At 44.3% G+C, this 57,671-nt stretch carries 54 protein-coding genes (1 of these 54 running past the window's edge); 34 read left to right on the forward strand and 20 right to left on the reverse strand.

The genetic code is table 11. The annotated features are described in order from the left end of the window. Positions 1–99 precede the first annotated feature (99 nt). Together OH456_RS21510 and OH456_RS21515 are read right to left on the reverse strand one after the other, a co-directional pair. Positions 100–618 (reverse strand): regulatory protein ToxS, encoded by a 519-nt coding sequence (locus tag OH456_RS21510; RefSeq protein ID WP_006071076.1) that lies wholly within the window; start codon positions 616–618, stop codon positions 100–102. A gap of 11 nt (positions 619–629) precedes the next feature. Next, positions 630–1,460 carry a winged helix-turn-helix domain-containing protein gene (locus tag OH456_RS21515; protein WP_006071078.1) on the reverse strand — a complete coding sequence of 277 codons (831 nt, stop codon included), beginning with the start codon at positions 1,458–1,460 and terminating at the stop codon, positions 630–632. Positions 1,461–1,721: 261 nt separating this feature from the next. Between OH456_RS21515 and htpG the strand changes: the two genes are divergently transcribed. The 3 genes from htpG (at position 1,722) to hemH (ending at position 5,668) form a co-directional block, all read left to right on the forward strand. After that, a complete protein-coding gene (gene htpG, locus OH456_RS21520) occupies positions 1,722–3,626 on the forward strand; it encodes a molecular chaperone HtpG (protein ID WP_006071080.1) in 1,905 nt (634 codons plus the stop codon). Between the two features lie 319 nt (positions 3,627–3,945). Continuing rightward, entirely contained in the window at positions 3,946–4,590 is a 645-nt protein-coding gene (gene adk / locus OH456_RS21525) for an adenylate kinase (RefSeq protein ID WP_270034234.1), read from the forward strand. A gap of 118 nt (positions 4,591–4,708) precedes the next feature. Next, positions 4,709–5,668: a ferrochelatase gene (gene hemH, locus OH456_RS21530; RefSeq protein ID WP_006071084.1), complete on the forward strand. Its 960-nt coding sequence runs from the start codon at positions 4,709–4,711 to the stop codon at positions 5,666–5,668. Positions 5,669–5,741: 73 nt separating this feature from the next. On the opposite strand, the gene OH456_RS21535 is transcribed toward hemH, so the two are convergent. Beyond that, a complete protein-coding gene (locus OH456_RS21535; protein ID WP_006071085.1) occupies positions 5,742–7,127 on the reverse strand; it encodes a peptide MFS transporter in 1,386 nt (461 codons plus the stop codon). A 303-nt stretch (positions 7,128–7,430) separates the two neighbouring features. On the opposite strand from OH456_RS21535, the gene rfaH reads away from it, so the two are divergent. Further along, entirely contained in the window at positions 7,431–7,922 is a 492-nt protein-coding gene (rfaH, locus tag OH456_RS21540; RefSeq protein WP_006071087.1) for a transcription/translation regulatory transformer protein RfaH, read from the forward strand. A 56-nt stretch (positions 7,923–7,978) separates the two neighbouring features. Here the strand turns inward: rfaH and dapD are convergent, their stop codons facing one another. From dapD to OH456_RS21555, 3 genes are all read right to left on the reverse strand, one after another. Continuing rightward, positions 7,979–9,010 (reverse strand): 2,3,4,5-tetrahydropyridine-2,6-dicarboxylate N-succinyltransferase, encoded by a 1,032-nt coding sequence (dapD, locus tag OH456_RS21545; RefSeq protein ID WP_124940157.1) that lies wholly within the window; start codon positions 9,008–9,010, stop codon positions 7,979–7,981. A 265-nt stretch (positions 9,011–9,275) separates the two neighbouring features. After that, a complete protein-coding gene (locus tag OH456_RS21550; protein WP_006071091.1) occupies positions 9,276–9,572 on the reverse strand; it encodes a YebG family protein in 297 nt (98 codons plus the stop codon). Between the two features lie 126 nt (positions 9,573–9,698). Further along, entirely contained in the window at positions 9,699–10,592 is an 894-nt protein-coding gene (locus tag OH456_RS21555; protein ID WP_006071093.1) for a LysR family transcriptional regulator, read from the reverse strand. A gap of 97 nt (positions 10,593–10,689) precedes the next feature. On the opposite strand from OH456_RS21555, the gene OH456_RS21560 reads away from it, so the two are divergent. The 4 genes from OH456_RS21560 to recD all read left to right on the forward strand — a co-directional run bounded on the left by OH456_RS21560 (position 10,690) and on the right by recD (position 21,250). Beyond that, complete coding sequence (locus OH456_RS21560) at positions 10,690–11,664, forward strand: TDT family transporter (RefSeq protein ID WP_006071095.1); 975 nt, start codon at positions 10,690–10,692, stop codon at positions 11,662–11,664. A gap of 77 nt (positions 11,665–11,741) precedes the next feature. Then, positions 11,742–15,218 carry an exodeoxyribonuclease V subunit gamma gene (gene recC, locus OH456_RS21565; RefSeq protein ID WP_270034236.1) on the forward strand — a complete coding sequence of 1,159 codons (3,477 nt, stop codon included), beginning with the start codon at positions 11,742–11,744 and terminating at the stop codon, positions 15,216–15,218. 246 nt (positions 15,219–15,464) lie between these two features. Then, entirely contained in the window at positions 15,465–19,082 is a 3,618-nt protein-coding gene (gene recB / locus OH456_RS21570; RefSeq protein WP_270034273.1) for an exodeoxyribonuclease V subunit beta, read from the forward strand. Further along, positions 19,082–21,250: an exodeoxyribonuclease V subunit alpha gene (recD, locus tag OH456_RS21575; RefSeq protein ID WP_270034237.1), complete on the forward strand. Its 2,169-nt coding sequence runs from the start codon at positions 19,082–19,084 to the stop codon at positions 21,248–21,250. Before recB ends, recD begins: the two co-directional genes overlap by 1 nt. Before the next feature lie 71 nt (positions 21,251–21,321). On the opposite strand, the gene OH456_RS21580 is transcribed toward recD, so the two are convergent. Together OH456_RS21580 and argA are read right to left on the reverse strand one after the other, a co-directional pair. Next, positions 21,322–21,501 (reverse strand): hypothetical protein, encoded by a 180-nt coding sequence (locus OH456_RS21580; RefSeq protein ID WP_006071100.1) that lies wholly within the window; start codon positions 21,499–21,501, stop codon positions 21,322–21,324. A 198-nt stretch (positions 21,502–21,699) separates the two neighbouring features. Continuing rightward, positions 21,700–23,037 carry an amino-acid N-acetyltransferase gene (gene argA, locus OH456_RS21585; protein WP_038222242.1) on the reverse strand — a complete coding sequence of 446 codons (1,338 nt, stop codon included), beginning with the start codon at positions 23,035–23,037 and terminating at the stop codon, positions 21,700–21,702. Positions 23,038–23,183: 146 nt separating this feature from the next. Between argA and OH456_RS21590 the strand changes: the two genes are divergently transcribed. From OH456_RS21590 to csdE, 4 genes are all read left to right on the forward strand, one after another. Next, positions 23,184–23,630, forward strand: coding sequence for a DUF2850 domain-containing protein (locus OH456_RS21590; RefSeq protein ID WP_006071103.1), 447 nt, complete (start codon positions 23,184–23,186; stop codon positions 23,628–23,630). Positions 23,631–23,700: 70 nt separating this feature from the next. After that, complete coding sequence (gene mltA / locus OH456_RS21595) at positions 23,701–24,798, forward strand: murein transglycosylase A (RefSeq protein WP_038222258.1); 1,098 nt, start codon at positions 23,701–23,703, stop codon at positions 24,796–24,798. Positions 24,799–24,904: 106 nt separating this feature from the next. Next, positions 24,905–25,717 carry a tRNA cyclic N6-threonylcarbamoyladenosine(37) synthase TcdA gene (gene tcdA, locus OH456_RS21600; protein WP_006071107.1) on the forward strand — a complete coding sequence of 271 codons (813 nt, stop codon included), beginning with the start codon at positions 24,905–24,907 and terminating at the stop codon, positions 25,715–25,717. Positions 25,718–25,726: 9 nt separating this feature from the next. Continuing rightward, positions 25,727–26,158, forward strand: a complete 432-nt coding sequence (gene csdE / locus OH456_RS21605) for a cysteine desulfurase sulfur acceptor subunit CsdE (protein ID WP_124940153.1) — start codon at positions 25,727–25,729, stop codon at positions 26,156–26,158. 81 nt (positions 26,159–26,239) lie between these two features. Here the strand turns inward: csdE and csdA are convergent, their stop codons facing one another. From csdA to OH456_RS21625, 4 genes are all read right to left on the reverse strand, one after another. Then, positions 26,240–27,439: a cysteine desulfurase CsdA gene (csdA, locus tag OH456_RS21610; RefSeq protein WP_270034238.1), complete on the reverse strand. Its 1,200-nt coding sequence runs from the start codon at positions 27,437–27,439 to the stop codon at positions 26,240–26,242. Then, a complete protein-coding gene (locus OH456_RS21615; protein ID WP_006071112.1) occupies positions 27,432–28,037 on the reverse strand; it encodes a DJ-1 family glyoxalase III in 606 nt (201 codons plus the stop codon). The genes csdA and OH456_RS21615 overlap by 8 nt, the downstream gene beginning before the upstream one ends. After that, positions 28,030–28,923 carry a 2-dehydropantoate 2-reductase gene (gene panE, locus OH456_RS21620; protein ID WP_270034239.1) on the reverse strand — a complete coding sequence of 298 codons (894 nt, stop codon included), beginning with the start codon at positions 28,921–28,923 and terminating at the stop codon, positions 28,030–28,032. Before panE ends, OH456_RS21615 begins: the two co-directional genes overlap by 8 nt. A 130-nt stretch (positions 28,924–29,053) precedes the next feature. Continuing rightward, the gene (locus tag OH456_RS21625; RefSeq protein ID WP_270034240.1) at positions 29,054–29,851 is read right to left on the reverse strand and encodes an outer membrane protein OmpK; all 798 of its coding nucleotides are present in this window, start codon (positions 29,849–29,851) and stop codon (positions 29,054–29,056) included. Positions 29,852–30,156: 305 nt separating this feature from the next. Between OH456_RS21625 and OH456_RS21630 the strand changes: the two genes are divergently transcribed. The 3 genes from OH456_RS21630 (at position 30,157) to OH456_RS21640 (ending at position 32,106) form a co-directional block, all read left to right on the forward strand. Further along, on the forward strand, positions 30,157–30,753 hold the full coding sequence (locus tag OH456_RS21630) for an LON peptidase substrate-binding domain-containing protein (protein ID WP_124941184.1): 597 nt from the start codon (positions 30,157–30,159) through the stop codon (positions 30,751–30,753). Positions 30,754–30,845: 92 nt separating this feature from the next. Further along, a complete protein-coding gene (locus OH456_RS21635) occupies positions 30,846–31,424 on the forward strand; it encodes an RNA polymerase sigma factor (protein ID WP_006075194.1) in 579 nt (192 codons plus the stop codon). A 1-nt stretch (position 31,425) separates the two neighbouring features. After that, positions 31,426–32,106 carry a ChrR family anti-sigma-E factor gene (locus tag OH456_RS21640; RefSeq protein WP_270034241.1) on the forward strand — a complete coding sequence of 227 codons (681 nt, stop codon included), beginning with the start codon at positions 31,426–31,428 and terminating at the stop codon, positions 32,104–32,106. A gap of 76 nt (positions 32,107–32,182) precedes the next feature. Here the strand turns inward: OH456_RS21640 and OH456_RS21645 are convergent, their stop codons facing one another. The 4 genes from OH456_RS21645 to OH456_RS21660 all read right to left on the reverse strand — a co-directional run bounded on the left by OH456_RS21645 (position 32,183) and on the right by OH456_RS21660 (position 36,007). Next, positions 32,183–33,550 (reverse strand): AmpG family muropeptide MFS transporter, encoded by a 1,368-nt coding sequence (locus OH456_RS21645; protein ID WP_270034274.1) that lies wholly within the window; start codon positions 33,548–33,550, stop codon positions 32,183–32,185. Between the two features lie 82 nt (positions 33,551–33,632). Further along, the gene (locus tag OH456_RS21650) at positions 33,633–34,181 is read right to left on the reverse strand and encodes a peptidylprolyl isomerase (protein WP_252038293.1); all 549 of its coding nucleotides are present in this window, start codon (positions 34,179–34,181) and stop codon (positions 33,633–33,635) included. Further along, complete coding sequence (locus OH456_RS21655) at positions 34,181–34,750, reverse strand: YajG family lipoprotein (RefSeq protein WP_006075190.1); 570 nt, start codon at positions 34,748–34,750, stop codon at positions 34,181–34,183. The genes OH456_RS21650 and OH456_RS21655 overlap by 1 nt, the downstream gene beginning before the upstream one ends. 126 nt (positions 34,751–34,876) lie before the next feature. Next, entirely contained in the window at positions 34,877–36,007 is a 1,131-nt protein-coding gene (locus tag OH456_RS21660; RefSeq protein WP_006075189.1) for a methyltransferase, read from the reverse strand. A gap of 151 nt (positions 36,008–36,158) precedes the next feature. On the opposite strand from OH456_RS21660, the gene bolA reads away from it, so the two are divergent. The 13 genes from bolA to OH456_RS21725 all read left to right on the forward strand — a co-directional run bounded on the left by bolA (position 36,159) and on the right by OH456_RS21725 (position 48,387). Next, positions 36,159–36,467 (forward strand): transcriptional regulator BolA, encoded by a 309-nt coding sequence (bolA, locus tag OH456_RS21665; protein ID WP_006075188.1) that lies wholly within the window; start codon positions 36,159–36,161, stop codon positions 36,465–36,467. Between the two features lie 505 nt (positions 36,468–36,972). Next, positions 36,973–38,313, forward strand: coding sequence for a Na(+)-translocating NADH-quinone reductase subunit A (locus tag OH456_RS21670; protein ID WP_006075187.1), 1,341 nt, complete (start codon positions 36,973–36,975; stop codon positions 38,311–38,313). 3 nt (positions 38,314–38,316) lie between these two features. Next, positions 38,317–39,558 (forward strand): NADH:ubiquinone reductase (Na(+)-transporting) subunit B, encoded by a 1,242-nt coding sequence (locus OH456_RS21675; RefSeq protein ID WP_240206927.1) that lies wholly within the window; start codon positions 38,317–38,319, stop codon positions 39,556–39,558. Next, on the forward strand, positions 39,548–40,330 hold the full coding sequence (locus tag OH456_RS21680) for a Na(+)-translocating NADH-quinone reductase subunit C (RefSeq protein ID WP_063604111.1): 783 nt from the start codon (positions 39,548–39,550) through the stop codon (positions 40,328–40,330). Before OH456_RS21675 ends, OH456_RS21680 begins: the two co-directional genes overlap by 11 nt. Next, positions 40,330–40,962, forward strand: a complete 633-nt coding sequence (locus OH456_RS21685) for an NADH:ubiquinone reductase (Na(+)-transporting) subunit D (RefSeq protein WP_006075183.1) — start codon at positions 40,330–40,332, stop codon at positions 40,960–40,962. Before OH456_RS21680 ends, OH456_RS21685 begins: the two co-directional genes overlap by 1 nt. 7 nt (positions 40,963–40,969) lie before the next feature. Then, a complete protein-coding gene (nqrE, locus tag OH456_RS21690) occupies positions 40,970–41,566 on the forward strand; it encodes an NADH:ubiquinone reductase (Na(+)-transporting) subunit E (RefSeq protein WP_006075182.1) in 597 nt (198 codons plus the stop codon). Positions 41,567–41,583: 17 nt separating this feature from the next. Then, a complete protein-coding gene (gene nqrF, locus OH456_RS21695; RefSeq protein ID WP_006075181.1) occupies positions 41,584–42,807 on the forward strand; it encodes an NADH:ubiquinone reductase (Na(+)-transporting) subunit F in 1,224 nt (407 codons plus the stop codon). A gap of 162 nt (positions 42,808–42,969) precedes the next feature. Next, positions 42,970–43,995 (forward strand): FAD:protein FMN transferase, encoded by a 1,026-nt coding sequence (locus OH456_RS21700; protein WP_006075180.1) that lies wholly within the window; start codon positions 42,970–42,972, stop codon positions 43,993–43,995. A 12-nt stretch (positions 43,996–44,007) separates the two neighbouring features. Then, a complete protein-coding gene (gene nqrM / locus OH456_RS21705) occupies positions 44,008–44,241 on the forward strand; it encodes a (Na+)-NQR maturation NqrM (protein WP_006075179.1) in 234 nt (77 codons plus the stop codon). Positions 44,242–44,389: 148 nt separating this feature from the next. After that, a complete protein-coding gene (gene dinB / locus OH456_RS21710) occupies positions 44,390–45,460 on the forward strand; it encodes a DNA polymerase IV (protein WP_252038289.1) in 1,071 nt (356 codons plus the stop codon). 39 nt (positions 45,461–45,499) lie between these two features. Next, a complete protein-coding gene (locus OH456_RS21715; protein ID WP_270034243.1) occupies positions 45,500–45,976 on the forward strand; it encodes a GreA/GreB family elongation factor in 477 nt (158 codons plus the stop codon). Between the two features lie 21 nt (positions 45,977–45,997). Next, positions 45,998–46,765 (forward strand): YggN family protein, encoded by a 768-nt coding sequence (locus OH456_RS21720; RefSeq protein WP_270034244.1) that lies wholly within the window; start codon positions 45,998–46,000, stop codon positions 46,763–46,765. Between the two features lie 260 nt (positions 46,766–47,025). Beyond that, positions 47,026–48,387, forward strand: a complete 1,362-nt coding sequence (locus OH456_RS21725) for a sodium-dependent transporter (protein WP_270034275.1) — start codon at positions 47,026–47,028, stop codon at positions 48,385–48,387. A gap of 76 nt (positions 48,388–48,463) precedes the next feature. Here the strand turns inward: OH456_RS21725 and OH456_RS21730 are convergent, their stop codons facing one another. From OH456_RS21730 to OH456_RS21740, 3 genes are all read right to left on the reverse strand, one after another. Beyond that, the gene (locus OH456_RS21730) at positions 48,464–48,655 is read right to left on the reverse strand and encodes a DUF4250 domain-containing protein (RefSeq protein ID WP_270034245.1); all 192 of its coding nucleotides are present in this window, start codon (positions 48,653–48,655) and stop codon (positions 48,464–48,466) included. 10 nt (positions 48,656–48,665) lie between these two features. Then, positions 48,666–48,872 (reverse strand): YaeP family protein, encoded by a 207-nt coding sequence (locus tag OH456_RS21735; RefSeq protein WP_270034246.1) that lies wholly within the window; start codon positions 48,870–48,872, stop codon positions 48,666–48,668. A gap of 139 nt (positions 48,873–49,011) precedes the next feature. Beyond that, complete coding sequence (locus tag OH456_RS21740) at positions 49,012–50,481, reverse strand: aminoacyl-histidine dipeptidase (protein WP_270034247.1); 1,470 nt, start codon at positions 50,479–50,481, stop codon at positions 49,012–49,014. Between the two features lie 893 nt (positions 50,482–51,374). Between OH456_RS21740 and OH456_RS21745 the strand changes: the two genes are divergently transcribed. The 6 genes from OH456_RS21745 to OH456_RS21770 all read left to right on the forward strand — a co-directional run bounded on the left by OH456_RS21745 (position 51,375) and on the right by OH456_RS21770 (position 57,561). Continuing rightward, complete coding sequence (locus tag OH456_RS21745) at positions 51,375–52,667, forward strand: NCS2 family permease (protein WP_031494607.1); 1,293 nt, start codon at positions 51,375–51,377, stop codon at positions 52,665–52,667. A gap of 31 nt (positions 52,668–52,698) precedes the next feature. Continuing rightward, positions 52,699–53,163, forward strand: a complete 465-nt coding sequence (gene gpt / locus OH456_RS21750; RefSeq protein ID WP_038229262.1) for a xanthine phosphoribosyltransferase — start codon at positions 52,699–52,701, stop codon at positions 53,161–53,163. Between the two features lie 91 nt (positions 53,164–53,254). Beyond that, complete coding sequence (gene frsA / locus OH456_RS21755) at positions 53,255–54,502, forward strand: esterase FrsA (RefSeq protein ID WP_031494605.1); 1,248 nt, start codon at positions 53,255–53,257, stop codon at positions 54,500–54,502. 129 nt (positions 54,503–54,631) lie between these two features. Then, a complete protein-coding gene (gene crl, locus OH456_RS21760) occupies positions 54,632–55,021 on the forward strand; it encodes a sigma factor-binding protein Crl (protein WP_006075710.1) in 390 nt (129 codons plus the stop codon). A 135-nt stretch (positions 55,022–55,156) separates the two neighbouring features. Further along, the gene (proB, locus tag OH456_RS21765; RefSeq protein ID WP_082795499.1) at positions 55,157–56,293 is read left to right on the forward strand and encodes a glutamate 5-kinase; all 1,137 of its coding nucleotides are present in this window, start codon (positions 55,157–55,159) and stop codon (positions 56,291–56,293) included. A 17-nt stretch (positions 56,294–56,310) separates the two neighbouring features. Further along, positions 56,311–57,561, forward strand: a complete 1,251-nt coding sequence (locus OH456_RS21770; RefSeq protein ID WP_198558167.1) for a glutamate-5-semialdehyde dehydrogenase — start codon at positions 56,311–56,313, stop codon at positions 57,559–57,561. 98 nt (positions 57,562–57,659) lie between these two features. Here the strand turns inward: OH456_RS21770 and OH456_RS21775 are convergent, their stop codons facing one another. After that, positions 57,660–57,671 carry the 3' end of a YaiI/YqxD family protein gene (locus tag OH456_RS21775; RefSeq protein WP_038229268.1) on the reverse strand. 441 nt of this gene lie beyond the right edge of the window, so the window shows 12 of its 453 coding nt (coding positions 442–453); its start codon lies off the right edge, out of view — the gene reads right to left on this strand; the stop codon is at positions 57,660–57,662.

The following is a 57,671-nucleotide window of genomic DNA, read 5'->3' on the forward strand; positions in this document are numbered from 1 at the left end:
AACCAGAGCTTCAGCTCTGGTTTTTTTATGGTCTCACACTTTTTAGCTACAAAAAATAAAGGAGGCAGACTGCCTCCTTTATGATATTTAAATTCTGACTTAGTTAGAGAACAAGATAGATGAACCTTGGTTTAAACTAGTCAGCAATAATGTTTTTTCGTTAACGATATCAATACGTCGACTTTGCTGGGCTTCCATTTTTAGGAACTGCTTAATCATCGCAAGTTGCTCATGAGTAAACTCGTCCGATTGTGCCGTCGCAGTGTCTTTGAACTCTCGAGGTGAAATCAGTAAGTAGTTGTCACTGATAGTCCAAGCGCCTTTCTCAGAAATCTTAATCAAGGTGTGTTTTTCTGGATCGTTACCGTACAAGCGCATTGAAGATTCGCGGATATATTCACCACCTGGCAAATATTTTACGTTGGCCGACATTTCTAATCGGCTTAACGGGCCGATATCGGTATCTGGATAGTCACGGGCAGCAATGATACCTACCATGTTGGATTGCCATTCATTGGACGTTAGAACTTGCTCGATTTTTAAATCACTTCCCCAGTAAAGCCAAGCACTTAGAGCAGTAGATAGAGCAAGTAAAATAGCAGCGTATTTCATTTTCATCAGGACACTCCTTACTTGCACACTTTGCTTAAGTCTGATTGCTCAGTAAAAATACGCATTGTGCTATTTTCACCAGAGAATTCGACACTATGAATAAAGTTCAGTGCAATTTGATCACTCTGATCGCCTGTTACAATCACTTCTAGAGGCAACATGTCGTCGGTATGTGTTTCAATATACTTAGCAACACATTGCTCAATTTTTGGTTGCCAGCTAGAGACGTCAGGGTGGTTTTCAGGCGTCACAATCTTAACGCTTTCGACCATACCAAGCTCTTTAAAGCTTGATTGCGCTGGGTTGGTTACCATAAGCACAAGAATAGGTAGCAAAATTGCCACTACGACCATTGCCCAAACGGTTGGCGGTGTCTTTTCTTTTGGAGCTGGTGGGATCACTGGCTCTGAGTGAGGAACTGTTGACGCAGAGTTTGGCTCTTGCAGTTCTTTGGCAAGATCAACAACAGGAGCTTCGTTTATGGCTTCTGATGAAGCGACAGGCACAGAGCGCTCAACACTAGATATAAGCTGATAGCCACGCTTAGGCACCGTCTTTACAAATTGAGGTGACTTTGTTGGATCTTTCAGCATCTTGCGGAGCGTAGAAATAGCTTGAGTCAAGCTTGAGTCATCGACCTCAAAGCCTTGATCTCTCCAAACAAATTCATGAAGGTCGTTACGGGTCACGACTTCATTCGGTCTTTCAGCGAGTAGAAGTAAAATGCGACTTTCATTACTACCAAGACGGACTACTTCATCGTTATTGGTTTGATCGACTAAAGAGTTGCTATTAGGGTCAAAAATGTACTTTTGACCGAGTATAAACTTAGTGCCTATGTTACTCATTGCATTCTTCTTTTTAGTGCCGCAACGCGACAGATACTGATACTTTGGCACTGAATAATTGCAGGGCCAATTATAGGATTTTAGGATTTTTTTATAGTCAGGAGCAGTAGGATAATAAAAACCAATCAAAAAAACAGCATTTTTATGTTTTTTGACCTTGAATTTACAATCTTCATCCTCATTTCTTTAGCAGATTAATCATAGCAATAACGAGTTCCAGAAAATGTCGAAACTCGATATTAAATGTGTAATGGAGATAGCATGAGCACCGCTGAAACTAACAATAAAGAAACCCGTGGCTTTCAGTCAGAGGTAAAACAACTTCTTCACTTAATGATTCACTCTCTGTATTCAAATAAAGAGATCTTTCTAAGAGAGTTAATCTCGAACGCGTCCGATGCAGCCGATAAGCTGCGCTTTCAGGCGCTATCTAACGCTGACTTATATCAAGGTGACGCAGACTTAGGCGTTAAGTTGTCGTTTGATGCAGAGAGCAACACATTAACCGTTTCCGATAATGGTATCGGTATGACGCGTGATGATGTGATCGAACACTTAGGCACTATTGCAAAATCAGGTACAAAAGAGTTCTTTGCTAAATTGTCAGATGAGCAAAGTAAAGACTCACAACTAATCGGTCAATTCGGTGTTGGCTTCTACTCAGCGTTTATTGTGGCAGACGCGGTGACCGTACGCACGCGCGCAGCGGGCACGGCCGCTGACCAAGCGGTGCAATGGCACTCTGCTGGTGAAGGCGACTACACCATCGAAGACATCACTAAAGAAACACGTGGTACGGATATCATTCTTCACATGCGTGAAGAAGGTAAAGAGTTCCTATCTGAATGGCGTCTTCGTGATGTAATCAGCAAATATTCAGACCACATCGGCATTCCAGTATCTATTTGGACGCTTGAACGTGATGAAGAAGGTAAAGAGACAGAACAAGGTAAGTGGGAACAGATCAACAAAGCGCAAGCACTTTGGACTCGCAACAAATCTGATATTACCGATGAAGAGTATCAAGAATTCTATAAGCATGTGTCTCATGACTTTGCTGACCCTCTGCTATGGAGTCACAACCGCGTAGAAGGCAAGAATGACTACACTAGCTTGCTGTATATTCCAGCTAAAGCGCCTTGGGATATGATGAATCGCGATCATAAGAGCGGACTTAAGCTGTATGTACAACGTGTGTTTATTATGGATGACGCAGAACAGTTCATGCCATCTTATTTGCGTTTTGTCCGTGGTCTAATTGATTCAAATGACCTACCACTAAACGTTTCGCGTGAAATTCTGCAAGACAACAAAGTTACTCAATCGTTGCGTGGCGCATGTACCAAACGCGTGCTAACTATGCTTGAACGCATGGCTAAGAATGATGAAGAGAAATATCAATCGTTCTGGAAGGAGTTTGGCCTAGTACTGAAAGAAGGCCCAGCGGAAGACATGGCAAATAAGGAGAAGGTCGCTGGCCTGCTTCGTTTTGCGTCGACGGAGGTGGATTCTGCTGAACAAACTGTGTCTCTTGCGTCTTATGTTGAGCGCATGAAAGAAGAACAAGACAAGATCTATTACCTAACTGCGGATAGCTACGCGGCGGCAAAAAACAGCCCACACTTGGAGCAATTCAAAGCGAAAGGCATTGAAGTTATTCTTATGTATGACCGCATCGACGAATGGCTAATGAACTATCTAACCGAGTTTGACGGTAAGCAGTTCCAGTCTATTACTAAGTCGGGTCTTGATTTAAGTAAATTTGAAGACGAAGCGGAAAAAGAGAAGCAAAAAGAGACAGAGGAAGAGTTCAAGTCTGTGGTCGAGCGCACTCAAGCTTACCTAGGTGATCGCGTTAAGGAAGTTCGCACCACGTTCAAGCTTGCGACTACTCCAGCTGTTGTGGTTACCGATGACTTCGAAATGGGCACACAGATGGCGAAGTTGCTTGAAGCAGCTGGTCAGGAAGTTCCTGAAGTTAAGTACATCTTTGAAATTAACCCTGAGCATGAGTTGGTTAAGCGCATGGCAGACGAAGCGGATGAAGATGCGTTTGGTCGCTGGGTTGAAGTATTACTAGGGCAAGCAATGCTGGCTGAGCGTGGCTCTATGACAGATCCATCTCAATTCCTAGGTGCAGTGAATAAGCTTTTGTCTAAAGTCTAATAACCTTAGATTTATTTTGTGACTTAAAGCATAAAAATGAGCCCAATAGTATTGGGCTCATTCATTTTAAAGTGTGGTTTAACACAGAGTTAGCGAACTTTAGATGCTTGTTGGCTATTCTTTAGTCGTATTTCGCGCCAAGCAAAAGATTTCTGTGTTAGAATGCGCCGCACGCATAAACATTCAGATCTTTGTTGAGCAATGTTTATACATTCAGAATTCATCTTTATACCGAAACTTATCGTAAAGCAGCCACTAAGGTGAAGCCTTTCGCTGTGAGCTTCGGTATAAAATCTTTTTAAGTATAAGAGGACAAGTCATGCGCATCATTCTTTTAGGTGCTCCAGGTGCTGGTAAAGGCACACAAGCTCAATTCATCATGGAGAAGTACGGTATCCCTCAAATCTCTACTGGTGACATGCTACGTGCAGCAATCAAAGCAGGCACTGAGCTTGGTAAGAAAGCCAAAGCGGTTATCGATGCAGGTCAGCTAGTATCAGACGATATCATTCTTGGTCTAATCAAAGAGCGTATTGCTCAAGACGACTGTGAAAAAGGTTTCTTACTAGATGGTTTCCCTCGCACTATCCCTCAAGCTGATGGCCTGAAAGAGATGGGTGTAGACGTAGACTACGTTATCGAGTTTGACGTTGCTGATGATGTGATTGTTGAGCGTATGGCGGGTCGTCGTGCTCACCTAGCATCTGGTCGTACATACCACGTTGTTTACAACCCACCTAAAGTAGAAGGTAAAGACGACGTAACAGGTGAAGACCTAGTAGTTCGTGATGACGACAAAGAAGAGACAGTACGTGCTCGTCTAGGCGTTTACCACGATCAAACTGCGCCGCTGATTGCTTACTATGGTAAAGAAGCAGAAGTGGGTAACACTAAGTACCTGAAATTTGACGGTACTAAGCAAGTTGCTGACGTAAGCGCAGATATCGAAAAAGCTCTGTCTTAATTCGCAATTGTGAATCAAGTAAAAAAACGACCTTATTAGGTCGTTTTTTTTGATCCATGGATGGTCAGCTAGAGTATATAATCCGTTTAGAAATCAAATAACAACTAAAAGGAAGTCTATGAGCGGTTCGCTAAAAACAGGAGTTTTGCTGGTTAACTTAGGTACGCCTGATGAACCTACAGCAAAAGGAGTGAAAGCGTTCTTACAAGAATTCTTGCATGATCACCGCGTTGTGGATATGAATCGTTGGCTTTGGTGCCCTATTTTGCACGGCGTCATCTTGCCTATTCGTTCGCCTAAAGTCGCTAAACTGTATCAATCAGTATGGATGGAGCAGGGCTCACCCTTGATGGTGTACTCTCGTCAACAAGCCGACAAACTGGCGCAAGCACTAAATATGCCGGTTGAACTTGGTATGAGCTACGGCAATCCTTCTCTTAAAGATGGGCTCTCAAGATTACTAGACCAAGGGGTTGATAAGGTCGTGGTACTGCCACTTTATCCTCAGTATTCAGGGACGACGACTGCGGCTGCATTTGATGGTATTGCCAAGGCTTGTAAATCTATCTCAACGCTTCCTAGCATTTCATTGGTACGCGACTATCATGACAACGCCAGATATATCAAAGCGCTAGCCAATTCGGTGCGAGCGCATTGGGAGCAGCACGGGCGCGCGGATTACTTGTTGTGCTCATATCATGGCATTCCAAAACGCTACGCTGATAACGGTGACGTCTATCCTCTGCATTGTGAAGCGACGACGAAGCTTCTGGGTGAAGAGTTAGGCCTAGATTCGTCGCAAATAGGAATGAGCTATCAGTCCATTTTTGGTCGTGAGGAATGGTTACAACCGTATACGGAACAGACGTTAAAGCAAATGCCAGATAAAGGCATTAAATCGCTGGATATTATCACACCGGCATTCTCGGTGGATTGTTTAGAAACACTGGAAGAAATCGCGGTGGAGGCGAAAGAAACCTTCATAGAAGCGGGTGGCGAAAGTTATCGTTATATTAGCTGTCTTAACGATTCGCAGGAACACATCGACATGATGGTTGAATTGGTTCAGTCTGCTTAATGGCTTGTCTTAATTAAAGAAGGGTCAGACATTCAATGTCTGACCCTTTTTAGTTATTAAGCTTATTCGTTTATTAAGCGAGTTGTGCTTGTTGCTCTTCTACTTCTTGAGCCTTGCTAATGCCGTTAGACTCGGCACCGTGCATCCATTTTACTAAGGTACTTGAGAACACGAGTAAAATAACACCACAAATGACGGCCGTTGCGGCAATGCCGCCAAAGATAGCCATTGCACCTAGTTCACCAACGTGTGAACCAATAAGGCCAGCCACATAGTTTGCAATCGCATTGAAACCGAACCATGCACCCATCATAAGTGATGCAAGGCGAAGCGGTGCCAATTTTGTCACAAGTGATAGGCCGATTGGAGATAGGCAAAGCTCACCTAATGTGTGGAAGAAGAACGCACCCACTAACCAAAGCATAGAGGTTTTAACCGCAGTGTCGCCGCCTTGCTCCATCACTGCACCAACCATACAAAGGAAGCCAAGTGCTAGGAAGAATAGTGCTAGAGCAAATTTAACTGGAGAGTTAGGTTCACGCTTACCAAGTTTCACCCAAACTGCCGCTAAAACAGGAGCAAGAGTAATAATGAAGAACGGGTTTAGCGATTGGAACCAAGCTGCTGGTACTTCAAAGTCACCAATCATACGGTCTGTATATTGCTGCGTGTAGATGTTCATCAGGCCACCAGCTTGTTCAAAACCAGCCCAGAAAACGATAACAAATAGACCCATGATAAGGATAACTTTAAGACGATCGATCTCTTCTTTAGTTAATGGCGCTTTTGTTTTTGAGTTGTTCAGTGCTTTTGCACGAGCAGCCGCAGGCACGTTACCGATTTCACCTAACCAAGATTTCGCCATAGTAAGCTGCATGATTAAGCTCAGCACCATACCAATACCAGCAACTACAAAACCTGCTGACCAACCGAATGAATCGGTTGCTGAACCCACAACGATACCCGCTAGTAGTGCACCTAAGTTGATACCCATATAGAAGATAGTGAAGGCACCATCACGACGGTTGTCGCCTTCTTCGTAAAGGTCACCAACCATGGTTGAAATGTTTGGCTTAAACATACCGTTACCAGCGATAAGAAGTGCCAAACCACCATAAAATAAGTGCGCATTAGGCTCGCCTGATGCCGCAGCAGCCAGAGTGAATTGACCCGCTGCCATCAATACACCACCAATGATGATAGATTTTCGTTGGCCTAGGAAGTTATCGGCAATGTAACCACCGATTAGCGGAGTGATGTAAACAAGTCCAGTATAGATACCATAGAGATCTAGAGCATCTTTAGTGGACCAGCCCATACCGCCATTCATAGTAGCATCAGTTAAGAACAGAACTAGGATGGCACGCATTGCGTAATAGGAAAAACGTTCCCATAGTTCGGTACCGAACAATAGAAACAGGCCTCGTGGGTGGCCTAGGATGTTGTGCTGTGCTGTCATAAGTTTTACTAATTTTAGTTATCAAAGAATATAATGTGCCAACTTGTATACATGACCAAATTAATAACTGCAATAGCATTGATTAATAGATATTGTGAATAAAATGTTTAACACAATGAAATGTAAGTAAATTTTTCAGGGATGGTACGAGAAAAATGTGCTGCAAACTAACATTTCATTTTTTGTTAACTCGCAATTATTAGGAATATTCCTCTTTACTATTCGATTCATTAATTGAACTTTAGAGAAAGACCGCAAATTTAGTGATACGATGTAGGTAATTAGAAACATTATGCAGTGAAAATGAAACGTTGGTATTTGCTTTATTGTAAGCGCGGAGAACAAGCTCGCGCGAAAATGCATCTCGAAAATCAAGGCTTAGAGTGCTACTACCCAGAGATCTCGGTAGAAAAAATATTGCGTGGCAAACGACAGAATGTGAAAGAGCCGCTCTTTCCATCCTATGTATTCGTGAAGTTTGATTATGAGGTAGGACCTTCTTTCACTACCGTTCGCTCGACACGAGGTGTGGTTGATTTCATTCGTTTTGGTGCTCAACCAAAAGAGATCAATGGTGATCTGATTTTTGAATTAAGATCGATGGTTCATTGTGATGAGCCAGATTGCGCTGACCTTCCTGACAAAGGGGAATGCGTGAGAGTGATTGGTGGTCAGTTTGCGGGCATTGAAGCCATTTTCCAAGAGGCTGACGGCGAGGCGCGTTCTATTATGTTAGTCAATTTGATTAACAAACAAGTCCCAGTAAGTATCGACAATAAAGATTTGGATATATAAAAAGAGCCTCAGCACTATGCTGAGGCTCTTCTTTAACATCGGGCTATTACTACCGACTAGTTGTTGCTGTGTAGCTCGCTGTTTAGCTCAACCGCAGTCTTATTGGTTAGACATTCGATTTGACCAGTCACAGAATTGCGACGGAATAGTAGGTCTGGCTTACCTGCAAGGTCACGTGCTTTGACGATTTCTACTTCTTGACCAGAAGCATCAAGCATACGTACTTTAGAACCCGCTGTAACATACAGACCAGACTCAACAGTACAGCGATCACCAAGCGGGAAACCTAGACCAGCATTCGCGCCCAGTAATGAGTTCTCACCGATAGATACCACAACCGTGCCGCCACCTGACAGTGTACCCATGATAGATGCACCACCACCAATATCAGAGCCGTTACCAACGACAACGCCAGCAGAAATTCGGCCTTCAACCATGCTAACGCCTGTCGTGCCTGCGTTAAAGTTGATGAAGCCTTCATGCATAACCGTTGTACCTTCACCAACATGTGCGCCAAGACGTACACGAGAAGTGTCGGCAATACGAACGCCAGTTGGAACCACATAGTCCACCATTTTCGGGAACTTATCGACGCAATCAACCGTTAGTGTTTCGCCCGCAAGGCGAGCCTCGATTTGGCGGTCAGCCAGCTCTGGAAGGTCGATAGCACCTTGGTTAGTCCACGCGATGTTATGAAGCAGACCAAAGATGCCGTCTAACACAGTGCCGTGTGGTTGAACCAAGCGGTTAGAAATCAGTTGTAGCTTCAGGAAGCCTTCTGCAACAGATTGTGGCTTCTCGTCAGTGGCAAGAATAACGATAACTAATGGTTGAGAAGAGTTTGCTGCTTTTTCAGCGAAAGCTGCGTTTTGTGCATCGTCGTTTGAGGCGAATGCTGTCGCTAATGCAGCGCTTTGCTCTGCAGTTACTTCAATCGCTTGGTTACCGTCTGTGTAACCTGCTACTTCAGCAATGGCTGAGACCAGTGCATCACTTGGATTTAGACGTGGATGTGGGAAAAACGCTTCGATGATTTTACCGTCGCGGTTTTTGGTTGCGCTGCCGAAAGCAATTGAATATGCTGCCATGACTCTCGTTCTCCATGTATAGAATTGTCCAAAAGTCGCGCCAAACTGCAGCGACTTGGTGTAATTTGTTGGCAATCATCTTATAGAGTGACAGGATGTGATGAAAGGGCAAAAATGGCAAAAGTCTGTAAAACGATACCCTTTGTCTTTTTAGCGATAGTTTTGTCTAATAAGAAATAGTCGATACTAGAGACAAAAAAACCAGCAGGACCTGATTGGCCGTTGCTGGTTTATTGATGAGAAGGGGAATACTAAGGTAAGCGATTTATGCTGCAGCCTCGCTATCATCCTCTTCCACAGGCTCAACCACTTTTGGTTTCTTTGGTGTCGGTTTGCGTTTAGCACCCAGAGCATAAAGCACTTCTTCTTTACGTTGAGCAAGGAAAAGGGATAGCTCTTCCTGTTTTGCTTCATCTTCAATGAGCTCACTTTCGCCTAGCAGTGAGAATAACTCGTCTGCCATATCCAACATTTTGTCATAAGCGTCAGCTTCAGCTTTAGAGGTAAAAGTCATCTTTTCTTCTCCGTTGCGTTCCACCACGTACTTGACGATTACAGCCATGGTCAATCCTCTAATATGTTAATTTTGAAACGTGTAATACTGTCTGTTTATACAGATGCGAGATCCGCTTGTCCAGTCGGCGGGTCAAAAGTGAGAACTGATTGCCTATTTCCTATTCATGCAAGACTAGGCTTTATCCCACACCTGACAAAAATCGATAAAGTTCTTAAGCAGCGGGCTCTGATATTTCTCTTTATGAACTAATACCCAGAACCGTCGCTTCATATCCAGCGCAACGGGAAGTTGTTTGATACGACCGTCATTAATCGCTGTTTGTGCGGCAAGTTTAGATAAACACGCGAGACCTAATCCCGCCGATACGCAGTTAATGATCGCTTCTGTGGTATTCAGCTCGAATGCTTCGTGCCATACCTCTATTCTTGGTGCAACCGTTCTTAAAAAAAACTCTCTTGTGCCGGAACCCGGTTCTCTCAATATCCAATCGCTGTTTTCAAGCAAGGACAAATCATTCATATCACTAGTTGCTAGTGGGTGATTGACCGAGGAGACGATACACATTTCATCTTCACTAAACTGAGTGCTATTAAGTTCGGGATGCAGCGTTTTACCTTCAACCAAGCCAATATCTAACTCATAATCGATGAGCTTTTGGCAGATCAACGCTGTATTGGAAATAAACAACTGTTGCGCTTTATGTTGGTGTTGCTGGCGAAAATCACTCAATAAAAACGGCGCTAATTGATTACCAACGGTATCACTGGCGCCAATGCGTAGTTGCCCGCGATAACTTTGCTCATCGCTAAATAGAGATTCTATGTCGCGACTTCGACTAAGCAGTTCATCGGCGAGAGGGAGTAACTTCTGACCCTCTTGATTGATCACTAAACGGTTATTTACCCGATCAAAAAGAGCATGGCCGATTTGCTTTTCTAGTTCACTTAACGACATACTCACCGCCGCTTTTGAGAGAAACAGTGTTTCCGACGCAGCAGTGAGAGTTTGATGCTGAGTGACGGCTACGAAGACTTTAAGTTGCTTAAGCGAGATATGTGGGGTCATGTTTAGTTTATCTGAACGTTAGTTTAATTTTAATGGATATACCTAAACATAAGGCAGAGTTAGAGTAAGCGCAACACATTAATTGAGGCAGCTAATAATGATTGCGACCGTGAAAAAAGCACACTACAGAGTTAAAGGCGCACCTACACCAATGGCAGGGTTGGCTTTAGGTATCGCGAGTCTTGGCTGGTGTTGGGAAAATGCACTGGAACTGCATCATGGCGCACAGTGGATGGGCGCGGCCATCGCGAGTGTATTACTTGTGATTTTGGCTTACAAATTTTTATTTCATAACCACCTATTAAGAGAAGACCTAGCACACCCTGTTGTGGGCAGTGTTGTTCCTACGTTTGCAATGGCCACTATGGTGGTCTCTCACTCAGTTGGTCAGTTTTTACCAAGACTCGGTGATGGTATCTGGCTAGTTGCTGTAGGCTTACATATCGTGTTCCTAGCAAGCTTTGTTTATCACCGTAGTCGTGATTTCGAATTACACCATATGGTGCCAAGCTGGTTTGTACCACCTGTTGGTATTGTGGTTGCGGATGTGGCGTTCTCTGGTAATCCAAATCTGCAATGGGTAGCAAATGGTGCTTTGTACTTTGGTCTAGGTGTGTACGCAGTGATGCTTCCTACCATGATTTATCGTTTGATTTTCACTCACGAAATTCCAGACGCAGCTAAACCAACATTAGCGATTATGGCAGCGCCAGCGAGTCTCTCACTTGCCGGTTACCTAACCGTGGCAGCAGAGCCTTCACCAGTGATACTTGCACTGCTATTCGGTATTGCAGTACTGATGACGATGATTATCTATTTAGCGTTCATTAAATTGCTTCGTTTACCATTTAGCCCAGGCTATGCAGCATTTACTTTCCCAATGGTTATAGGTGCAACAGCCCTGTACAAATTGGTAGCTTGGATGGGCGCTCACGGAATATCAGAGAGTGCGATTCAGCAAGTTCGAGTGCTAGCCAATATTGAGTTAATTGTGGCAACGATTGTTGTAAGCTACGTAGCGGTACGTTACTTAATGGCTTATCTACCTAAACCTTCACATCAAACAGCGTAGGGCTTCAAGTAAATATTAGAACTGAAGTTAATGTGTTAATCTTGAGTGAGGACAATTAGTTAAAGGCGCGCGGCAACGTGTTCACCGTTTATCACTCAAATCAAATCGATGTATTGAAATCTCTACTGGTGCAATTAATCAAGATTGACCCACTAGATAATCCATTCGAAAAAGAACAGATTCTTGTGCAAAGCCCAGGTATGTCACAATGGCTGAAAATGGCGCTGGCACAAGAATTTGGCATTGCTGCCAATATCGACTTTCCACTTCCCGCGACGTTTATTTGGGATCGATTTGTTCAAGTGTTGGATGAGGTGCCCAAGCGCAGTGCATTCAATAAAGAAGCGATGACATGGAAAATCATGCATCTGTTACCGCTTCATCTCAATGACACAGACTTTGCTCCGCTCGCTCAGTACCTTTCCGATGATGCCGATGCCTCGAAACGCTATCAATTGGCTGAAAAAATCGCCGATATCTATGACGGCTACTTGGTTTATCGACCAGAGTGGATAGCGGCATGGGAAGCGGGGGAACCTGTCGTTGAACTGGAAGATCAGCAGCCTTGGCAACCTAAACTATGGCAGGCGTTGTATGATCATACGGTAGCGTTAGGTCAGTCACCTTACCACCGTGCTAACCTCTATGAACACTTTATTGATGCCTTAACACACAATGTGGATGTGAAATCGCATGGTCTAGATAGGCTGCCCAAGCGCTTATTTGTTTTCGGCATTTCTTCTTTGCCCCCGAGATACTTGGACGCCCTTAAGGCGCTCGGGCAGCATATTGATGTGCATCTGATGTTCACCAACCCTTGTCGTTATTACTGGGGTGAAGTGCGTGACAGAAAATATCTGTCCAAGCTTGCCGCCAATAAGCGCAAGCATTTACAACAAATTGCCGATGTGGCGCATTCTGGCGATATGTCGATGGTGGAGCAGCTTAAAGGCTCCATCGAGCAAAATATCGAAGATGAACTGCATATCTCTGAAGTTGGCAACAGCTTACTGGCATCTATGGGTAAGCTAGGTAGAGATAATCTCTATCTCCTCTCACAGCTAGAGTCAAACGAGATAGAAGCATTTGTTGATATACAGCGAACTACGCTGTTGGAAAATATCCAAGCGGATATTTTGAACTTAGAAGAACACCAAGATGATCAGCTATTGCTAAGTTCTCAACATAAGCCAACCATTTTGCCTCAAGATCATTCACTATCTTTACACGTTTGCCACAGTCCAATGCGTGAAGTGGAAGTGTTGCATGATAACTTGCTAGCGATGTTTGATCGTAACCCCGATCTCAAGCCGCGTGATGTGATTGTCATGGTAGCCGATATCAACGCCTATAGCCCTGCGATTCAGGCGGTATTTGGTAATGCTTCCGGTGAGCGCTACATTCCATTTTCGATATCGGACCGAACAGCAGACAAAGAAAGCCCATTATTGAATGCTTTTAACCTATTATTGCAGTTACCTGAGTTGCGTTGTTCCAGTAGTGAGTTGCTTGAATTGCTTGAGGTACCTGCCATTTTGCAGCGATTCAATATCAGTGACAGTGAATTTGCTACATTAAAACTCTGGGTCGAAGAGGCTCAGATACGTTGGGGTTTGGATAACCACACTGCCAGTGAGTTCGATTTACCTGAATTTGAGCAAAACTCATGGATGTTCGGTATTTCTCGAATGCTGGCCGGGTATGCTATTAGTGAACAAGCTGGCTTGTTTGAGTTTGAGCATGGCACCATTGCGCCTTATGAGCAGACTCAAGGTATGCAAGCCGAAAGTGCAGGCAAACTGGCACAGTTTATCGATACCATTACCAAGTATCGTGGATTGCTTGCCAAATCCGCACCAATAGATACATGGCAAACCAACATAAATGCCTTGTTGGATGATTTCTTTGATGTTGATCTAGAAGGTGAAGTGGTTGTAAAAGCGATTCGTGACACGCTTTCTGGTCTCAAAGAACAGCTTCAAGATGCTTGCTATAGCGAACCACTTGCACCTCGCATTGTACGCCAATATTTTATCGATAAGCTATCGGGATCACGAGTCAGTCAGCGCTTCCTTGCTGGGCAAGTCAACTTCTGTACCTTAATGCCAATGCGCTCGATACCATTTAAAGCTGTGTGTTTGCTTGGTATGAATGACGGTGTTTACCCGAGAAGTGTTCCACCTGAAAGTTTTGACTTAATGACAGGTCGCACCAAACCGGGAGATCGCTCTCGTCGAGATGATGACCGCTATCTATTTTTGGAAGCCTTATTATCGGCACAGCAACAGCTTTATATTAGCTACGTTGGGCGCTCTATTCAGGACAACACTGAGCGAGTACCTTCGGTATTAGTATCAGAGCTGGTGGAATATTGTGAGCAAAACTACTGCTTGCAAGGAGATAGTGAGTTAAGCGTGGATGAGTCTGGAGCCAAACTTCGCAACAGTTTGGTTCAGGAATACGCGATGGTGCCGTTTAGTGCTTCTCATTTTAAGTCCGCACACAGCTATCAAAGTTATGCCTCCGAGTGGCTACCCGCTGCTTTGCAGCAGCTAAGTAATGTGAGGTTTGACGGTTCAGAGCCATTTACGCTTGAGCCTATTGAACGTGCCGTCGGCAGTGTTGTTGAGCTGGAACTTACCGAGTTGCAGCGTTTTTGGCGGTTGCCCGTTCAATATCTATTCAACCGCAGGCTTGAAGTCAGTTTTGATTCACAGCAGTTTACAACCGAAGACGATGAACCCTTTGCGCTTAATGGATTAGAGAGCTTTGTATTGCGAAAAGAGCTACTTGATTTCTTTACTAAATCAGAAGACGGCACTGACTTAATAACGGCATTTAAATCCGAACAGAAGGCGCAAGGCTATCTACCTATCAATCACTTTGGTGATTTGGAATTTGCATCGAACGTGGCGCAAACTGAAGAACTCGCTAAGGCCGTGAGACCGTTGTCGAATAGAGCACTGGACGATACCGAAATAAACCTGCAATTAACCTTAGGTTCGAGCGCCATTAAGTTACAAGGTTGGGTCACGGGTATTTATGCCTCAGGCTTGCTTAGATACCGTAGTGGGCGTTTGCGTTCTAGTGACTATTTAAGTGCGTGGATTGACCATCTAGCACTGACCCTCGCAGGTCAACCAGCAGCGACCCATATGCTGGCCTACGACAAAAAAGAAGGGGTAGTACATCGTGTCTATCCTCAACTTGATAGTGTTCAAGCAGAACAGTATATGAAGCAATTACTTGAGTTGTTTCTTGGTGGTTTGGATAAACCTCTAGCCTATTTCCCTGAATCGGCATTAGCAGGTATCGAGGCAAACTATAGTCGAGGCAGCTGGACTCCGAACGATGAAAAGATGTTGAGTAAAATGGAAGCTCGATTTATCGGTGGTTATATGCAAACGGGAGAACGCGAGAATCCTTATATTTCTAGAGTCTGGCCTGAATGGAGTGAAGTGCTTGCCAATGATCTCAAGTTAGTCTCGCAGCTCGTGCTAGAAGCCCCAAGAACCCTAAGTATGAATGCTGAAGAGTACTATTCTCATGAATAGGGGAAGTTTCGTGAATTTGGGAAGGCTGCGTGAGCAAGAAAGGGGGCGGCCGCCAGTATTTTTATAGTGTGTAGGGAGATTGCTGTGCGGCCAAGTAGGTCAGAGGGACCAGTTTCTAGGGCGCATAGTAGTGGGAGCAGATAATGAATTCCGTGAATGCGATCGCACCCTGTATAAATGATAGTTTCATCTTATTGATAGAATTAAAGAATTAAGCGTTGGATCACACAGTTGAGTTTAAACACCATGTCACAGAGCCATGAACCAATAGCGTTAGACACCATGCAGTTTCCATTGCACGGTGCAAGATTAATAGAAGCGTCAGCGGGTACTGGTAAAACATTTACCATTGCGGGCCTTTATTTGCGCCTACTTCTCGGTCATGGCAGCGACCAAAGTCGTCATAAACAGCCACTAACTGTCGACCAGATCTTAGTCGTAACGTTTACTGAAGCGGCAACGGCTGAGCTTAGAGATCGTATTCGCGCTCGAATTCATCAGGCTCGAATTGCTTTTGCGCGCGGTGATAGTGACGACCCGGTCATTAAACCTCTTCTAGATGACATCACAGATCATCGCTTTGCGGTAGATACTTTGCTTCAGGCAGAACGTCAAATGGACGAAGCTGCGGTGTACACCATCCACGGTTTTTGCCAAAGAATGCTGACACAAAATGCGTTTGAGTCTGGATCTCGATTTAATAATGAATTCATCACCGACGAAAGCCGACTAAAAGCTCAAGTGGTCGCAGATTTTTGGCGCAGTCAGTTTTATCCGCTAGGGTTGGAGCTTGCAAGTGAAGTCCGAAAGCTATGGGCGACGCCAAATGATCTACTCAAAGTCATTGCCAATTACTTGACTGGCCCGGCGCTGTCGCTAACAAATGTCGATGCTTGTAGTGACATTACCCAGCTTCATGCACAGAATTTACAGCGAATCCGAACCCTTAAGTCGGAATGGCTAGCGGTCGCTGACGACATTGTTGGTTGTGTGAGTCAATCGGATGTAAACAAACGCAGTTACACTAAAAAGTCACTGCCGACTTGGGTTGAGGCGATTACTGATTGGTCTAAACAAGAAACATTGGACTACTATCTACCAACGCAATTAGAAAAATTCGCTCAAAACGTTCTCACAGAAAAAACGCCTAAAGGCGACGCGCCAACGATGACGATCTTTACTGAGATTGAAGCCTTCTTAGCACAGCCACCTGAGCTCAAAACCTCGTTGTTGGCATTGGCTATTCAGCATTGTCGTCAGCGATTGGCTCTAGCTAAGGAACAAAAGCAATGGCTCTCATTTGATGATTTGCTGACCCATTTGTCGGCGGCTTTGGACAGCGAATCTGGTGACAGTCTGGCGGAAAAAATCCGAACACAATTTCCGGTTGCGATGATCGATGAGTTCCAAGATACGGATCCGCTTCAGTATCAGATATTTAGTCATGTGTACTTAAGTCACGCCGACTGTGGTTGGTTTATGATTGGTGACCCGAAACAGGCGATCTATGGATTTCGTGGCGCTGATATCTTTACTTATATACAAGCTCGAAACCAGGTACAAGACCACTATACGTTAGGTACGAATTGGCGTTCCAGCGAGAGCATGGTCACTGGCGTTAATGCACTGTTTAAACAGGCAGATTCGGCTTTTCTTTACGATGATGATATTCCGTTTCATGCTGTCAATGCTAGCCCTAAAGCGAGTAAAATGCAGTGGCAGTTTAACGGTGAACATCAAGCGGCAATGCAGTTTTGGCTCCAAGACGCGGAATCCCCCGTTGCTAAGAGTGAGTATGTACCAACGATGGCAGCTGCCACCGCTCAGCACATCAAACAGGTATTAACCCAGTCCCAAACCGGTAAAGCAGCGCTGATTAATGGTGACAACAACGAAGCGATTGAAGCGGGCAATATCGCAGTGTTGGTGAGAACTGGTAGTGAAGGTCAGTTGATTAAACAGGCCTTGGCTGAGCGCGGTATCGCTAGTGTTTATCTTTCCAACCGTGATAGCGTTTTTACCAGCGAAATAGCTGATGACTTACTGCGTTTGATGCTGGCAGTTTGGCATCAAGACGATGAAAGAATGCTAAAAAGTGCGTTAGCCTCCCAGCTATTTGCTCTGCCTGCCGTTCAACTGGACAGCCTCAATAATGATGAAAATCTCTGGGAACAAGTGGTTGCTGAATTTCGTGACTATCGCCAACAGTGGATATCGCGCGGTATTTTACCAATGCTGCGTTCAGTATTGTTTAAGCGAGAAATCTCCAACCGATTGTTGTCTACTGATGGTGGTGAGCGATTACTTACCGACTATCTCCACTTGGGCGAACTGCTGCAAGCAGCAAGACAAGATATGGAGAGCGACAGTGCATTACTACGTTGGTTGGGGCAAGCGATAGAGGATGCCAAGCAAGGATTAGGCTCTAGTGATGAGCATATTCAGCGTTTAGAGTCAGAGCGTAATCTCGTTCAGATTATCACTATTCATAAGTCAAAGGGTTTGGAATACGACTTGGTTTATTTGCCGTTTGTGGTGAGTTATCGAGAAGCGATGGAAGCCAAGTATTATGATGCCGAAAGCCAATCATCGGTACTCGATCTACGTCAATCATCAGCCTCTATGGCACAAGCCGATAAAGAGCGGCTTGCCGAAGATTTGCGCCTCATCTATGTGGCATTAACTCGTGCAGTTTATGGTTGTTTTATCGGGATGGCGCCACTGAGAAATGGCCGCTCAACCAAGGAGCCAACTGGAGTTCATCACAGCGCAATAGGGCATCTAATCCAAAATGGTCAAGAAATGGGAGTGAGCGAGTTAAGTTCTGCGCTCAATCAGCTTGCCAATGCTTCTCAAGCTATCGCTATCACAGAGGTACCAGAACTTGATGAGGAGCGTTATCAAGAGTTGGCGCAACCGACCGAAGAGCTCGTCGCTAAAGCTCAATCAATGGCCATTGATCGTGACTGGCGAATCACCAGTTATTCAGCCCTTGTAAAACAGAGCCATCATAGCAACGATAGTGAGGTGTTTATTGAAGCATCTGGACTTGATATCGATTCATCCGAAGAGCACGAAGTCGACGTGTTATTGGAACCAGAAAAAACCATTTTTCATTTTCCTAAAGGGGCGCGTCCCGGCACGTTTTTACATACCGTGTTTGAAGAAATCGAATTTACCGAGCCCGCGACATCACTACAAAATAGCGAGGTTATTCGACAGCTTCTCGAGCGAGAGCAATACGATGCAGAATGGTTACCGGTGATTCAGCAACTTGTCGATCAGGTCATGAATACGGCGTTAGATGGTGAAGCGCTGTACTTAAGGGATAAGGACTCTACGCAACGTTTGGTGGAAATGGAGTTTCTGTTGCCGATTGAAGTGCTTGATGCGGTGTCATTAAACCGTGTTATACAACGCTACGATGCGTTATCCGCTAAGGCGAACGAACTGGGCTTTTACACCGTTAAAGGCATGCTTAAAGGTTTTATTGACTTAGTGTTCGAACATCAAGGTAAGTACTATGTGCTCGACTGGAAATCTAACCATTTAGGTGATGAAGCAGAGCATTATCAAAAACATCAACTCGATAACGCTATGGTTGATCATCGCTATGATCTCCAGTACCAAATTTATGCACTAGCGCTGCATCGCTTCTTGAAAACCCGTATCTCTGATTACGATTATGACCAGCATTTTGGCGGCGTGTTTTATCTCTTTTTACGTGGTGTTAGGCCCGACTCTGACTCCGGTATTTTTAGTGCTAGGCCCGACAAAGCCATGATAGAAGCATTAGATGGGCTTATTTCAGGAGAGTCTTTGCAATTAGATGAGACAAATGAGCAAATGGGGTTAGGATTCTGATGGCAATGGTATTAAAAAACTTCTCCGAATGGGTCACGTATCTAGCGGAAAAAAATGTCTTGAGACCGCTGGATTTTCAGTTTGCGAAGTTTATCTCTTCCATTGAGCAACAGCATCGAGATCCGTTGATGTGGTTAGCTGCGGTTACAAGCTACCAATTAGGTCAAGGGCATATTTGCGTCAACCTTGATGCAGATGAGCAAGTCTCTCTGCCGATGCCAAGCTTGATCGGTTTGTACGGTGAAGCTGCTGAGTCGCTAGAGTGCATGGTGAGTCAAGTCGATTGGCAAAAGGTAATGACGGAGGCGTCTACGGTTACCTGTTTGTCTCCAAACGACATTATGACATCGGCGGTCACGCCATTGGTTTGGCAGCAAAATAGATTATATCTACAGCGTTATTACTACTTTGAACAGACGATCGCTACTCGCCTCCATGCCATGGCTGAACCGATTTCCATTGAGAGAGATGCGCTGCAAAGCGTCGCAAAGATGTTAGATCGCCTATTCACGCGTGAGTACCACTATCTTTATTCCGCTTTGTCTGCTCTACCCGCAGAGCAGAATAATCAGGTTATGCGCCAGCAAGTTATCTGCGATTTTCTCGATGTGGTTAAGCCGGAATCTATCGATTGGCAATATGTTGACGATATAGTCACGCAAGCGACAAACGTAAAAGCACTTCAAGGTTTGGATGATGCTATTCCATTATCTCTGTGTTTAAACTGGCAAAAAGTGGCAGCCGCAGTTGCGCTTACACGTCGCTTCGCTGTGATATCAGGCGGACCTGGTACTGGCAAAACTACGACGGTAACTAAGTTGTTAGCTGCGATGGTACATCAGGCGAATCAAGCCGGTGAATCACCTTCAATTAAGCTGGTGGCGCCAACGGGGAAGGCGGCAGCTCGTTTGACGGAATCCATAGGTAAAGCGGTAGACTCGTTAACTGTGGAGCCAGAAATTAAGCAGCAAATTCCAACGGAGTCAAGCACGCTACATCGCTTACTCGGTGCAATCCCCGGTCGCGTTGAGTTTCGACATAACAACGCTAACCCATTGCATTTAGATGTGTTGGTTCTCGATGAAGCGTCTATGGTGGATCTGCCGATGATGCATCGTCTATTGGATGCGTTACCGGCGCATGCTCGACTTATTCTTCTTGGAGACAAAGACCAGCTAGCCTCAGTGGAAGCCGGAGCAGTGTTGTCGGACATTTGTGACTTTGCTCAGTTTGGTTACAGCAGTCAGCAAAATGATTTGATTCAAGCGTTAACACAGTTTGATTGCCGATTAGCTGGCAAAGTGGAATCCTCAAAATCCGCCTCTGCATTGGTTGATAGTTTGTGCGTGCTACAAAAAAGTTATCGTTTTGATGCAAGGTCTGGCATAGGTCAACTGGCTAAGCAAGTTAACTCGGCAAATAGCTACGGTTTTGATCAGGTCTGGAACAAAACATTTGATGATATTGAATGGCTAGCCTTAAGTGCGGATAGCTATCAACAGTTAGTTGATAAGCTAGTACGTACTTACAAAGATTACCTGACGCTATTGGTGCGCGCCAATCCGCAAGGAGAAGAACTGCAAAGTGCTGAAACGTTGTCATATTGGCAGCAGCGTTTGGCGAGAGAGGTGCTCTCCAGTTTTGCCCAAAGCCGGTTGTTGTGTGCGGTTCGTGAAGGCGATTTTGGAGTTTCAGGGCTTAATCAGCGAATCGAAAAACGTCTAAAGCAACGCGGGCTAATTTCTCGCGGTGACGAGGCGTGGTATATCGGCCGTCCTGTGATGGTGACGAGAAATGATCATGGTCTTGGCTTATTTAACGGTGATATAGGCATTTGTATGTGGGACCATTGCGCTGAGACACCAAGGCTGAAAGTATTTTTTGAATTGCCTGATGGTAGTATTAAGTCTGTGCTGCCGAGCCGTATGCCTGAGCATGAGACAGCTTATGCGATGACGATTCATAAGTCTCAAGGCAGTGAGTTTTCTCATACGTTTATGATTTTACCAGCCGACTTCTCGCCCTTGTTGACTAAAGAGCTTATCTATACTGGCATTACCCGAGCGAAAAAACAGTTCACTTTGGTGGCTGATCAACGAGTCGTGAATCGAGGTATTCGCCATAAAACTTTACGACATAGTGGTTTAGCGAAGCGGTTAGCGAACTAAAGCGTGAGAATAGAATGAGGGGATACAGTGAGTGGTTTTCCACCATCCATGGCGGTAGATGCCCAAAGCCTTTAGTTAAAGACTTCTGAATACGTGATTTGGTTGATTCGATACTGTTGTTGGTAAATCTTCATTAGAGATTTTACCTTGTCAGTTACCGGAAACACGCAATGGACATTGTGTCCTTCTAAGAACTGGTTTTCAGCCATATCCCAGAAGCTCTGAATGGAATTGCAAATAACTGTACGCATAGATGTCACTCTTAAAGTTGTCGTGGCACACCTAGCTATCCTTGCATTCCCCAAAAAGCGCTATGTATTTGGGAGTCCCATCACAAAAATGCCTGTGATTTGAGCGAATTTTAGACAGTAATCTTTGAGAAGTAAAATAATTTGTGAATTTTATTGATAGCAATCGATTTCATAAAATCGACGGCTATCGAGCTATTATTAAACTGCTACAGACAATATCTTTGATTTGCGCTGTAGGTTGTACAAATCTTGTTTTGCCATTGGCAAGGACTCTACACCGATCTCTAAGAATCCTTGTTCTCTAAACCAGTGCAAGCTATGAGTGGTTAGCACAAAAATCTGCTCTATCCCTTTCATCTTTGATTGTTGTTTCATGTGATTGAGTAATAACACGCCACGGTTGCCATCACGATAATCGGGATGAATAGCGACACAGGCCATTTCCGCCATCTTTTCATGTAGATATGGATAAAGTGCCGCACAGCCAATGATCAACCCATCTTTTTCTATGATGGTAAACTGATGGATTTCCTGCTCTAGTTGCTCGCGCGAACGACGAACTAAAATACCTTTTTCTTCAAGCGGGCGAATCAAATCAAAAATACCGCCAATATCATCAATATCTGCCTGTCGAACTTGTTCGGCACTGGCCATGACTATCTGCGTTCCGATACCGTCAAGAGAGAATAGCTCTTGTATCAATGCGCCATCAATTTTATAGCTGATAAGGTGACAACGAGGAACGCCCGCGCGACAAGCCGACTGAGCGCCACGTAAAAAACGTAGCGTACCGCTGCTTTCACCCTCGTTAACGCGTTCTTTATCCTCGAACTGCTCGATAAGTTGATTGACCTCGGCAGGGAATAGTTCTGCAATAGCATTTCCATTTTCATCCAACACGCCTTGCTCGGAACAAAAACCAATTAATTTATCGGCATTTAATTTTATTGCGACTTGGGTCGCCACTTCTTCTGAGAGAAGGTTAAAAGTTTCGCCTGTGACAGAGCCGGCAACTGGGCCAAGAAGTACAATAGAACCTTGATCGAGTACTTGGTTGATTCCTTGGATATCGATACGACGGACTCGCCCACTGTGACAGTAGTCGATGCCATTATCGACTCCAAGAGGTTGCGCGATAACGAAGTTGCCACTGATGACGTTAAGTTGATTGCCTGCCATAGGAGTATTATTAAGGCTCATAGACAGGCGAGCGGTGATGTCGAGTTGCAATCTTCCCGTCGCTTGCATCACGTAATCGAGACATTTTTCCGTCGTGACACGTGTTCCCTTGTGGTAAGGACAATGGCAATCATTTTGCTCCAGTAATTGGTTTATCTGTGGTCTCGCGCCGTGGACGAGAACCAGTTTGACACCGAGGCTGTGCAGTAAGGCAATGTCGCTGACGATATTGGTGAAGTTTTTATCGGAAAACGCTTCGCCACCTAACATAATGACCATGGTCTTGTTACGGTGTGCATTAACATAAGGTGTGGACTGCCTAAATCCTTTAACTAAGGCGGTACTACGAATCTTCACGCGGCTTACTCTTGGTTTATTTATGTTGAAATAATGACTTTTTATTCAGTGTTGCGCAAGGTTTAATTTGCGCAGTTTAGGTGATGAGTTGCATGATTGGATTTGCAGTGACAATATGTCGCTGTCGATAAATGGTAAGGCTTGGTATGAGTAGCGGTAAGCAAAGCGGTGCAGTCGGAATCAAAGCAGTACCGGCAGCTAGACTAAAACCCAATAAGTGGTTGGAACGAACCTTAATCGTGCTGGCGTTAGTCGGTAGCTTAGCAGTATTAGGATTATATCAAGACTTGTATGACCGTTATCAATCTCATGCGAATCCAAAACAGGCCGTGTACGGTGTTTGGTATGAAAGAGATGCGGCTCCTTTTGCTAGAGATTCCTTCGAGCTTACTCCTGATAAAGTGGTTATCGATAACCGAGTAGTTGCGACAGACTTTGAGCTTACTCGTGATGAATTGTCATTCTATGTTGGTCCTACCTTGTATCGTTATCACATTCTTAATGAAGCTAAAACGGAATTGAGGCAATTATCACCGACTCATTACAATCCCATCTTTGTTTTGTCAGGAAAACACAAAAACAACCTACTATAACGTTCGGTTTTATTGCGCTTTTTTAAAGAGTTTGCCATCCTGAATGCACCACAAATAAGGGATGACTAACTTGATCAAACGTATTCTGCCTCTCGCCTCTGTATTGCTCGTATTTGGCTGCGCACAAACTGACCGCGCTCAGCAATATCAAGATGGCGAATTTACCAAACTGCTTAACAAGACCGAAGTTATCGAGTCGAACCAACCTAGAAACTTCAACTCTTTTGCAAGTCAGGCAGATGAAGTGATTAAGAAGTCGCCGTCGATGGCTAAAATCTATCAGCCTTTGTATGAGCAACTAGAGGCGTGGGCGATCCAAAGTGGCGATCCAGCGCAACTGGCAAATTTTGGTGTGCAAGCGGCCCAATTAGGTGGCGGCGATAACAAAGGTAATGTGTTATTTACAGGCTATTTTTCGCCAGTGATGGAACTGCGTCACAAGCCAGATGAAACCTTCCGCTATCCGGTCTATGCCTTACCAGATTGTTCGCAAGACTGCCCAACTCGAGCTGAAATCTACGGTGGTGCGCTTAATGGTCAAGGTTTAGAACTTGGCTATGCAAGCAACTTGATTGATCCATTCATTATGGAAGTGCAGGGTAGTGGCTTTGTTCATTTTGAAGATGATGATACGCTCGAATATTTCGCCTACGCCGGCAAAAACAACAAGGCATACGTGAGTATCGGACGTGTGCTTATTGAACGCGGTGAAGTACCAAAAGAAAAGATGTCGCTTAAAGCCATCAAAGATTGGGTGATGCAGCAAGATGAGCAGACCGTGCAAGAGCTACTAGAGCAAAATACCTCGTATGTGTTCTTCCAGCCTCAAGATGCCGCACCGGTGACGGGTACGGCTGGCATTCCATTATTGCCAATGGCGTCGGTAGCGGGTGATCGCTCAGCATTTCCAATGGGAACACCAATCCTCGCAGAAGTACCGCTGTTGAATGCGGATGGTACGTGGAGCGGTGCCCATGAATTACGTCTATTGATTGTGCTTGATACCGGTGGGGCGGTAAAAGGAAACCACTTCGACCTATATCATGGGATGGGTGATTTTGCAGGTACACAGGCTGGTCACTATAAGCACTTTGGTCGAGTTTGGAAGCTTGGCCTAGAAAACTCGGCGACAGAGAGTCCATGGGCATTGCCACCTGAGAAAAAGTAACATTGAGAAAATAGTACGAGCGTGTTTCGTACATAGTTGACCTTTTTACTAAGAGTGCGTATAAATCGCACTCTTTCTTTTTTCTCCGAGACAAGTTAGGTAACCCATGCGAGAACTTAACCAACCAGCTTCTGATAGCTACAATCAAAGATTTGGCGGCACGCGCAGACTATACGGCAACAGTGAGGTCGAGATCTTACGTGCGGCGCATATTTGTGTGGTAGGAATTGGTGGTGTGGGTTCATGGGCGGTTGAAGCGCTTGCAAGAACTGGCGTGGGTGAGCTGACTCTTATCGATATGGATGACGTTTGTGTGACCAACATTAATCGCCAAATCCATGCGATGTCAGGTACTGTTGGTCAGAGCAAAATTGAAGTTATGGCTGAGCGGGTAAAATTGATTAACCCCGAATGCAAAGTTAATTTGATTGATGACTTTATTACAGCAGACAATGTCTCGGAATACATCAGTAAAGACTTTGACTATGTACTGGATGCCATTGACAGCATTAAACCTAAGGCAGCGCTATTGGCCTACTGTCGTAGCAACAAAATCAAAGTTGTGACCACTGGTGGAGCTGGTGGACAGACCGATCCAACACAAATTATGGTGGCGGATCTGACAAAAACGATTCAAGACCCGTTAGCTAAGAAACTCAAAGACACTTTGCGTCGTCATCACAACTTCAGTAAGAACCCTGCACGTAAGTTTGGCATTGACTGCGTATTTTCTACGGAGCAGCTTAAATACCCTCAAGCTGATGGTTCTGTCTGTGGAGTGAAGTCCACGGCGGAAGGGCCAAAACGTATGGATTGTGCAAGTGGTTTTGGCGCGGCTACGGTAGTGACAGCGACATTTGGCTTTGTTGCGGTGTCTCGTATCGTTGAGAAGCTTATTCAGAAATACGCGCAGAAATAGAGGCAGCTTATGTCATCAGATAACAACAACCCATTTGGATTTGAAATCAACGCTCAAGATGTTGTTGAGGCCATGGCTCAATTGAAAGGCTGGGAAGACCGCTATCGACAGGTTATTCAGTGGGGTAAGAAGTTGCCAGTATTGGATGCATCTCTCAAGCAGGATCAGGTTCTAGTTGCTGGCTGCGAAAGCTCAGTATGGTTAGTACTGACACAGCAAGAAGGCAAATGGCAGATTCAGGCAGATTCTGATGCGCGAATCGTTCGTGGCTTGATCGCTATCGTTTTGGCAGCTTTCAATGGTAAAACATCGGAGCAAATATTGGCGTTCGACTTGGATGAGTATTTCGCACAGTTAAACCTCATCAATCATCTTAGTCCGTCTCGCGGTAATGGCTTGAAAGCCATTGTTGACGTCATTAAGTCTAAAGCGTCAGAGTAATTGATTATAAATAAGGTCGACTCACATTCGTTAGTCGACCTTATTATTGAAGCTATGTTATTGAAGCTTAGGGCGTAATCGCTACAGCATATCCACCGCTTTGGTTAGTGCGGTAAGAAATCTCTCTACATCTTCTTTTGTGTTGTAAATAGCAAAAGATGCTCGAACTGTTCCCTTCACACCAAGCGCATCCATTAATGGGTGAGCACAGTGATGACCAGCTCTTAATGCAATGTTCTGTTGATCTAACAGTGTGGCGATATCTTGATGATGAACGCCATCCATCACAAAAGTGATGACGCTTGCACCAGGTTGGTAACCGATGATGCGAATATCCTCCAAGGCGCTCAAACCTTGAAAAGCTTGGTGTTGTAGGTCACTGATGTGACTCTCCAGTAGTTGGCGGTCATAGCTTGATAGCCAGTCTATGGCACAAGCTAGTGCTAAGGCTCCTGCCACGTTCGGAGTCCCAGCTTCAAACTTTCCGGGTAGTTGACTAAATGTGGTGCCTTCAAAAGACACTTTTTCCACCATCTTGCCACCACCATGCCAAGGCGGCATAGCTTCCAGTAGGGCTAGCTTGCCATACAGCACCCCAATACCAGCTGGTGCATACAGTTTATGTCCTGAAAAGACGTAGAAATCAGCATCCAACGCTTGTACATCCGTTTGCTGATGAACAATACCTTGCGCACCGTCGACGATGATAATGGCATCGGTGTTAGCTCGGGTTAGCGTTACAATCTTATCCAACGGTAGAGCAGTTCCGGTAACATTGGTGACTTGCGTAGTGGCGACAATTTTCGTTCTCGGGCTGAGTAGCGCCTCAAACGCATTAAGATCAAAGTGACATTCTGGTGTTATTGGAATCTTAATAACCTTCGCGCCAGTTTGCTCAGCAACGATTTGCCATGGGACAATATTTGCATGATGTTCCATCTCAGAAACCAGAATCTCGTCTCCTGGTTGTAGGGTGCTTCGAGCGTAAGTCTGTGCGATAAGATTGAGTGCTTCGGTTGCCCCTCGTGTCCAGATGATTTCTTTACTGGAAGCCGCATTAATAAAGCGTGCCACGGTTTCTCTCGCTGCTTCAAAGCGCTCGGTTGCAACCGCGGTGAGTGAATGGGAACCGCGATGGACGTTGGCGTTTTGGTTACCATAATACTGAGTGATACAGTCGATTACAGCTTGCGGTTTTTGTGTCGTTGCGGCACTGTCCAGATAAACCAAATCGCCATCAATAGCTGGGAACTGGGCCCGAATGTTGAGTAACTCACTCATCGTATTTACCCATTTTATGGTAGTGAAGAGTCGGGTTAGTGATCATTGGCTCAGCCACTTGCCAGGCTTTTTCTTTACCACACAAGGCGATGATAATTTCAATCGCAAATTCGAGGGCGGTCCCAGGGCCTTGGCTCGTGATAAGGTTGTGGTTGATATCAATTGTTACTCGTTTGCTGCGCCAGCGGTTTTCTGGGATATGTGATTGAAAACTTGGGTGGCCTGTCATCAGCGCATTTGGGTAAAGCTGATGATGTTGCAGCACCAATGCAGGAGCTGCGCAGATAGCACCAACCAGTTTACCGTCGTATTGGTGTTGGCGAACCATTTCGACTAATAATGTGCTGTCTCGAAATGTTTCGGCGCCGCCTACACCGCCTGGTAAGGCGATAACATCGAACTCTTCATCGGCGACATCGACCAGCCTGCAATCCGCAGTCAGGGTGACACCACGTGACGCTTTCATCGTCAGCGCGCCATCAAATGCCGCGCTAGCGACGGTCACGTTGAAACCTGCACGCACCATAATGTCGATGATGGTAATCGCTTCCATCTCTTCGGTGCCTGGCGCTATGGGAACAAGGATTTTCTTAGTCATGTTGATTCCAACTTGATTCGATCTGTTTAATTTGATGATACAGGGCTAGGTTGGTGGGAACAGCAATACCGTATCGCTTTGAAATAGAGACCACATAGCCGGTAATATAATCAATTTCGCTTTGTCTTTTATTATAAATGTCTTGATGCATGGATGAGTAGTTTTGCGCAGTGGCATGGATGACTTTGTAGACGGTATCCAACATCTCTTCTGCTTTAAGAGTCACTCCCACTTTGTTTGCACACTCAGTTGCTTCGCGCACTACCATGGCGATCTGTTGCTGATAATCTTTATGAGCCAGTCCACCATTTTGACAGTTGTTGATAGCTGTTAATGGGTTTATGGCGCAGTTAATAACAAGTTTGCTCCATAGTGCCGTTTGAATTTCAGAATTCCAAGCTACAGGTTTGAAAGCATGGTCGAGAACGTCGGCGATAAAGGAACAACGTGAGCCTTTGTCATTCCAGGCCCCAATAAAGGTCTGGCCTAAGCCGGTATGGCGTACTTGTAAGCTGGATAGTTTAAGCGCGCCGTGAGTAGAAGTACCAAGTAACACAGGGTGGTGATTAATGGCGATTTCTAAGTGCTCAACGGTGCCCATACCATTGTGAAGAAAGAGCAAGATGGTATCGCTACTTAAATGTTTAAGTAATGGCATTAAAGCCAATTCCACTTGCCATGCTTTCAATGTAACGATAACAAGATCACTCGCTTTAAGTGAGGTGATATCGCAATTGGGTAAGTGGATAGCACTACCACCATCTAGCTCGATGGCTACGGTATCTTGAGGTGATCGGCCCCAAACCGAAACTCGATGCCCTGCCTGATGAAGCTTATAAGCGTATAAAGAGCCAATAGCGCCGGGGCCCAAAATAGTAATATTCACAATAGCTATGTAATCGTGGAAAGAGAGGATAGAAGAATAGCAAATTTAGCTGTGGTTTTCGAAAGCTATGTTGGCGATTTGGTAATACAAAAAATGGCGCCGCAGCGCCATTTTATCTAACTTCGAAGAATTAGAAGTTGTATTGCAGACGGTAGATGATTGCATCACCGTAGTGCTGTTCGTAGTCTGTTGAACCCCAAACACCAAGTTTGTTTTGGAAGTAACGATACTGAATTGCTGCTGTTAGGTGCTCTGTTGCGTGCCAGTTAAACAATAATGCACCGTTAAGGCCTGTCTTACCGCCTTGAGCTTTAGCGTATTCATCGTTGCGGTCAAATTCGATTTCGTTCCAGTTAACGAACGAGAAGTTTTGACCGAATGCTTCGAAACCATAGCGTGCAGTCCAACCTGCCATGTAGCCGTTGCGACCGTTGATGTTTTGGCTCATGCCATCAGATTCTTTATTAAAAGAGTCCCAAGAAGTGATGTCATGAACACCAATCCATGGTTTGAAGAACCAGTTATCACCTTGTAGAGCCGTATAACCAAGACCCAGAACGCGGTTGGTTTCACTTTGAGCTGGGTTATCGTGGTGGTAAACCTGACCGTAAAGCGATACGCCAGTATCACCTAGGTAAACATGCGCAGTACCTTTGAATGAGTTCTTTTGCTCTGATGCACTTTTCTCAACACTTTCGCGATCGTAGAAGCCGTAGATTTCGCCCCAAGTGAAGCCAGCGCCACCTTCAATACCTAGTACAAATTGGTTACGTTGGTCACCCACTGCACCGTTATCGATTTTGTTAGGACCGTGATCCCAGCTCTGATGATCAAGATAAACGCCACCAAAACCGTATAGATATTCTGCTGAAGCTGGTACAGAAGCTACCGCTGCAACAACGCCAAGAGCTAAAAGTGATTTACGCATAGTGTTAACTACTCTTTAAGTTGTACTGAAATTAGCCGCGAATCCATGCGAACTCATCCGATGGGTGGGCATGATAGCGATTTATATCTCAAAGTAAATGTGCAACATCGCAAACGTTTACTAAAGTTTGTGAGGGGTATCACAAATACTGGCGGTGAGTGGGAACTTTTATAAATAGCCTACAATTTAATCAATATTGTCGATCTGTGTGATAACAAAATCTCGATAGTTGTTAACATATGTTGGTTCTGATCGTATTTAGCGAGTTAGCGTACAAAGGGTATATAAAACTAAAAGGAACTATGATGACGCAGATAAAGTTGTTTCCATTGCGCTCCGTGGTGCTACCCGAGGGAAAAATGAGGCTCAGAATCTTTGAACCTCGTTATAAGCGCATGGTAACGGAGTGTCTTAAAAACGAAACAGGGTTTGGCGTCTGTTTGATCAGTGCATCTGCAGGAGCTATCCCTAGTAACGTTTCATCTATAGGCACCTACGTCAGCATTGTAGATTTCGAGAGCCTTGAAGATGGAATGCTTGGCGTTACCGTTTCTGGGATACGCAAGTTTCAGATTCACCATGTTGAATCTGAAGAAGACGGTTTGCGTCAAGCTCAGGTCAGTTGGATAGAAAGTTGGCCTCCAACCGATTTAAGTGATGAAGACCAATTTCTTGGTGAGAGGCTCCAACACGTCTACGAAAAGTTTCCTCAAATTGGCGATCTGTACCTTCACCGCTTTTTTGATGATGCGACATGGGTAAGTCAGAGGTGGCTGGAAGTATTACCACTCGAATGTCATCATTTTGAACATCTTGTAACACAGCAGGATTGCTCAGCTACTTTGTCATTTTTGGGAGAAGCGTTTCGCAGCGACGACGTTGATAATGCAACTCGACACTAAATATTTGTGCAATCGTAGTGATCATTGTTGTAAATTTGTCGTAAGTATTTAGGTAGAAAGACGGATCATCTGGAACTCTAGGGATACATGGCATGACATTAGACAGTCCCCAAGCCCTTAGTAAGCAAGAATGGGCAGAATGTATGGAACGGGTCAAGCAAAGGGACAAAAGTGCCTTCGCTAACCTGTTTAACTATTTCACTCCTAGGTTGAAGCAATTCACCTTTAAGCACATGGGTAATGAGCAAGTGGCCATTGAAATGGTCCAAGAAACCATGGCGACAGTATGGCAAAAAGCTCACTTATTTGACGGCTCGAAAAGTTCGTTATCGACTTGGATTTATACTATTGCTCGTAACTTATGCTTCGACATGCTCCGCAAGCAAAAAGGTAAAGAGCTTCACGTCCACGCCGATGATATTTGGCCTACAGATTATTGTCCACCTGACTTTGTAGAACACTATTCTCCGGAAACTGATCGTTTAAAAGAGCAAATAATTAAGTTTTTGGATGAGTTGCCAAAGGCTCAGAGGGAAGTAGTGCAAGCAGTCTATTTGGAAGAGTTACCGCACCAACAAGTCGCTGAGATGTTCAATATTCCGCTGGGAACCGTTAAATCGAGGTTGAGGTTAGCAGTGGAGAAACTTCGACATTCAATGGAGGCAAATTGATATGAGTCACCACCCTAATTCAGAATTATTAAAGCTATATGCGACGGGTGAGATAGATTCTGCGCACGGTGCAGCAATCGCCTCACACATTGAGTCTTGCTCAGAATGTCGCGCTAAAGTGATGAGATTTGAAGCTGAAGCTGGCGAAGCGATGATGTCCTTAAGTTTGAAGGATGAAAAATCTTCAAAAGATCTGGAGCTGGTTTTTTCTAATATGCTCGACGATATTATGACCCTTGATGCTGACTACTCGAAGCCCAAGGTGAGAAAACCCGGCAAGGTGCAAGTAGATGGCAAAGAATTTACTGTACCGGCAACGATAGCTCCTCTCGTAGAGAGGATGAGTGAATGGCGTAGCTACGGCGGCAAGGTGTTTACGTCAACAATCGATGTGGACGAGGAATGTAGAGTAAGCCTCCTTTACATAAACCAAGGCGTTCAGGTGCCTCAGCACACCCATAAAGGGTTCGAATCGACACTTGTGTTACACGGTAGTTTTAAAGACGAAAACGGCGAATATCATGTCGGAGATTTCATTCGTGAAGACGGTGAAACCAAGCATGCGCCTCAGACCGTTGAAGGACAAGATTGTTTGTGTCTATCGATCCTAACCGAGCCAATGATTTTCACCCAGGGCGTAGCAAGAGTATTTAATATGTTTGGTAAGGGAATGTATCCTTAGGCCTCAAGGTCCGACAAAGACGCAGAGAAAAGAGCCTCAAATTAATCCTGAGGCTCTTTTTATTTCAACGATGTATCTATTCAACGATCTTATCGTCTTTAATTTCTTCTTGGTCTCTTTTACGTGCTTTATCCAAGAGATCGGCAAAATAGTGCCTTAATGAATAAAGCATAATAAGACTTGGAATGACCATTAACGACGTAATGACAAAGAAGAGAGCCCAGTCATTTAGCGCATCAACCAGTTCCCCACTAAATGAAGCCAGGGTAGTTCTACCGAAGTTACCCAAAGAAGCCAACAAGGCGTATTGTGTAGCAGAGAAAGCCTGACCTGTCAGTACAGTAAGAAACGAAACGAAAGCGACAGTGGAGAAGGCGGTGGTAAAGTTGTCCACTAGAATGGTTGCTAAGAACAGGTGCTCACTCGGACCAACCTTCGCGATCCATGCAAACATCAAGTTACTGGCACTCATCGCGATACCACCAATCATCAACCCTTTTACAATACCAAAACGCACATTGAACATGCTGCCTAATAGTGTAAATAAGATGGTTGCGCCCCAGCCAATGAGTTTGGAATAGTAGCCGATTTGCTCGTTACTAAAACCGATCTCTTTGTAGAACGGAATTGACATTCTACCTAAGAAGGCCTCGCCGATTTTAAACAAGAAAACAAACAACAGTAGGGTAATCGCGACTTGAACACCATTACGGCGGAAGAAGTCGAGAAAAGGCTCAATAACAGTAACTGATAGCCAGCTAATTACTGGGTTGCCAACCACTTTCTCATGGCGCTTCTCGGCTTCAGCTTGCAGTTTATCCCGTGCGGTTTTTGGTTCTCCTACGAGAAGGGTAAATAGCATCAAAATAGCAACGATTCCGGCCATGCCATAGTAGACGCCATTCCATCCCATTGAGTCAGCATTGATAAACGCGAGGTAGCCAGGTAACGAGTAGCCTGTCCACCAACCAATCACAGCCATAGCTGATGCTTGTGGTAGCTTGTTCGACTCAGATTTTGGGAAGGTGTCGATACGAAATGCATCGATAGCAATATCTTGCGTTGCCGATGAAAGAGCGATACACAAAGCGAGCATTGACGTAAACATCAAGTCATTGGCGGGGTTAACACCTGCAATGAATAAGGTAGCAACCAGAATGAAGCTCTGACACAAGAATATCCAACTACGACGTTGACCGAGGGCTGAGTGCAAGACAGGTAATTTTACCCTATCGACTAATGGGGCCCACAAAAAGTTGATTGCATAGACAGCAAAAACAGAACCAAAATATCCGATGGCAGCACGAGTTAAACCTGCATCTTTAAGCCATCCGGACATATTCGAGCCAATTAGAACCCATGGAAAGCCACTTGAGCACCCCAACATAAAGACCCAAAGCAGTCGTTTGTCCCAATAGCTTTTGACCGTGTCTAACCACGTCATTTTATGTTCCACAAGTACGCTCCTTGCTAGGGGGTGAGCTGATAGGAAAATGAGAGAGGAAATCCTCTCTCATTTTTGCGTATTATTCAGTAATACGTTGTATTTTTGTAATGACGATAGGCTCTAAAGGAACATCTCGCATTCCACGAACACTGCGTGTGGGTTTCTGTGCCATTTTCTGGACGACGTCAAAGCCTTCAATAACTTGGCCAAATACTGCGTAACCTGGATTCGTCACGCTGTAATTCAAGAAGTCATTATCAACGAAGTTAATGAAGAACTGACGTGTTGCTGAGTTTGGATCTTGAGTTCTGGCCATTGCAATGGTTGCTGCGTCATTATCCAGTCCGTTTGAGGCTTCATTTTTGATTGGGGCGTTAACAGGTAAGCGGTTAAACTTGCTGTCAAAACCACCACCTTGTGCCATAAATCCCGGAATTACGCGGTGAAATTGACTGTTTACGTAACTGCCATCTTCAACATAGGTTAAGAAGTTTTCTACCGTAATAGGTGCCTTCTCTTGGTTTAGTTCTAGGATGAATGAACCCAAATTTGTTTCGACTTCTACTTTTGGTCCCGCAAAAACGCTCGTAGCGATCAGTGCTAGGGAAGCGACAAGTGTTTTAATCATTAGAAACGTTCCTTCATGTAATCTTGTAGCTCAGTATCGTTAGAAATTTCTTTTAAAACAAGGTTTACGGTGTCGTTAAGTACGGTTTCGATCTCTTCGTTAGAAGCACTCATTAACCCAGAGCGCTTTGCGGTACCAGTGTAGGTTTTCACCAATTTACCCTGCTCATTCTCTGCTGTTAGCTCGAGAATGACCGTTGCGTTCATATCATTCTCCATCACAGTGTGCTTGACTGAGACTAATGCTTCTTGGATCTCAACTTTTAGTGTGTTTTTGCTGTTTACGGTAACCTGATAACCCTCTGAAGAGAATTGGTTGACTAGGGCGTTCTCGATACCAATGCGAACATTCTGTCTAGCATGCACTGGGGTGATGTTCGCTCGACCATTATCCAGTAAAGCTACGTATTGCGCAGTACGGACATCTTGGCTAGAGATGGACATCGCCTTACCTTCAACGATCTTGGCAGCGCTGGTTGCCGCGGTAGGCGCAAAATTAATCTGTTCTTTTTGAGGACTTGCACATGCAGCAAGTAAAACGACTGAAGCAGCCAGAACGAGCTTTCTCATTGATTATTCCTTTTCACACTCTTCAAAATGACGAGTAAAGTTATGAAGTCCGCTTGGGCTTCATGATGAATATTATCCGATTATTGTTAAGCTATATGACTATTAGCAGCAACAATGACTCAAACTTTACTTAGTTGCCTGTAAAATAACAAATTTGGCGTTAGATGCGACAAGTTTTACATTGTGTTTGCCAAAGAGTCGCGCTAGTTTTTTATCGTAGCCTAGATGACGATTGCCGATAACCATTAACTCCCCTGTATCTCGAAGAACTTGCTTAGCATCACAGAACATTTGCCACGCAATGTGATCGGTCACCGCTTGTTGTTGATGGAAAGGTGGGTTGCAAACTACCAAATCTTGACTATTTGCCTGGAAACCGTCTAAACAATTATTAGCCACAAACTCACAACCATCGAGAGCGAGGTTGTTTAAAGTTAGGTTGTGATGAGCTGACTTCACGGCCATAAAGCTTTCGTCGATAGCTGTGATATTTGCTTGAGGATTGAGTTGCTTTAGCTTCAGTGTCAATACGCCATTACCGCACCCCAAATCCACGATATCTTGATATTTGGTGTTGCTCTTAAGATGTTCTAGGATAAACCGCGCACCCAAATCAAGACTTTCCCCGGAGTATACATTTGGTAAGTTAGAAAGTACCAATTTATGCTCTGATACTGGCCAAGTTGTATAAGGGTCAATACTCTCTTGATGCACGCTATTCAGATCTGAAAACACCAAACGATGCTTTTTCCAAGCGAGTGAAGTTGTGGTGTGTCCCGCATATTTTTCAAAAATCTTGAGAGTAGAACTATGGATCTCTTTTGCTTTGTTCACGGCAATGAGCGAGCAGTTATCTCTGTACTTTAAGGCAATTTGGTTGAGTTGCCATGTCAAGTAACGATTGTTACGGGGAATCTGCATCAACACGATATCTACCTGTTGCGGCCATTCATCGGTTGAGGCTCGAAGATCGATGGGTTTGCAATGGTTAAGCGCTAAATTATGCTTAATGCCCTGATGAGAGATAAAAGAATCACTGATTGTAGTCACCTTATGCTGTTCTGAAAACCAGCAACTTAAGGCACCAAAACTGTCGTTAAGAATCAGAATGTTAGAGCCAGTAGGCAGTTTTAGCTCTTCAAAATTTTGAATCAAGTATTCGTCTCCAGCATCCCAAGCTTGAAGTTGTTCATTGTTGAGTTTAGGGAAACGAAATAGTGAATATGAGCGCTCAAATAGGTTTAATTCAGTCTTCATAATGCTGTGATTTGGTGACAATGGTTGTATTTTGACAAAATCTCGGAACTTTCGCCAAGGCGAATATGATTTAAGGGAAGATTCTTGATTAAGTAAAGTATATACTTTACCGTCTAAATAAAAATAAATAGTTACAGCCCAAGGAAGTAAGATGATTCAACAAACCATCGAGCAAAAGCTCCATCAGACTTTCAACCCCACATTCTTAGACGTTCGCAACGAAAGCAATATGCATAATGTCCCTCCAGGGTCAGAGAGTCATTTTAAAGTAATTGTTGTCAGCGATTGCTTTAATGGTGAGCGTCTTATTGCAAGGCACCGAAAAATAAACACGGTCTTAGCAGATGAGTTGGCAGGCCCTGTTCATGCCTTAGCAATCCATACTTATACACCAGAAGAGTGGACAAAAGAGAATCAACTAGCCCCAAACAGTCCTAATTGCGCAGGCGGCGGTAAATAGCTCTATACTCTTTCTAGTTTTGGTGCAGGTCATAGCGCTTCAGTAACAATCACACACGTCAACGATAAACCTTAGTTATTTTTGCGTAAGTGTTTGATGGATTTACTACCACTTTGGTGGTAAATCATTAACAGCGTGTCAACATATAATGTTATGTGTTTTTGTTAGTGAGGAATGTTTCAGGATATGAATGGGGCAATTGCTTATTTTCAAAAGGGTTAATAAGACTTTGTGCGATTGGTCAAAGTTATACATATTCGCAACCCTAGAGATAGCAAAAGTTTCGAAATAATGACCCCTTTGCAGGGATTCATCATGGCATCCCCTTTGCAAATGATGCTAAACTACCGCACCAGAAAAATCTCGCAGTGATTCTATGACGAGATTGTTAAAGTGATGTTGCTGCCTTGGTGCTAATAAAACCAAGGTTAGACACTCAATGTCGTGTCTATATGTTACGCAATTTTAAAGAATCTTTTTCCCGATAAAAGTAGTGCAAGTGCGTATGATTACAATAAAGAAGGGCTTGGATCTTCCTATCGCAGGAACTCCATCCCAGGTGATTAATGATGGTAAGTCCATCACTAAAGTCGCCTTGCTTGGCGAAGAGTACGTGGGTATGCGTCCAACAATGCATGCTCGCGTGGGTGATGAAGTGAAAAAAGGTCAGGTTCTTTTTGAAGATAAAAAGAACCCTGGTGTTAAGTTCACTTCTCCAGCAAGCGGTAAGGTTATTGAAGTTAACCGTGGCGCGAAACGTGTCCTACAATCTGTTGTGATTGAAGTGGCAGGTGACGAGCAAGTTACTTTCGATAGCTACACAGCTGACCAACTAGCAGGTCTTGATCGCGAAGTGATCAAAACTCAACTAGTTGAATCAGGTATGTGGACTGCGTTGCGTACTCGTCCGTTTAGCAAGGTACCGGCGATCGATTCAACGACTCAAGCGATTTTCGTAACTGCAATGGATACTAATCCACTTGCGGCTGAGCCTGAATTGGTTATCAATGAGCAAAAAGAAGCGTTCGTTGCAGGTCTTGATATTCTGTCTAAATTGACAGAAGGCAAAGTTTACGTCTGCAAAAAAGGAACGAGTCTACCTCGCTCAAATCAATCCAATGTCGAAGAGCATGTTTTCAATGGTCCACACCCAGCTGGTCTTGTTGGCACTCACATGCATTTCCTATATCCAGTCAGCGTGAATAACGTTGCTTGGAGCATTAATTATCAAGATGTGATTGCATTCGGTAAGCTCTTCACCACTGGCGAAATCTATACAGATCGTGTGATTTCACTTGCTGGTCCAGTAGTTAATAACCCTCGTTTAGTTAGAACTCAACTAGGTGCAAGCCTAGATGATGTCACTAACAACGAGCTGATGCCTGGTGAAGTACGAATCATTTCTGGTTCAGTACTGTCTGGTACTCAAGCTTCTGGTCCACACGCTTATCTAGGTCGTTACCATCAACAAGTGTCTGTATTGCGCGAAGGTCGTGATAAAGAACTGTTTGGTTGGGCGACACCAGGTAAGAACAAGTTCTCAATTACTCGTTCGTTCCTAGGTCACCTATTCAAAGGTCAGTTGTTCAACATGACAACTACGACTAACGGTAGTGATCGTGCAATGGTTCCAATCGGCAACTACGAGAAAGTAATGCCTCTAGATATGGAGCCAACGTTATTACTTCGTGATCTATGTGCAGGTGATCAGGACAGCGCTCAGCGTCTTGGTGCTCTTGAACTAGATGAAGAAGATTTGGCGCTATGCACCTTTGTTTGTCCAGGTAAGTACGAATATGGTCAACTCCTACGTGAGTGCCTAGACAATATTGAGAAGGAAGGGTAATCCATGCTTAAGAAATTCATCGAGGATATCGAGCATCATTTCGAACCAGGCGGCAAACATGAAAAGTGGTTTGCACTGTACGAAGCAGCGGCAACGCTATTCTACACGCCAGGTCTGGTCACGAAGCGCAGCTCGCATGTCCGTGATAGCGTTGACCTAAAACGCATCATGATCATGGTTTGGTTCGCAGTATTCCCAGCAATGTTCTGGGGTATGTACAACGCGGGTAACCAAGCAATTATGGCACTTAACCATCTTTACGCTGGCGCTGAGCTTGCGAGCGTTATCGATGGCAACTGGCACTACTGGCTAACCCAAGGCCTTGGCGGAACGCTAGGGACTGATGCGGGTTGGGGCAGCAAGATGCTACTTGGTGCAACTTACTTCCTACCAATCTACGCGACAGTATTCATTGTCGGTGGTTTCTGGGAAGTCTTGTTCTGTATGGTGCGCAAGCACGAAGTTAACGAAGGTTTCTTTGTAACTTCTATTCTGTTCGCACTGATTGTTCCACCAACTCTTCCTCTTTGGCAAGCTGCTTTAGGTATTACCTTCGGTGTTGTTGTTGCAAAAGAGATCTTTGGTGGTACAGGTCGTAACTTCCTTAACCCAGCTCTAGCTGGCCGTGCTTTCCTATTCTTTGCGTACCCAGCACAAATTTCGGGTGACGTGGTATGGGTTGCAGCAGATGGCTTCTCTGGCGCGACGGCTCTAAGCCAATGGGCACAAGGCGGCGAAGGCGCACTTATCAACAACATTACTGGCCAAACGATCACTTGGATGGACGCGTTTATTGGTAACATCCCTGGCTCAATTGGTGAAGTATCGACACTTGCACTTATGATCGGTGCAGCGATGATTGTTTACATGGGCATTGCTTCATGGCGCATTATCGCAGGTGTTATGGTTGGTATGGTTGCTGTGGCGACGCTATTCAACGTTGTTGGCTCAGATACTAATGCAATGTTTGCAATGCCTTGGCATTGGCACCTAGTGCTAGGTGGTTTTGCATTCGGTATGTTCTTTATGGCAACGGATCCAGTATCGGCTTCGTTCACTAATAAAGGTAAGTGGGCTTACGGTATTTTGATTGGCGCTATGTGTGTCATGATCCGTGTTGTGAACCCTGCATACCCAGAAGGTATGATGCTAGCAATTCTATTTGCTAACTTGTTCGCACCGCTATTCGACCACTTTGTGATCGAGAAGAACGTTAAACGGAGAGAAGCACGCTATGGCAAGTAATAACGATAGCATTAAAAAGACGCTGTTTGTTGTTATCGCGTTGAGCTTAGTGTGCTCAATCGTTGTATCGCTTGCAGCAGTTGGTCTGCGTGACAAGCAAAGAGCGAACGCGTTACTAGACAAACAGTCAAAAATTATCGAAGTCGCTGGCATTAAAGAGAATGGCACAGTCGCTGAACTTTATAGTCAGTACATCGAACCTCGTCTTGTGAACTTTGATACTGGTGAGTTTGTTGATACAGCTCCAGATGGTAGCGATGCAAACAACTACGATCAGCGTAAAGCGGCAAAAGACCCTTCGGAGTCAATTCGCCTAACAGCTGAACAAGACCAAGCAAAAATCATTCGTCGTGCTAACGTAGGTACTGTTTATCTAGTTAAGCAAAATGGCAAAGTGAGCAGCGTTATCCTACCAGTACATGGTACGGGTTTATGGTCTATGATGTACGCGTTCGTGGCAGTTCAGACAGATGGTAATACTGTGAACGGTATTACATATTACGAGCAAGGTGAAACTCCAGGATTGGGTGGTGAGATTGAGAACCCGTCTTGGCGTGCACAGTTTGTTGGTAAGAAACTGTTTGATGAAAACTTCAAGCCAGCGATCGAAATCGTAAAAGGTGGCGCACCTGAAGGCTCTGAACACGGTGTTGACGGTCTATCTGGCGCAACACTGACAGGTAACGGCGTTCAAGGTACGTTTGACTTCTGGTTGGGTGATATGGGCTTTGGTCCATTCCTAGCAAAAGTTCGTGACGGAGGTCTGAACTAATGTCTAGTGCTAAAGATGTGAAAAAGAGCCTGATGGCACCGGTGTTGGATAACAACCCGATTGCACTTCAAGTTCTAGGTGTGTGTTCTGCTCTAGCAGTAACCACTAAGTTAGAGACAGCATTTGTAATGACTTTAGCAGTAATTTTCGTTACTGCACTGTCTAACTTCTTTGTATCTCTGATTCGAAACCATATTCCAAATAGCGTACGTATCATCGTTCAGATGGCGATCATCGCATCATTGGTAATCGTGGTAGACCAAATTTTGAAAGCGTATCTTTACGATATATCTAAACAGCTTTCAGTTTTCGTTGGCCTTATCATTACCAACTGTATTGTAATGGGTCGTGCGGAAGCATTCGCTATGAAGTCTGAGCCAATCCCATCATTAATCGACGGTATTGGTAACGGTCTTGGCTATGGCTTCGTTCTAATCACTGTTGGCTTCTTCCGTGAACTATTTGGTTCAGGCAAGCTGTTCGGTATGGAAGTTCTACCGCTGGTAAGCAACGGTGGTTGGTATCAACCTAACGGTATGATGCTTCTAGCGCCTTCAGCGTTCTTCCTTATCGGCTTCCTGATCTGGGTAATTCGTATTATTAAGCCAGAACAAGTAGAAGCGAAGGAGTAACGGCGTCATGGAACATTATATTAGCTTATTAGTTAAGTCGATTTTCATCGAAAACTTGGCGCTTTCTTTCTTCTTGGGTATGTGTACATTCCTAGCGGTTTCAAAGAAAGTTAAAACTTCTTTCGGTCTTGGTGTCGCAGTAATCGTTGTACTTACAGTCGCAGTACCTGTAAACAACCTACTGTATAACCTAGTTCTAAAAGAAAATGCGCTAGTTGCAGGTGTCGACCTTAGCTTTTTGAACTTTATTACCTTTATCGGTGTAATCGCAGCACTAGTACAAATCCTGGAGATGGTACTAGACCGCTTCTTCCCACCTTTGTATAACGCACTAGGTATCTTCCTACCGCTAATCACGGTGAACTGTGCAATCTTTGGTGGCGTATCATTTATGGTACAGCGTGATTACAACTTTGCTGAATCAGTCGTTTACGGCTTTGGTTCTGGTGTGGGTTGGATGCTAGCTATCGTTGCGCTAGCGGGTATCCGTGAGAAGATGAAGTACTCTGATGTACCTCCTGGTCTTCGTGGTCTTGGTATCACGTTCATCACAGTAGGTCTGATGGCACTAGGCTTCATGTCTTTCTCTGGTGTTCAACTGTAAGGTATAAGGAATAGTCAATGGACATTATTCTTGGTGTAGTGATGTTTACGCTGATTGTTCTAGCCCTAGTTTTAGTGATTTTGTTCGCTAAATCTAAGCTAGTACCAACAGGCGACATCACGATCTCTGTAAACGGCGATCCTGAGAAGGCAATCGTAACTCAACCAGGCGGTAAGCTTCTGGGTGCTCTAGCTGGTGCTGGCGTATTCGTGTCTTCTGCTTGTGGTGGTGGTGGCTCTTGTGGTCAGTGCCGCGTGAAAGTGAAAACTGGTGGTGGCGACATTCTGCCTACTGAGCTTGACCATATTACTAAAGGTGAAGCACGTGAAGGTGAGCGTCTAGCATGTCAGGTTAACATGAAGACGGACATGGACATCGAGCTTCCAGAAGAAATCTTCGGTGTTAAGAAGTGGGAATGTAGTGTTATTTCAAACGATAACAAAGCAACCTTCATCAAAGAGCTTAAGCTTCAGATTCCAGATGGCGAATCAGTACCTTTCCGTGCTGGTGGTTATATCCAGATCGAAGCACCTGCTCACCATGTTAAGTACTCTGACTTCGACGTACCTGAAGAGTATCGTGAAGACTGGGACAAGTTTAACTTGTTCCGCTATGAGTCAGTGGTTAATGAAGAATGCATCCGTGCATACTCAATGGCTAACTACCCAGAAGAAGAAGGCATTATTATGCTAAACGTGCGTATCGCTACGCCGCCGCCTAATAATCCTGATGTACCACCGGGTATCATGTCATCGTTCATCTGGTCACTTAAAGAAGGTGACAAGTGTACGATTTCAGGTCCGTTCGGTGAGTTCTTCGCGAAAGAAACAGACAACGAAATGGTATTCATCGGTGGCGGTGCTGGTATGGCTCCAATGCGCTCGCACATCTTTGACCAACTTAAGCGTCTGAAGTCTAAGCGTAAGATGTCTTTCTGGTATGGTGCTCGTTCTGTACGTGAAATGTTCTATGTAGAAGATTTCGACGGCCTACAGGCTGAGAACGATAACTTCCAGTGGCACGTTGCTCTATCTGACCCAATGCCAGAAGATAACTGGGATGGTTACACAGGCTTCATCCACAACGTAATCTATGAGAACTACCTCAAAGATCACGAAGCACCAGAAGATTGTGAATACTACATGTGTGGTCCACCAATGATGAATGCGGCTGTTATCGGCATGCTGAAAGATCTTGGTGTAGAAGATGAAAACATTCTTCTAGATGACTTCGGTGGTTAATCTTCGTTGAAGCATCGACATGGCTGGCTCATGTGAGTCAGCCATTTGTATTTTCAGGGACAACACATTTCCTGTTTCTAAGTTTCTGAAACTATTCACGTTTGTCTAGAAATTTATTTTTTGGGCAAACGTAAATACTTTTGAAAGTAGGTGAGTAAAGGTATGTTTCATCTAGCTAAACATCTTAAGCTAATTTTGGTTGTATTGTTTGCGACTGTAATTTTGTCGGGTTGCGGTAATCAGCGTGAGCAGGTTCATTTGAGTGGACCAACAATGGGCACAATCTACAATGTTAAGTACATTGTGACTGATACGTCCCCTAAACCGGAAGTCATTCAAGCTGAAATCAATCGATTACTTGAAGAAGTAAACGATCAGATGTCGACGTATCGTCAAGACTCTGAACTGAGTCGCTTCAATCGTTACTATGGTACGGAACCATTCCCTGTTTCACGACAAACCGCTATCGTAGTTAACGAAGCTATTCGTTTGAATGAACTGACACAAGGCGCACTTGATGTGACAGTAGGTCCGTTGGTTAACTTGTGGGGTTTTGGACCAGAAGCTCGTCCAGAAGTAGTCCCGAGTGATGAAGAACTGGCGTCTCGTAAGGCGCAAACTGGCATCAAGCATTTGTCTGCAACCGATACAACGTTAAGAAAAGACCTTCGTAGTCTGTATGTAGATCTATCTACTATTGCAAAAGGTTGGGGCGTTGATGTTTTAGCTAACTACCTTGAAAGTATCGGTATTCAAGATTACATGGTTGAAGTGGGTGGTGAAATGCGTCTGAAAGGGATTAATCGTGACAGCGTGAAATGGCGTATTGCGATTGAAAAGCCAACCGTAGACGAGCGCAATGTACAAGAAATTATTGAACCTGGAGATATGGCGATTGCCACGTCAGGTGACTATCGTAACTACTTTGAGAAGGATGGTGTGCGCTATTCTCACATCATTGATCCTTCGACAGGTAAGCCGATTCATAATAAAGTGGTGTCGGTGACGATTTTGGATAAGTCATCCATGACAGCGGATGGACTTGCGACAGGACTGATGGTTTTGGGTGAAGAGAAAGCACTAGAGATCGCTGATCAAAACAATATCCCAGCCTTTATCATAGTTAAAACAGAAGACGGTTTTGAAGAGTTTGCATCAGAAGCGTTTAAACCTTATCTGAACAAGTAATAGGTCAATCACATGAATACATTTTTAATTACGTTTGGTGTTTTCTTAGCGGTTATTGCTGCCATGTCGATTGGCTATATTATCCAGAAGAAAGTGGTAAAAGGTAGCTGCGGTGGACTAGGTGCCGTAGGTATTGACAAAGTTTGTAACTGCCCAGAACCATGTGACGCACGTAAGAAGCGTGAAGCACGTGAGCAAGCGCGTGCTGAGAAGCTAGCAGCGTGGGAAAAGGACCGTATTGCGTAAGCGTTCAATCTGGTTTGCTGCGGTTTTGATAATTGCGTCAACCTTAATACTTTATGAAAGACCAGAGTAGTGCTCTGGTCTTTTTGTTTTGATTACCTGAAAACTCGTCGTATAATTGAACTGTATAAATAAACAGTTGTGAGTGGCGGTGTCTGACAAAATACGAAAATTCATCCATGTCGATATGGATTGCTTCTACGCCGCAGTGGAAATGCGAGATAATCCTCACTATCGCGGTAAGGCACTAGCGGTTGGTGGCAGCGAGCGCCAGAGAGGCGTAATAAGCACATGCAATTATGAAGCTCGAAAGTTTGGGGTTCGTTCAGCTATGCCAACTGCACAAGCGCTTAAGCTTTGTCCCAATTTGTTGCTAGTCCCTGGACGTATGCAGATTTATAAAGAGACCTCAATTAAGATTCGAGAGATATTCTCTCGTTATACTTCGTTGATTGAGCCACTGTCTCTGGACGAAGCTTATTTAGACGTTACCGATTCTCCACACTGTCAAAACTCTGCAACTCTGATTGCGGAAGCGATTCGCAAAGACATCTGGGATGAATTACAACTCACGGCTTCAGCAGGCGTCGCACCATTGAAGTTTCTCGCCAAAATCGCTTCAGACATGAATAAGCCAAATGGTCAGTTTGTGATTCCACCCGATAAAGTACAACAGGTTGTTGATGATCTCGAACTTGGTAAGATACCCGGAGTAGGAAAGGTCAGCCTTGAAAAGCTCAACAAAGCAGGTCTATTTACTTGTTTAGACGTTCGTAATAGTGATTACCGAGAGCTGATCGTGCGCTTTGGGCGCCTTGGTGCTTCGCTGTGGAAAAAGAGTCATGGAATTGATGAGCGGGAAGTGGTCGTCGAGCGAGAGCGTAAGTCCATTGGTGTCGAAAGGACGTTTAGCACTAATATTTCGTCCTTTGAACAATGTTGGCAAGTAATAGAAGAGAAGTTGTACCCAGAACTGGATATGCGACTTAATAAAGCTCAGCCTAAACGTAATGTTATCAAGCAAGGCATCAAAGTGAAGTTTGCTGACTTTAAACTAACGACCATCGAGCATGTCCACAATAGATTGGATTTAGCATATTTTAAAGACCTGCTGCGAGAGGTGTTAGAGCGTCAACAAGGCCGCGAGATTCGTTTGTTAGGATTAAGCGTTATGTTGGAGCCCATAGAGCAAGCTCGCCAACTGACGATGTTTGAAGATTAACCGTTACATTGTTAACTAGTAATTGTAGTAAGGAGCTCAATGGACAAGCAAGCGCTGCTAGATGACGTGATCGGTCAACTGGAACAGAACGTTGTGATGTTAACTTCCGCGATGGAGAAAACGGTTGACGCCGCGACCAATGAAGAAACAGTGCCAGAGCATAAATATGATACCTTGGCTTTAGAAGCGTCATACCTTGCTCACGGGCAAGCGGTGAGGTTGGAGCAAGTAAAAAGCGATATCGCATTACTTCGCAAAATGGTATTGAATCCATTCTCGTCACTAGACAATGTTAGACTTACCACCGTGGTAGAGATAGAAGATGAAGACGAAGTAGTGTCGCGATTTTTCGTACTACCATGTGCTGGCGGCCTGACCATTGAAGAGGCGACAATCAAGGTAGTCACACCACACTCGCCTTTAGGTAAGGCCCTAATTGGTAAGTCTATTGATGATGAGGTTGTGGTTAGTATTGAAGAGAAACTGACGCATTATGCTATTATTCACTTATATTAAGCGTATGCTATAGGGTAATTTATGAAGATACACAATAGAGTGTTCAGTCGTAGTCTATTATTAAGCACCTTACTAGCCTCGGGTCATGCTTTGGCTGTGGGTCAGTGTGGTGTCGATATCAAGAATGAAGTTCACCTTGATGGCGAGCAGGTAGAAATTGTAAAGACCCCCGCTTCTAAAGTACTTATTGATGAAGACAATAACTTATTCATCAATGGGAAAGCGATAGAGCTGACTCAGTTGCAAAAAGAAGCACTTGAAAGTTATCGCGAAAACATGAATAAGTACGTGCCTAAAGCGAAGGAGCTTGCGGAAAACGGGCTCGAACTTACCAATGAACTTATCGACGATGTTGCAGAGAGTTTTGACAACTCAGAAGCGTTCCAAAACGTAAAACAAGCCGTTGCCGAGTTTTTTGCTGATGTGGAATCTCGATATGAAAATAATGGCGAGTTTGTTCTACAATCTGAAGCCTTTAGCTCCTTTATGGACAATTGGGAACAAGATGTCGCTAAAGCGAAAGAAGTTTTTAATAAAGAATTCTTTAGTAGTGCGTTTACTGCTCTTCAAGAGAAAATGAGTGAAGAGGGAGGCTTGAATTTGACTGAACTATCGAAGCAGATGGACGAGCTCAAAACTCGTATGTCAGAAACCATGAAGGTACAGTCTGAATCGTTGAAGCAACAAGCAGAAGATTACTGCGATTCTCTCAATGATGTTGCTGAACAAGAGCAAGATCTTCAAAAGAAAATCCCAGAGTTAAAGGACTATCAAGTCTTTACTATTTAACTTTGTTATTACTGTAAGTTATCTATGAGCTCCGCTAGTGCTTAAAAAGTAATAGCGGAGTTTTTTGTATTAGGATGTTGGGTTTTAGTGTTGCATCTTTTGGTAATTGTAAATTAAGTTGCTTTTTTTTTTGCTGTAACGAAAAACTTACTATTAATACTGATGTTTATATTAGAGTATTTAACTAAATAACATTGCTCTCGTCGCATTTTTATCATACTGTACCAGCAAACTAGTACGGTATGATATTCGCAGTGGACATTTCTAATTCTTCTTCAGCTCCAAGGGAGCATTTTGGTTCTCGACTTGGCTTTATACTGGCTGCAGCTGGTGCAGCTGTTGGTCTCGGCAACATCTGGGGATTCCCAACTCAAGCTGCAAGTAATGGCGGTGGGGCATTTTTGTTGGTTTATTTGGTGATGATTTTGGTGGTCGCCTTTCCTATGTTGGTTGTGGAAATGGCGATTGGTCGTCATGGTCAAGCCAACCCAGTGGATAGTATGAAGTCACTAACCACTAATGCTCTAGGTAAACGAGCGGGCGGCCTCGTTGGCTGGATTGGCCTTTCTGTGCCATGCGCAGTACTAGCATTTTATTCCATTGTTGGTGGCTGGCTGATTTGCTTCTTGTTTGGGGCGTTAGCAGATATTGCAGGCTTAACGAGTCTTGCCGACTGGTTCAAGGGTTTTAGTGTCGAACGCAACGTGTTCGGTACCATTGTCTTCTACCTTCTCACTGTTCTTATCGTTCAAGGTGGTGTTAAACAGGGGATCGAGAAATGGTCAACCCGATTAATGCCTTCACTCTTCATTCTATTTGCGTTGTTATTCGTTTATATCATGATGCAACAAGGAGCGATGGAAGGACTCAAGCATTACCTAATCCCTGATTTCGAAAAAGTTTGGGACAGGAAATTAATTCTTGCTGCCATGGGACAGGGTTTTTTCTCATTAACGATAGGTGGCTGTTCAATGCTGATTTATGGCTCTTACCTTTCAAAAAAAGAGAACCTGCCGAAGATGGCGATGAACGTCACGTTAGTAGATACAGCGGTGGCATTTATCGCTGGTTTGGTGGTGATGCCAGCGATGTTTGTTGCTATGCAGAAAGGGGTACAAATCTATGCTGAAGACGGTTCATTATTGAGCTCCGACACGCTTGTTTTTACCGTGCTGCCATTGATGTTTGAATCTCTTGGTTTATTGGGTTTAGTGTTTTCTGTTGTTTTCTTCTTGTTGCTTACAATTGCAGCGCTAACGTCTTCTATTTCGATGCTTGAATGTCCGGTAGCGTTAGTAGATGAACGCTTCAAGACTGGCCGTAAGAAAACCAGTTGGATACTGGGCGCATTAATCGCTCTATTTAGTGTCTATATTGTGTTTAATTTTGCAGAGCTATTTGGCCTAGTAGCAATGGTAGCAACGCAATATTTACAACCAGTCGCAGCACTGCTGTTCTGCTTATTTGGTGGTTGGGTCTGGAGCCGAGCTGGTAAGATAAAAGAGCTTGAACAAGGCTGTCCAGACTTTCAGCTTGGCTGGTTTGGCAAGGTATGGCCTTTCTACGTGAAATTCGTCTGCCCGATCTTAGTGATTACGGTTATTTGGGCATCGTTTGGTTGAGACAAACAGTATGAGATCAGTAAAAAAGCTCTGCATTTGCAGAGCTTTTTTACAAAGAAAACGTCGTGTCTACGTCTTATCGAAATTGACCAGCCTCGGGAAGAAAATCAAACCCAGCACCTGCTAGTTTCTCAATTAATGCCGACTTACTGATATCGAAGAAGTTAGCAAGTTTGTCGAGATCGCCAGCAAAATCGTCCCGTAGCTTCATATTAACAATACTCATCAGCATGACAGGGTCCATACTCTCAAAGTTCGCTAGATTCATAGTGTGCTCTCTACCTATCTTCAAAATCGGAAATTAGTAAATTGGCCGCGGCAAAAGCTGCCTTTTCACGTGTTTCCAAAGGTAAGGATTCGTCCGCTGCAATGTCGTTTAACGCACGTACTGCACAAGAAATAGCCTGGGGGATATAACCTTGGTCACCACTACCAATTTGGGCGTAGATTTCTCTTACTAAGTCACAACAACCGTAAACTTGCATATCAATGATCTCTGTAAATGATAACTTGTCTCAATATACACAGAGGTAACGGAAAAAACAAAACTGCCTTTTGATATGAAACAAAAAAGCCGATGTTATGGTTAAACATCGGCTTGATCATGGCGATTAAAGCAGCGAATTATGCTTTAGCAGGAATGGCTTCTAATAGCGCAACCATTTGGTTCCAGAACAGTTCAACGGTATCGATTTTCACTTTCTCATCTGGCGAATGAGGGAACTTGATCGTTGGGCCAAACGAGACCATATCCATGCTAGGGTATGGTTCTTTGAACAGACCACACTCTAAGCCCGCGTGAATGACCATAATGTTTGGTTTGTGACCATAGATACCTTCATACATGTCACGGAAGATAGCCATGATTTCTGATTCTGGATCAGGCTTCCAACCAGGATATGCGCCTGAGCATTGGATAGTAGCGCCAGCTAGCTCTGCGATAGAGGCTAGCATGCCTTCAACTTGTGAACGCCCAGAGTCAATTAAAGAGCGAATCAAACAAAGTACTTCTACTTTATCTGTTTGAGTGCTGATAACGCCAACGTTTAACGAGGTTTCTACCACGCCTTCAATATCATCACTCATGCGAATCACGCCATTTGGACAAGCGTTTAGTGCTGCAATGAAGCGAGCTTGAGATTCTGTCGCAAATACATCAGCTAAGTCAGCTGCATCGTTAAAGGTAACAATATCGGTTTCGATAGCGCCAAGCTCAGATTTCAGCAGTTCAGTATAGAAGCTGTATAATTCGTCCAGCTTTGCTAGATTCGTTTCTGGCAGTGCAAGGGTGACAAAACCTTCACGTGGGATGGCATTACGTAAGCTACCGCCACGGAATTCAATAAGACGTGCGTCTAACTCTTGAGCATGACCAGCAAGGAAGCGAGCCAGCAGCTTGTTAGCATTGCCGCGACCAGTATGGATATCACACCCGGAGTGTCCGCCTTTAAGACCTTTTAATGTCAGCTGACGCGCCACATAACCTTCAGGAGCTGCTTCACGATTTACCTCGAAAGTAATTGCTGCGTCGATACCGCCAGCACAGCCCATGTAGACTTCACCTTCTTGCTCTGAATCCGTGTTAAGTAGGATGTCACCTTCCAGCCAACCTGCTTCAAGACCAAACGCGCCAGTCATACCAGCTTCTTCGTCGATAGTTAGCAATACCTCTAGAGGACCGTGTTTGATGTCATTAGAAGCAAGTACAGCTAAACATGTTGCCATACCAATACCGTTATCAGCACCCAATGTTGTGCCTTTTGCGGTTACCCATTCGCCATCGATGTAAGGTTGAATTGGGTCAACGGTAAAGTCATGGTCAGTATCTTCGTTCTTTTGCGGTACCATATCGATGTGCGCTTGAAGCACAACACCTTTCTTATGCTCCATTCCTGCGGTAGCAGGCTTCTTAATGAAGACGTTGCCAGTTTTGTCACGTTTTACTTCAAGACCTTGCTCCTTTGCCCAGCCGACAATGTACTCTGCAAGAGCTTCTTCATGCTTAGATGGGTGAGGGATAGAGCAGATTTTATCGAAAAATTGCCAGACAGGTGCTGGTGACAACTTACTGATTTCAGAATGGAATTCAGACACGGAACTCTCCTTTTGACGGGCTTTGCTAGATAGTTGTTCCTCAGATGCTCCTTATTTTGAAGGGAACGTCTGGTTTTCTAGCTTATTTAAGATAAAGCAAAGGATATCATTAGTTGTAAATAGGTAGTAGTCAAACCTGAAGTATCTTGTAGAAACGGTGGTAAAGCTTAGTTACCAGACTTGAATGAGTCTAGGTGCATATTTGATAGTGTTGTTTTTGTAATTTAATTACAGTTTTAAGTAATAAATTAGTCATCATTAAAATAATTGTGACTTAGATCGCTTTTGTGCTTGTAATAAAAATCCGATATGGTATTCTTTTGAACAGTTGAGAGACTCAACGATACTGCTCACGGAAAGAGCCCGATTTATCGCCTCCAAGGAACCGAGATTCAAAGCAATTAATGCACAATGATGTTTTGTTAGAAGGTGATGTTTATGAAAGGTTTAGCAAGCGCGATGTTTTGGACAACTCAAAACGTATACACAAAAGACTTCGCGTACAATGTCTACTTTGGTAGATAGTGAACGATTTATACCCCTATATTTAGAATTTTTCGTTGGTTATATACCCCAATTGATGACCAAATTATTCTACCGCCACTCAACTGAGTGGCGTTTTTTTTGTCTTTTATCTCCCCAAACTACCGTCTCAATCTCAAAAAACGTTCAAATAGTGAACGAACGGTAAATAGCCTGACTACACTGAATTCTATTGGCGATTGAGTAACTACATCAAATTGTTAGTTATTGTTACCGAATAGGTTTCATATCAACTTAAAATTATTTGGTTTAGAGTCAAAATTCTAGGTGGAATTTGCGTTTTGATAACCTTATAATTCGCGCCAATCGTTTACGCAACCGTTTACTTTTTACATTTTAGGGATTCGATTATGCTCGAAAGGCTGTTTAAACTCAGTGAACATGGCACCAATGTGCGCACTGAGATCATCGCAGGTTTAACAACCTTCCTGACGATGGCTTACATTATTTTTGTTAACCCAGCAATTCTAGCTGATGCCGGCATGGATCGCGGCGCAGTATTCGTTGCTACCTGTCTTGCGGCTGCTATTGGCTGTTTCATCATGGGCTTCGTAGCTAACTATCCAATCGCACAGGCTCCTGGTATGGGGCTGAATGCGTTCTTTACCTACGCGGTTGTGCTAGGTATGGGTTACACATGGCAAGTGGCTCTAGCGGCAGTATTTTGCTCAGGTGTCTTGTTCATCCTTTTGAGTGTGTTCAAAATTCGTGAGTGGATCATTAACTCCATTCCAATGTCGCTTAGAACCGGTATTTCTGCGGGTATTGGTCTATTTTTGGCACTTATCGCGCTGAAAAACGCGGGTATTGTTGTCGATAACCCAGCAACACTGGTTTCGCTTGGTCATATCACGTCACTGCCAGCAACTCTCGCTGCAGTTGGTTTCTTTCTGACTATTGCACTTGTACACCGTGGTGTAAAAGGTGCAGTAATGATCGCTATCTTGGCGGTAACCGGTCTTGGTCTTATTTTTGGTGACGTGCAGTGGGGCGGTATCATGTCTGCTCCACCAAGCATTGCGCCTACCTTCATGCAATTAGATTTCTCAGCCGTGTTTGAGATTGGCATGATTTCAGTGGTATTTGCTTTCTTATTCGTCGACTTGTTTGACACTGCAGGTACGCTGGTTGGCGTTGCTCAAAAAGCAGATTTAATCGGCAAAGATGGCAAAATCCCACGCTTGAACAAAGCGCTTCTAGCGGATTCAACAGCGACATCAGTAGGTGCACTACTGGGTACGTCAAACACAACCTCATATGTAGAGAGTACAGCAGGTGTGGCTGCTGGCGGTCGTACAGGTCTGACTGCAGTTGTTGTTGGCATTTTGTTTGTACTTGCTTTATTCTTCTCGCCTTTGGCGGGTATGATCCCAGCTTACGCAACTGCAGGTGCTCTGTTTTACGTAGCAATTCTTATGATGTCTGGTCTAGTTGGTATCGACTGGAGAGACATTACAGAAGCTGCGCCGGTTGTTGTAACTTGCTTGCTGATGCCTTTTACATTCTCTATTGCAGAAGGTATCTCGTTAGGTTTCATTGCTTACGCGGCGATCAAAGCATTGAGTGGTAAAGGACGTGACGTTTCTCTAAGTGTATGGGTAATGTCGGCAATCTTTATCATGAAGTACATTTTGGCTGCATAACGCACGAACACGTTTTAATTAGGTTTTTACTATGGCTAACAAATTCATCATCACATGGGACAATATGCACGCATATTGCCGTCAACTTGCTGAGCGTCAAATGCCAGCAGAACAGTGGAAAGGCATTCTAGGCGTAAGCCGTGGTGGTCTGGTTCCTGCTGCAATTCTGGCTCGTGAGCTAGGTATTCGTTACGTAGATACGGTATGTATCTCTAGCTACGATCACGATCATCAGCGTGACATGACAGTGCTAAAAGCACCTGAGCATGATGGTGAAGGTTATCTAATCGTTGATGATTTAGTAGACAGTGGCGACACTGCTCGTAAGATCCGCGAGATGTACCCTAAAGCTAAATTTGTAACAGTATGTGCGAAACCTGCGGGTGTTGAGCTTGTTGATGAATACATCGTTGACATCGCTCAGGACTGTTGGATTGAGCAGCCATGGGATATGGTGCTGTCTTACGTTGAGCCAATCAACCGTAAACAAAAATAAATACATCAATCTGTATTTGCGAAAAATGACCCTTTATTGGGTCATTTTTTTTATTACTATATAGGACAAAGTTCCATTAGAAGGCTATGACATGTCTGAAGAAACCAGCAAGAATATCTCTGAGACGTTGTTCGAGAAAAACAAACAGGCAAAAGAAACCTCCCGTCTGATTAGATATATGCCGAGTAGCGATAAGCTGCTTGAGGAGCGCAGAGCGGAGAACCCAACCTCTTGGTACCGAAACCTACTACGGTTGCAATGGGTTTGGCAGGGTATTGATCCTATTGAACAGGAAAGTGTGCTAGCGACCATTGCCTCATCAAAACATTCTCGTACGGTTGACGAGTGGCTGGATACCGTAATGGGCTATCACGGTGGCAACTGGAACTATGAGTGGACGAAGCTTGGTATGTTGCATCAAAAGCGTGCTAATGATGTGACCGGGGATGACTCGGCCGAAGAGTTATTTAAAGCCTCACTTTGTTTTAGCATTGCAGGTTACCCTCATCTAAAGAACGACAATCTTGCGTTACAGGCGCAGGTGCTAGCGAATACGGCTTACAATGAGGCAGCAAAACGTACTAGTCACATTATTAAGCAAATTGAAGTTCCTTATAAGAACAAACGTATTATTGCTAATCTGCACTTAGTTAGCACAGACAAACCACAACCTGTTGTTATAGTGAGTGCTGGTCTCGACTCCTTACAAACAGACATGTGGCGTTTGTTCCGCGATTACCTTGCACCAGCAGGCATCGCGATGTTAACCGTCGATATGCCTTCTATCGGTCACAGCTCTCATTGGCCCCTAACGGAAGACACGTCTTGCTTACACCAAGCTGTGCTAAACGAGCTACCAAATATCCCATGGGTTGATCATTTCAAAGTAGGTCTATTAGGTTTCCGTTTTGGTGGCAACGCGATGGTAAGGTTGTCTTTCCTTGAACCCAATAAGATTAAAGGTTGTGTATCACTTGGCGCACCTATCCATGATTTGCTGACGAGTCCAAAGAAAATCCAGAACATGCCTAAGATGTATTTGGATATGCTGGGCTCTCGATTAGGCAAAGATGCTATTGATATCAATAGTTTGTCAGGGCAGTTAATGGCTTGGTCACTCAAGATACAAGGCTTCCTCAGTGCTCGTCGCACGAAAGTGCCGATCTTAGCAATGAGCCTAGAAGGCGATATGGTTTCACCACATTCAGACAACCGCTTGGTAGCCATGTTCAGTGATTACGGCAAGGCAAAACAAATACCTGCGAAAGGTATTGCTAAAGGATATGAGCAATCACTCGAAATGGCGATTAAGTGGTTGGAGGACGAACTTTGGAGGTGACATTTGTGGTAAATTAGTTAAATATGAAATAAGCGTGTAATCAAATATATGATAAAACAATAAATATCTCGGAAAATTTAACGCTATTTCAATTCAATAACTAATTTTACTTATAAATGGAGTTTCCCCATGTCAGAAGCGGCTAAAAACCCTACGCATTATCGTTTGCTCACTGCTCTAAAAGCGATTGGTCCTTATCTTAGAGAGCCTCTATGCAAAGAAGGGTTTTATCACTTTGATTGCCTTTCCGTTTGTGTTGATGATACTAAGTCTCCAGAAGATAGAGAGTTTTGGGGTTGGTGGGTTGATTTGAGCCTAGTTGATGAGCAATTTGAAGCAACGTATCAGATTGGTCGCTATAACCAAGTAGGTGAGTGGGTCCTAGAGTCGGCTCCGGAATCAGCAACTCAAGAGATTACTCGAACACAAGAAGTGTTCCATGAAAAGTTGGTTTCTGCGCTTCAAGAAAAGTTCTCGTTGGATGTAGCAATACATGATGACTCTGTAGAGTTCGTGTAACGTTTACAAAGCCTCAATGTCTCGATTGGGGCTTTTTTTGCTGCTTTTCCAATCCTCTCACTTTTTACTTGTATAAATGATGTTTGATTGCTAAAACATCACTCCTTATTTAACTTTCGTGTCCAACAAACAGAGATGACAACTGATATTAATCGTCAAGCTACAGACAAAAAAACTGTAGTGGTGAAGTTAGGAACAAGCGTTCTTACAGGTGGTTCCCTAGCGCTAAACAAAGCGCATATGGTCGAGCTCGTTAGACAATGTGCTGAGCTGAAAAAGCTTGGTCATTCTGTGGTTATGGTATCTTCTGGTGCTATTGCCGCAGGCAGAGAGCACCTAGGATACCCCGCACTTCCCAATTCAATGGCGAGTAAGCAGCTATTAGCGGCTGTGGGACAAAGTCAGTTGATTCAAGTTTGGGAGTCGCTATTTGCGATTTACGGACTTAAAATCGGTCAAATGCTGCTAACACGCGCAGATCTTGAGGATCGTGAGCGATTCTTGAATGCACGTGACACCATCAATGCGCTAGTGGAAAACGACATTATTCCGGTTGTGAATGAGAATGATGCGGTTGCGACTAGCGAGATTAAAGTTGGTGATAACGATAACCTGTCAGCATTGGTGGGTATCTTGTGTGGTGCAGACAAACTGCTGCTGTTAACCGATCAGCGTGGCCTGTTTACCGCCGATCCTCGCAAGGATCCTAATGCGGAACTTATTCGCGAAGTCACTACGATTGATGAAACGCTTCGTAAGATTGCTGGCGGCAGTGGAACGACATTGGGCACAGGCGGTATGGCAACCAAACTTCAGGCAGCGGATATTGCACGTCGTGCCGGTATTGAAGTTATTATCGCTGCTGGTAGTGCTGAGAACGTGGTGTTTGATTCGTTGTCAGATGAGCCCCAAGGTACACGCTTCCTACCACTTCCAGAAGCACTAGAGAATCGTAAACGTTGGATTCTTGCTGGCCCGGCAGCAACGGGTAACATTGTCATCGATGCGGGGGCAGTCAATGCTGTGATTGGCAAAGGCAGCAGTTTACTCGCAAAAGGTGTTGTTAAAGTTTCAGGCCGCTTCGCTCGAGGTGAAGTGGTGCGTGTGACAACCAAAGACGGAGCACTGGTTGCAAAAGGAATTTGTGGCTACTCCGATACTGACCTAGCGAAAATTGCAGGTAAACACAGTAAAGAAATCGGTGAGACTCTAGGCTATGACTATGGTGCTGAAGTCATTCACCGCGACGATATGGTTGTCATTCAAGATTAAGAATAAAGGGATAAGTAATGGATATGATTAAACTCGGTCAGAATGCCAAGCAAGCAAGCTTCTCTCTGGCTACTGCATCGACTGCTCAAAAAAACAATGCGCTACAGATCATTGCTGATGAGCTAGAAGCTAATGCTGACGTAATCCTAGCGGCAAACGCTAAAGACATTGAGCTTGGCCGTCAAGCTGGGCTTACTGAAGCACTTTTGGACCGTTTGCTGTTAAACGAGCAGCGCTTGAAAGGCATTGCTGATGACGTGCGCAATGTGATCACCTTGTCAGATCCTGTTGGCAGTGAAATTGACAGCAAAATCCTTGAGAACGGCATGAGTCTGTCTCGTCGTCGCGTGCCACTTGGTGTAGTAGGTGTTATCTATGAAGCGCGTCCAAACGTAACCATCGATATTGCGGCGCTCTGCCTAAAAACAGGTAACGCAAGCATTCTGCGTGGCGGTAAAGAGACGTTTTACTCCAATATGGAACTGGTGAAAGTCATTCAATTGGCGTTAGATAAAGCGGGCTTGCCAGCTGCTTCGGTTCAGTATATTGAAAAGCCAGATCGTGAGCTTGTATCACAACTGCTTAAGTTGGATGATTATGTCGATATGATCATTCCTCGTGGTGGTGCCGGTTTACACAAAATGTGTAAAGAGAACAGTAATATACCAGTAATCATTGGCGGCTTTGGTATCAGTCATATTTTCGTTGATGAGTCTGCTGACCTAGTACGTTCTTTAGATGTGGTTGAAAACTCTAAAGTTCAGCGTCCATCTGCGTGTAATGCATTGGACACCCTACTAGTGCATGAGAAGGTAGCGGCGGAGTTCTTATCGATGCTTGCCGAGCGTCTCAAAGGTAAAGTGAGCCTAGTCGCTGAGCCAAAGGCGGAGGCTATTCTAGCTGGCGCTGCAGATTTAAGAAGTGCAGGCGAAGGCGATTTTGATACTGAGTGGTTGAGTTTTACGCTAGGTGTGAAAGTGGTTGCGGATGTGGAAGAAGCGATTCACCATATGCGAATACATAATGCCAGTCACTCCGACGCTATTATGACTAACAGCTTGGTGAACTCAGAAAAGTTCATCAACTCAGCAGGTTCGGCAGCGGTTTATGTTAACGCATCTACGCGTTTTACCGATGGAGCGCAGTTTGGCTTAGGTGCTGAAGTTGCCGTGTCTACTCAGAAGCTTCATGCTCGTGGTCCAATGGGCTTAGAAGAACTAACCAGCTACAAGTGGGTTGGAAAGGCTGATTACTTGCCACGTGCGTAATTAATCACAAGCATTATGAATTGAAAAAGTCAGAGCCATAAGCTCTGACTTTTTTGTTTGTGCGCTTCTGTTTGCACCGACGACTTACTTGGAGTGCGCTATCGCTTCGC

It is taken from the genome of Vibrio sp. La 4.2.2 (genome assembly GCF_027586995.1).
GTDB lineage: Bacteria > Pseudomonadota > Gammaproteobacteria > Enterobacterales > Vibrionaceae > Vibrio > Vibrio mediterranei.

Coding starts and splice junctions, on each gene's coding strand:
- OH456_RS21510 (WP_006071076.1), bottom strand. CDS start 618: ATGAAAATGAAATACGCTGCTATTTTACTTGCTCTATCTACTGCTCTA.
- OH456_RS21515 (WP_006071078.1), bottom strand. CDS start 1,460: ATGAGTAACATAGGCACTAAGTTTATACTCGGTCAAAAGTACATTTTT.
- htpG (WP_006071080.1), top strand. CDS start 1,722: ATGAGCACCGCTGAAACTAACAATAAAGAAACCCGTGGCTTTCAGTCA.
- adk (WP_270034234.1), top strand. CDS start 3,946: ATGCGCATCATTCTTTTAGGTGCTCCAGGTGCTGGTAAAGGCACACAA.
- hemH (WP_006071084.1), top strand. CDS start 4,709: ATGAGCGGTTCGCTAAAAACAGGAGTTTTGCTGGTTAACTTAGGTACG.
- OH456_RS21535 (WP_006071085.1), bottom strand. CDS start 7,127: ATGACAGCACAGCACAACATCCTAGGCCACCCACGAGGCCTGTTTCTA.
- rfaH (WP_006071087.1), top strand. CDS start 7,431: ATGAAACGTTGGTATTTGCTTTATTGTAAGCGCGGAGAACAAGCTCGC.
- dapD (WP_124940157.1), bottom strand. CDS start 9,010: ATGGCAGCATATTCAATTGCTTTCGGCAGCGCAACCAAAAACCGCGAC.
- OH456_RS21550 (WP_006071091.1), bottom strand. CDS start 9,572: ATGGCTGTAATCGTCAAGTACGTGGTGGAACGCAACGGAGAAGAAAAG.
- OH456_RS21555 (WP_006071093.1), bottom strand. CDS start 10,592: ATGACCCCACATATCTCGCTTAAGCAACTTAAAGTCTTCGTAGCCGTC.
- OH456_RS21560 (WP_006071095.1), top strand. CDS start 10,690: ATGATTGCGACCGTGAAAAAAGCACACTACAGAGTTAAAGGCGCACCT.
- recB (WP_270034273.1), top strand. CDS start 15,465: ATGTCACAGAGCCATGAACCAATAGCGTTAGACACCATGCAGTTTCCA.
- recD (WP_270034237.1), top strand. CDS start 19,082: ATGGCAATGGTATTAAAAAACTTCTCCGAATGGGTCACGTATCTAGCG.
- OH456_RS21580 (WP_006071100.1), bottom strand. CDS start 21,501: ATGCGTACAGTTATTTGCAATTCCATTCAGAGCTTCTGGGATATGGCT.
- OH456_RS21590 (WP_006071103.1), top strand. CDS start 23,184: ATGAGTAGCGGTAAGCAAAGCGGTGCAGTCGGAATCAAAGCAGTACCG.
- tcdA (WP_006071107.1), top strand. CDS start 24,905: ATGCGAGAACTTAACCAACCAGCTTCTGATAGCTACAATCAAAGATTT.
- csdE (WP_124940153.1), top strand. CDS start 25,727: ATGTCATCAGATAACAACAACCCATTTGGATTTGAAATCAACGCTCAA.
- csdA (WP_270034238.1), bottom strand. CDS start 27,439: ATGAGTGAGTTACTCAACATTCGGGCCCAGTTCCCAGCTATTGATGGC.
- OH456_RS21615 (WP_006071112.1), bottom strand. CDS start 28,037: ATGACTAAGAAAATCCTTGTTCCCATAGCGCCAGGCACCGAAGAGATG.
- OH456_RS21625 (WP_270034240.1), bottom strand. CDS start 29,851: ATGCGTAAATCACTTTTAGCTCTTGGCGTTGTTGCAGCGGTAGCTTCT.
- OH456_RS21630 (WP_124941184.1), top strand. CDS start 30,157: ATGACGCAGATAAAGTTGTTTCCATTGCGCTCCGTGGTGCTACCCGAG.
- OH456_RS21635 (WP_006075194.1), top strand. CDS start 30,846: ATGACATTAGACAGTCCCCAAGCCCTTAGTAAGCAAGAATGGGCAGAA.
- OH456_RS21640 (WP_270034241.1), top strand. CDS start 31,426: ATGAGTCACCACCCTAATTCAGAATTATTAAAGCTATATGCGACGGGT.
- OH456_RS21645 (WP_270034274.1), bottom strand. CDS start 33,550: ATGACGTGGTTAGACACGGTCAAAAGCTATTGGGACAAACGACTGCTT.
- OH456_RS21650 (WP_252038293.1), bottom strand. CDS start 34,181: ATGATTAAAACACTTGTCGCTTCCCTAGCACTGATCGCTACGAGCGTT.
- OH456_RS21655 (WP_006075190.1), bottom strand. CDS start 34,750: ATGAGAAAGCTCGTTCTGGCTGCTTCAGTCGTTTTACTTGCTGCATGT.
- OH456_RS21660 (WP_006075189.1), bottom strand. CDS start 36,007: ATGAAGACTGAATTAAACCTATTTGAGCGCTCATATTCACTATTTCGT.
- bolA (WP_006075188.1), top strand. CDS start 36,159: ATGATTCAACAAACCATCGAGCAAAAGCTCCATCAGACTTTCAACCCC.
- OH456_RS21670 (WP_006075187.1), top strand. CDS start 36,973: ATGATTACAATAAAGAAGGGCTTGGATCTTCCTATCGCAGGAACTCCA.
- OH456_RS21675 (WP_240206927.1), top strand. CDS start 38,317: ATGCTTAAGAAATTCATCGAGGATATCGAGCATCATTTCGAACCAGGC.
- OH456_RS21680 (WP_063604111.1), top strand. CDS start 39,548: ATGGCAAGTAATAACGATAGCATTAAAAAGACGCTGTTTGTTGTTATC.
- OH456_RS21685 (WP_006075183.1), top strand. CDS start 40,330: ATGTCTAGTGCTAAAGATGTGAAAAAGAGCCTGATGGCACCGGTGTTG.
- nqrE (WP_006075182.1), top strand. CDS start 40,970: ATGGAACATTATATTAGCTTATTAGTTAAGTCGATTTTCATCGAAAAC.
- nqrF (WP_006075181.1), top strand. CDS start 41,584: ATGGACATTATTCTTGGTGTAGTGATGTTTACGCTGATTGTTCTAGCC.
- OH456_RS21700 (WP_006075180.1), top strand. CDS start 42,970: ATGTTTCATCTAGCTAAACATCTTAAGCTAATTTTGGTTGTATTGTTT.
- nqrM (WP_006075179.1), top strand. CDS start 44,008: ATGAATACATTTTTAATTACGTTTGGTGTTTTCTTAGCGGTTATTGCT.
- OH456_RS21715 (WP_270034243.1), top strand. CDS start 45,500: ATGGACAAGCAAGCGCTGCTAGATGACGTGATCGGTCAACTGGAACAG.
- OH456_RS21720 (WP_270034244.1), top strand. CDS start 45,998: ATGAAGATACACAATAGAGTGTTCAGTCGTAGTCTATTATTAAGCACC.
- OH456_RS21730 (WP_270034245.1), bottom strand. CDS start 48,655: ATGAATCTAGCGAACTTTGAGAGTATGGACCCTGTCATGCTGATGAGT.
- OH456_RS21735 (WP_270034246.1), bottom strand. CDS start 48,872: ATGCAAGTTTACGGTTGTTGTGACTTAGTAAGAGAAATCTACGCCCAA.
- OH456_RS21745 (WP_031494607.1), top strand. CDS start 51,375: ATGCTCGAAAGGCTGTTTAAACTCAGTGAACATGGCACCAATGTGCGC.
- gpt (WP_038229262.1), top strand. CDS start 52,699: ATGGCTAACAAATTCATCATCACATGGGACAATATGCACGCATATTGC.
- frsA (WP_031494605.1), top strand. CDS start 53,255: ATGTCTGAAGAAACCAGCAAGAATATCTCTGAGACGTTGTTCGAGAAA.
- crl (WP_006075710.1), top strand. CDS start 54,632: ATGTCAGAAGCGGCTAAAAACCCTACGCATTATCGTTTGCTCACTGCT.
- proB (WP_082795499.1), top strand. CDS start 55,157: ATGACAACTGATATTAATCGTCAAGCTACAGACAAAAAAACTGTAGTG.
- OH456_RS21770 (WP_198558167.1), top strand. CDS start 56,311: ATGGATATGATTAAACTCGGTCAGAATGCCAAGCAAGCAAGCTTCTCT.